Below are 57671 nucleotides of genomic sequence, written 5' to 3'. Positions count from 1 at the left end.
CATCTGGCTCGGCGCAGCACTGGCAACTTTCCTTTCACTGTCTGCCCACGCTGCCACCACCGACGTCCCGCCGCGGATCCAGCAAGTCGTCTACAAAAGCGGCTATGGCAGCGTGCAGTTCAAGCAATCGATCAAAGGCTCTAAAACGGCAGAGTACAAACTCAACGCCAAGGCCGGGCAGATCCTGACCGTGGACTTCAAGCCCTCCAACAGTTCCGCCTATTTCAATATCACCGCCAAAGGCGCCGATTACGCGCTGTTCAACGGTTCGATCATGGGCAATCACTTCATCGGTTCGTTGCCCGCCGATGGCGATTACACGGTGCAGGTCTATCTCATGCGCAACGCCGCCCGGCGCAATGAAGTGGCCAACTACGAGATTTCGCTGATCCTCGCCAACGGCGACGCTGTGGATAATAAAACACCGTTCGAGCAAAACCTGACGTTGCAGGGCATCGACTTTCATGTGAAAGCGGATCAGGTCGATGGCAAGCCGGCAGTGCGCATCGAGCCCAAAGGCCTGGAAATCGACAACTCGGCGATCACCCACGCGCTCAACGGCAGCATCGTCCGCGCCGAAGTCGCCGATCTCAATAACGATGGCTCGCCCGAGGTCTATATCTCTACACGCTCGCCCGGTCGCGGTATGCCAGGTGAACTGATCGCCTACTCCGCCAACCGGAAAAAATCCCTGAGCGAAATCTATCTGCCGCCAATCAGTGAAAATCCAAAAGCGGCCGAGGGGTATCAGGGCGAGGATGCGTTTGCGGTGGTGGAGAACACGCTCGTGCAGCGCTTCCCGGTGTACGACAGCGCCGACGCGGCTGCGGGTCGTACGGGGAAGATGCGGCAGATCCAGTACAAACTGGTGGCGGGAGAGGCAGGGTGGGTTTTGCGTGAAGAGAAAATAGAGGATTAGTCAGCCCGGAGTGAATCCGGGATGACACTCTCCCCTCTTCTACCAGGACAACGCCTGTGCAACCTGATCCGCTTCGGTCCTGGATCGGCCACTGTCCGTCACAGGAGCCCGTAAAATCGACCGCTGCTCTTTACGATCGACAATCCAGAACGCCATCTTCGTCGGTATTTTGTCAGGGATGCCGGTAAGCGGATTGACCTTGGTGGCGTCGGTTTCACCAGGCACAGCCGTCACATCGAACTCCCACTTGTGGCCGGTGGGCTTGGCGTCGCCCGGTGTCGCGGACTTGGGTGAAAAACCGCTCTTGTGAATATTGCCGGCCTGCAGGCCAAGGGTTGTCGACAGGAAGGAACGCAGCGTCGATTCCAGTTCCTGATCGGAGGACTGAGGCAGTCCCACCGTGACGCCGAGTTGTGCCCCGTTCTGCAGATTGTCGTAATAGAACCGACCATGCGTGTCCGGTCGCAACCGGTAGTCACCCACGCGCAAGGGCAGATGCGTGCCTTGGCGGCGGTTGACGAAGGCATTTTCGTCCTTCGGTACTGACCAGCCCAGCGTCGCATCACTTTCCTGCCATTCGATGAACTGGCGGTTCAGCACCACGGCTTCGTCGTTTCGGCCCTGCCGATAGGCGATGTCGGCGGCGTAATCCAGCGCACTGCGGTAGAGCAGTTCATCGACGAGGGCGCTCTCCCAGGCCGGCACGGCCAAACCCAGCGCAAGGCGAGCGGCGTCGAGGTTGCCACGTCGATATTGAGACAGGCCAATGTAGGTCTGCACACGCGCGATCTCGTCCGGGAAGTACGCATCGGGCAACGCCTGCTCCGCAAGTACCGCCGCTTTGTTCACGCCGTCAGGCAGCGACGCGGCTATTTCGATATCCCTGATCTGCTGTTCAAGCGGCCGTTCGCGAAACAGTGGCGGCGCGCTAGGCCATTGCAATGCAGCAAACAGTTGCTGCATTTGCGCGGTGGCCAAGGCCTCGTCGTGCAGTCCGAAGGTGATGTCGATGTCGATGCGCCAGTCGCCGCGGAACGCCAGCCAATGAACATTCATGCAAGCCTGGTCTTTACACAGAGATTCATCTGCCCGTTTAAAGGAAGTCAGACCGTCGAAAGACAGATCGGGCATTGCCGCTTCGAGTGCGGTGGGCTTGTGTCGCTGACGATACGCTTCTTGCTGTTCTTGTCGCTCGGCTTCGCCCTGCTTGCGTTGAGCTTCGTCATAGGAGAGCGCAATCTCGGCATTCAACGGGCCGTTCGGCAACGCCTGTGTATAAACAACGATGCTGTTGAAATCACGTTTGGCCGCCGGCTCGAATTTGGTCAGGTTCCACTGCCCCACCGTGAGGGGCATCGAGAAGTCAGCGAGGCTGTATCGCAAGCGCGGCTCCAGCGCAGACAAGCGCCAGAGAGCGGGATCAGGGCTGGTGACGGCAAACAGTTTTTCTTGCAGGCGTGCGACCTGGTCTTTTTCGCCCGCCATGATGCTCGCTTTAATCGCCCGGCCCAGCATGCCAATGCTCCGGGCGTCGCGCTTGACCGGCCTGCCGTTACTGGTGGTTTGCTGCTCCCAGTAGGCAATCTGCTCTTCTGCGGCGCTGCGGGCCTCGTCGTATCGAGCCTGTTTGCACAGCAGATCTACCAGCAGCTCGCCCGCGTCCAGTTCGGTGAAATCGAAACCACCGCTTTTGCGACCGGCCACCATGGCCGCTCGGGCAATTTCCGTGGCCTGCGCCAGAGAGCCTTCCTTGTCCAGACGTTGCGCTTCGTGCATCAGCCCGGCCGGGGTTGGCGCCTGTGTCTGGGCTTGTACCGATGGCACCGCGCACACAGCCATGCCGGATGAAAGCAGAAGGGTGACAGTGAGGCGCGCGCATTGGCGTCGTAGTGAACGCTGTCGATTCAACATGCTTTCTACTCCTTGTAGAGAAATCTTCCGGATGTGGCGACGCGTGTTCTATATCAGAGAGGACTTGGCCATGACTGTCGCTAAAAGAGCGAGGCCCGCCGATAGAACGTCGCGCACATTAGTTCTCCTGCAAAACATTATCAAACCGGATTTTGGTTTTGTTCGCGTAACGGGCAATCGCACTCACTGAACACAGGCACCGCAAGCGACGAACCCGGCGACGCCTGAAATGGCTGAGAGAAGCCATCGCTTCCTACATTTCACGTCCTAGGAAATTTCCCGCAATACGCGTCGACTTTGATGAACTGGTGAACAGTTTTTCGCGGCGCTACCCTCCCTGACTCGCTGCCCTCCAGCGGACGGTTTGACAGACCGCCCCCGCAGAGATTGTTCACTCCACGGAGCTACGTCATGAAAAAGATCACCCGACTTTCCCTCGTAGGACCGGCATCCGCCGACACCCAAACGCCCGGCCAGCAAACGCACGCCAGCACCACCGGCTCAACTGCTCGAAAACCTCGCCGTAGCACCCCGCTCAAGCAGATGTTCAGCGTGCGCGACGATGTCGACACGATCACTCTGCTCTCGCACGCCAGTGATCTTCTCGATTCCCTCACGCAGATCAGCGCAAACTTTGTCGATGAATGCGACGGATCCCAACGCCATATCGCGGTGGCGATCAGGCAACTGAGCGCGTTGGCCGAGATTGTGGTCTGTCGCGCACGGGACCAGGTTGTGCAACAGGCATCGCCTGACGCGTCCGGCCCTGAAGTTCGCCATTAACGGATCGAATCAGCACTGACCGCCCCGTCGCCCGGGCAGTCCATCGAGATGAATTTTTCTTCACTGCCGGGCTTTTGCCAAACCGGTACAGTCCGCTCGCTCATTCAAGAAACTACGGTTCGCCCGCGGCTCTCCCGCGGGCTTTTTTTTGCCTGCCGATTGGCGTCGAAGCGGTAGACGAGCGTGTCCTGTACGCCATGGCGTTGCGAATGCCGAGCCTGTGGATGAACGCTGAGCAGCAAAAAAACCGCCGTTTCGGCCAGTGCTGGCTAGCGGTCTGACCAAGACGGTTTGTATTTTCTGCCGTCGCGGGCAATTCTGTCCTTTGATTCCCCTGACCGGAGCGCCCGATGCCGCTGTTGACCCTGCCCTGCCAACGCCTGACGCTCGCCATTCTTGGCCCGGATCAGGCGAAACTGGAAAGCGATTTCTACCAACGCAACCGTCGACACCTCGCGCCGTGGTCACCGATCCGCACCACTGACTATTTTTCCACCGAGCAGATTCACCGCCGCCTCGATATCCAGGCCAGCGCTTTCGAAGCCGGGTTGGCGATGCATTTCGCCCTGTTGACGCCCGATGGCCAGCAGATGATCGGCGCATGCAATTTCAGCGGGATCATTCGCGGCGCGTTTCAGGCGTGCTATCTGGGTTATCACATCGACGAAGCGCATCAGGGTCAGGGTTTGATGCAGGACGCCCTGGAGGCTGGCATCGACTACATGTTCGACACTCAGAACCTGCACCGGATCATGGCCAATTACATTCCCGGCAACGAACGCAGTGCCCGGTTGCTGGAGCGACTGGGCTTCGAACAAGAGGGTTACGCCAAGGCATATCTGAACATTGCCGGGCGCTGGCAGGATCATGTGCTGACGGCGTTGGTCAATCAGGCGTTCGAAGCGCCGGATCAGCGTTGGTCGCGCCGCCTGGGCTGACATTCACAATTTGTTCAGCAAAGGCGATTTATGCTCAGGTCTCCTGCCCTTTCCGGTTGCCTGAAACCTATGTCGCGTGCCGCCACTTCACTGTTTCTGCTTGCTGCCCTGCTGTTTTTCTTCGCGTTGGGCAATCATCAATTGCAAGGCTCCACCGAAGCCCGCGTTGCCGGGATCGCCATGGAGATGCATCTGGACGATGACTGGGTGACGCCCCGTCTGTTCGGCGAACCCTTTCTGGAAAAACCACCGCTGAGTTTGTGGCTCGACGCCAGCGCCCTGCGCGTGTTCGGCGTTTCGCCGTGGGCGGTGCGGCTGGCGTCGGCGGTCGCCGGGCTGCTCAGCGTGATGCTGTTGTACGGCATGTTGCGGCGCTTCGAACGCCCGAAAGCGCTCGCCTGGACCGCAGGAATTCTGCTGGCGACGATGGCCAGCTACTGGAGCAACGTGCGTGGGGTCGGCGAGGATGCGCTGCTCGCCCTCGGCGTGACGGCGGCGCTGTTGGGTTTTTTCCAGGCGCAACGCGCATCGACGGCCGGCAGTTCACTGCTGTTTGTCGTCGGGATCGCCATCGCCACGCTGAGTAAAGGCGTGCTGGGGCTGGCGATGCCGGGGGTGGTGATCTTCGCTTATCTGCTGGCGGATAACCTGATCGACAAACGCCTGAAGCTCGGTGCCTGGCTGCGCCCGGGATTGCTCACCGTGGTCGGTCTGATTCCGTTGCTGATCTGGCTGACCGTGCTGTATCAGCACGGTGGAGTGCAAGCCGTCAGAGAAGTATTGCTGACCAACAGTGTCGGGCGCTTCAGCGGATCGTTCGTCGAAGCCGGTCACTACGAGCCGTTCTATTACTATTTGGCCAAACTGCCCGAAGCGTTCCTGCCGTGGAACATTCTGGTGTACCTGGGGTTATGGCATTTCCGCAAAGCGCTGAAGGCCAATCGTTACCTGCTGTTTTTCAGCCTGTGGATCGTTGCGCAATTCATCATGCTGACTCTGGCATCGAGCAAGCGCACGGTGTACCTGATGTCGATGACACCGGCGGCGGCGGTGATTGCTGCGGAGTATGCGTGGGTACTGTTCGAGCGATTGAAGGGGTATGAAAACGCCAATCGGTTTGTCGGAAGAATCGCCCGCCATCGTCAGGCGTTGGCAACTGGCTTACTGACCTTGGTGATCGCCAGTTATCTGGGCGCCGCGCAATGGGCGTTGCCGCACGCGGATAAAAAACTCTCGTTCCTGCCGCTGACCGAACACATTCAGACGCTGCAAGCCGAAGGGCATCAAGTGGCATTGTTTCAAGCCAATGAGCGGGTTGGCGGGGCGAGCGTTTTCTATACGCAGCAGGTGCTCAAGGGGCTGGATACTGATGCGCAGTTACGGGCCTTCCTCAGTGCATCGACATCGAACGTGGCGCTGATGGCCGGTGAAAGCATCCCCGCCGCACCGCTCAAAGTGCTCAACACCTTGATGGTCGGTCGACAGGCGTATTACTTCGTCAGCTACTAAACGCTCTGAACAGTGTGGCGAGGGAGCTTGCTCCCTCGCCACAGGTTTATCGCTGCATTTCAAGTCCTGCCGAGGGCGCAATCTCCCTGGTCTGCAACACCGGCCGTTCCAGCCGCGCACGCCCATAAAACGCCAGCGCCGTCAGTAAACACGCCAGCCACACAAAGATTCCGGCCCAGAACGTGTGGGACATGTAGTGCCAGCCCTGCAGAACGCGTGTCGTGCCGTAGACAAAACCGAGCAATAGCGAACCCCACAAAATGGCATTGGAAAAACGCCATTGATAACGCCGCGCCACAAAGTACAGCGCCAGCATGGTGAAGCCACCGGAGGCATGTCCGCCGGGCCAGCAACGTCCACTCCCCGCCTCATGGAACAGCTGGAAATTGCTGTACCACTCGATGTGGGCCATTTTGCCGCCGTACAGCGTGGTCTCGATCGGGCAATAAACGCTGGTGTGCGACTTGAGGAAATGGATCACCCCGGTGCAGACCGCAAACGCGACCACCACGAAGAAAAAATCCCGCCGATGAGCAGCGGCAAAGCGCAGCACCGGCGCGACTCTGCTGCGCTCCAGAAACGCGCCGAGTCGCGGCCGTTTCTGTGGATTGACCAATGGCCAGACCAGCGACAGCATCGCGCCGATCAAGGCAATTTCGGCGGTCCAGTTCGGGATGATCCGCGCCCATTTGTGCGTGAGTTTCTCGAAGAAGTGGACTCTGTCGAGCGGGAAGGATTGGCTCAGCGGATCGAACAGCAGATTGCTGAATTGAATGTCGATGGTGGTCATGTCGAACATCAGAAACACCAGCGCGGCGCAGGCCAGCGGAATGCCGAAATTGACGGCATAAAAACGCGATTTCATCGGGTGGTCACCGTGCGCCAGTCGGAGGCTTCAATAAAGCCGAGCATCTTCGGAGCCGCCGGGCTGGCAGCGGAAACAAACAGTGAGGAGCCGTAACCGAGGTCCGAGGCCGGTACTTTGAGGTCTTTCTCGATTTGCCCCATGCATTCGCTGTGCGTCACCAGAATCAGGTTGCGACCCGCCACCTTATGCGAGAGCGCGTCCTGCAACATGCGGCCCTTGCAGTTGATCAACCAGTCTTCGCCGCTGGCCGCCCGGTTGAACATGTAACCGGCGGTCTGCACGGTACGCATCACCGGGCTGTTGTAGAAGTCGGCATTATCCAGGCCCAGTTGTTCAAACTGCGCCCCGACAGCCACGGCGACACTGCGCGAGCGGTCGGTGATGCCGTCATCGCCGCTCAGGCACGCGGCTTTGGAGTGATCGCAGCGCTCGACGTGACGCACCAGCACAATCATGTCGCCTCTGGCCCAGCCCGCCGCCAACGCCTGCGCGCCCGCCACATTGCCGTGGGCCAGATCCGGCACCGCCGCTGGTGCCAGCAACCACAGGGTCAACGGAATCACCAGCAGCGATGCCGCCAGCACCACCCAGGTGTTGCGAAAACGCGCCAGACCGCTCAGATCAATCGAGCGCTTGACGCCAAACAGACTCAGTCTCAGTTCCACAAAAAGCCGCCGTCACTTGTCATTCGATGCGGCGAAACTACAGACGCTCGCGTGGGCAGCCAGTGAAACCCATGTGAAAAAAGTCTTGGGATCGCTTGTTACAAATTCTGTCGGACAAAATCCTTTCAGCTCTCGTATTTGCGGCCGATACAGTCCTGCTAACACCCTTGCTGGCTCAAAAAAACAACAATCTTCCAGCCTAACTGACGACAAGAAACCCAACGTTTCTGGAGGAATTGTGATGAATAGCTGGTTCGGCAACATCAGCGTGAACATGAAATTGGGCCTGGGCTTCGGCCTTGTCCTGGCCCTGACCTGTGTGCTGGCCCTGACTGGCTGGACCAGCCTTGGCGGCCTGATTGACCGCAGCAACTGGATGAGTGACATCACCCAGCTCAACGCCGGTCTGACCAAACTGCGCGTAGTGCGCCTGCAATACATGCTGACCAACGGCGACGAAACTGCCGCACAGAATGTGCAGACCACCCTGGAAAGCTTCGCCGCGCAACAACAGAAGCTGATCAACAGCTTCAAGAGCCCGGAAAACGTCAAACTGCTCAAGGAGCAGGCAGCGACCATCGCTGAATATCAGACGTCGCTGAACAAAATGCGCAATGCCTATCGCACTGGCAACAGCGCCCGCGACACCATGAGCGTCAATGCCGAAACCGCGTACAACCTGATCGAGTCGATCAGCAAACGCGTGCAGCAGATGGACATGAGCGAGCAGCGTTTCGAACAGTTCCAGGCGATCACCACCGCCAAGGAAGCGTTCATCCTCGCGCGCTACGAAGTGCGCGGCTACACCGCCACCACCAACGCCGAAACCGAGCAGAAGGCCGTCGGCCAGCTCGACGTTGCCATCGGCAGTCTGAAACAGCTGAACACGCATTTCTCCAGTACTCAGCAAGACGCACTGCGTCAGCTGGAAACCGCGCTGGTCAACTATCGCAGCGCATTGATGGCGTATAAAAACGCCAACACCGACGCCGTGCAGGCCCGTAAGGAAATGACTGATCAGGGCGCTGCGATCGTCACCACCAGCGAGCAGCTTTACCAGATCCAGCTCGACCGTCGCGACATCGAAAGTGCCCAGGCGCGCACCTTTCAGTTGATCAGCACCTTGCTGGCCCTGCTGGTTGGCGTGATTGCCGCCGTTATCATCACCCGCCAGATCACCCGTCCGCTGCAAGAAACCCTGGCCGTGGTCGAGCGCATCGCCAGCGGCGACCTTTCGCAAAACGTGATCATCACCCGCCGCGACGAACTTGGCGTACTGCAACAAGGCATTGCGCGCATGGGCGTAACCCTGCGCGACTTGATCAGCGGCATCCGCGACGGCGTCACCCAGATCGCCAGCGCCGCCGAAGAACTCTCGGCCGTGACCGAACAGACCAGCGCCGGTGTGAACAGCCAGAAAGTCGAGACCGATCAGGTCGCCACCGCCATGCACGAGATGACCGCCACTGTGCAGGAAGTCGCGCGCAACGCCGAAGAAGCTTCGCAAGCAGCAGCCGCAGCCGATGGCGAAGCCCGTGAAGGCGACAAAGTGGTCAACGAAGCCATCGCCCAGATCGAACGTCTGGCCAGCGAAGTGGTGCGTTCCACCGAAGCCATGAGCGTACTGCAACAGGAAAGCGACAAGATCGGCAGCGTCATGGACGTGATCAAAGCCGTCGCCGAACAGACCAACCTGCTGGCACTCAACGCCGCGATCGAAGCAGCCCGTGCTGGTGAAGCCGGTCGTGGTTTCGCCGTGGTCGCCGACGAAGTCCGTGGCCTGGCCCAGCGCACGCAGAAATCCACCGAAGAAATCGAAGGTTTGGTCGCCGGTCTGCAAAACGGCACCCAGCAAGTCTCGGCGGTGATGAGCAACAGCCGCGCCCTGACCGACAGCAGCGTCGCCCTGACCCGCAAGGCCGGTGCCTCCCTGGAAAACATCACCCGCACGGTGTCGAACATCCAGTCGATGAACCAGCAGATCGCTGCCGCTGCCGAACAGCAAAGCGCCGTGGCCGAAGAGATCAGCCGCAGCATCATCAACGTGCGCGATGTGTCGGAACAGACCGCTGCGGCGAGTGATGAGACCGCAGCGTCCAGCGTTGAACTGGCACGCTTGGGTGGTCAGTTGCAGCAGATGGTCAGCCATTTCCGCGTCTGACCTTCACTCAGCGTCATAGCGTAGATCCAATCGCGGGCAAGCCCGCTCCCACAGGTTTTCGGTCGTTCACAGCGTTTGTGTTCGACTCCATACCTGTGGGAGCGGGCTTGCCCGCGATTGCGTTAGACCTGTCACCGCATCAAGTCAAACCACGCCATGCATGAAGAACTCAACCGGCACTTTAAAGAATTCGGCAAAACCTTTGATTTGAGCAACCGTCATTTTTCGCTTGTTATTCAATATCTCTGAAACAGCACTCTGAGTTGCGATCTCAGACAAATCCTTCTGTTTGACTCCTCTTTCCAAAATCAGAAACGCCAGCGCTTCTGATTGGGATGAGTAAGGAATCAAAACCGTTTCAGCCTCGTACTCATACACCCGATCAGCAACCAATTCCGCAAACCGCGCCGCTGCGTGATCTTCACTGTCAGCATGCGAGTAAAACTCATCAATCAGGGCCATTCGCACTTGCAACTCACCGTCGTTTTTTATCGGGTCCGCTAGACCGGCAAGAACGGGAAAATCATCAACCATGAAGGAGTCCAACCTGCTCGTTCCAACCTTTTTACGCTTCATGCGACCACCTTTTTCTTATGATTTTGTTAGCTATGAAGTGACTCAGCTCTGCCAAGGATTTATCACCTCGACACCACTGAACTCAAAATCCTTCACGTTACGGGTGGCTATGGGAACACCATGCGTTCGGCAGATAGCAGCAATTTGCGCATCAGCCATCGAAGCCGCGCGACCCTTTGACTCGCACTCCGCGACTAGCGTTGCGTATTCGACAGCGGCGTGCGCATCGAACGGCAAAATGCGTCCGGCAAAATCCTGTTCGAACATCGCCATGGCATGAGCCTCAAGTTTTTGTTTGCGCTTGCCAGATGGCAGGCGTGCGATGCCGTGGAGTATTTCTGCCACTGTCACCGCGCTGACTGCCAGATCCATCGCTGGCTGCGCATCCACCCAGACAAGCACCCGGTCGTCTGGCTTGACACGCATAAACTCTGAAAGAACGTTGGTATCGAGCACGATCATTCAGAGAAATCCACCGCAGTGGCTTTCTCTGAACGCTCTGGCAAGTCGAGGTCAACTCCGCCGACAGCATTGAAACGGTTGCGTATCCGGCTGCCAAGTCCACCGGCGCGATCAACAGTCGCCAAGGCTCTACCCAAAATGAGGCGAGCCTCCTCCTCCATGGAATGTCCGTTGTGCGCTGCGGTAATACGCAGTTGTTCTTTCAGCTTCTCATCAAGGTTTCGAATCGTGATGCTGGCCATGACGCCCTCCTGCAATCAATGAAATCATTGATTGCAGGCTAGCACATCCTGCCGTGCAAAAATCCGGCGATCTTCCGAACGGCAGTCCTTCCTCACCGCGTCCCACGCTGGCGCAACGCCGACGGCATGAAATACGCGTCCTCCGGCACAGGCTGCGCGAAATCCACGGTTTCTGCTTCTTCGTTATCCAGGTTCTGCACGTAGTAACGGCGGGCCTGCAAATCGTGGAAAACATCCAGCGCACTCCACGTCGTTGGCAGGTCGTAGAAGTTTTTCAGGTAGGCCATCGACACGCGCCACAACTCCCCGCGTCCGTCGTATTGGTCGACCAGTGCGGCGCCCCAGCTGTCCTCATCGAGAAACAGCACGCGCTTGGAGTAGATATGTCGTGCGCCGGGTTTGAGGTTGCCTTCGACCACCCACACCCGGTGTAGCTCGTAGCGGGTGTATTGCGGGTTGAGGTGGCCCGGGGTGAGCAGTTGCGCGTATTTAACGTCGGGGCTGCCGACTTTGTAGTTGTTGTAGGGGATGTAGATTTCCTGTTTGCCCTTGAGTTTCCACTCGTAGCGATCCGGCGAGCCGTTGAACAGGTCGGTGTCGTCCGCCGTGCGCAAGCCATCGGAGGACGCGATCGGCGTGTCATACGCAAGGTTCGGCGCGCGGCGCACGCGACGTTGGCCGGCGTCGTAGACCCAGGCCTGGCGCGGGTCCTTGAGCTGGTCGAGCATCTCGTGCACCAGCGCGGCACCGCCGGCCAGCCGTGCCGGACTTTTCACGAAAGCGACGTAGTAGAACAGGATGTTTTTCAGGTCGGCGAACTGGCCGCCCGGGCGGTAGAAATTGAACAGGGCTTCCTGCTGCGAAGTGACCAATGCAAAGCTGCCGTTGCGTTGTACGGGCGCTTCGGAAGCGCGACGCACGACGTAGATGCCGCGATAACGGGTGATGTGATTCCACAGCACTTCGATGCCGTCCTTGGGTACCGGGAACGGTACGCCGCCATAGGCATCGGAAAAACCGCTGCCGCCTTCGAGCAGCTTGGCCGAGGTGGCATTTTTCAGGGTGTTGTCGTACAGCCACTGGGGGGCCGAACCGGAACGCCGCGAAGGGTAGATCGGCATCTGGAAGGTGTCGGGGTAGCTGTTGAACAACGCGATCTGACCTGGGCTGAGGTGGGCCTTGTATTGGTCGAGGTTGGCTTTGGTGATGGTGAACAGCGGTTTGTCCGCCGCGTAGGGATCAGGGTGGTGCTGACCCGGTTTGTAACCGGCCGGGGCCTGGTTGATGCCGCCGGCCCAGGCGGGAATAGTGCCAGCGGCGTTGCCGGCCCGCTCGGCGCCCATCGGGGTAAGGGTGGTTTTCAGTTGTTCGGCTTGTTGCGGGGTGATGGCGGCGAAAACACTACTGGCCGCCAGACTCATGACGAGCGCCAACGTGGTCTTGGCCAATCGCGAAGTGTGGAACATGTTCTTCTCCAAAATACAAAAACCTGTGGGAGCTGGCTTGCCAGCGATAGCGGTGGTTCAGCCACCATTGATGTCGAATGTGCTGCCGTCATCGCGGGCAAGCCCGCTTCCACAGGGGGATGAGTTGTCCCAAGCGTTGAGTGTGAAACTCACAGGAAATACTTGAGGTTGAACCCGACGTTGTCGCGGTCACGAATGCCGTTGTTCTGCCCGCCGCCGTAGAACTCGGTGTACTGCAACTCGGCCTCAAGCTTGTTCTGGTAGTTGGCCTTGATCCCCAGCGTGTAGGCCTTGCGACCTTCGATGGTGTTGCCGGCCTGATAGCTGTTGCCCTCGAAATCGTCCTTGTAAACGATGTAGGGCGAGACGTTGACCCCGGCGTACACGTCGTTCCACGTACCGTTGAGCATGGCGGTGTAGCTGTAGGAATCACGATTGACCTGATCGTCACGATCGCCACCGGACACATAGGAATAGTTACCGGTGCCAGCGTAGTAACGACGACTGCCGTCATACGCGGTGTATTGCAGACTGCTGCCACGCAAGTGTTCGGAGGCCAGTTCGAAGATGCCGAACAGCGAGTCGAACGACGCCGTCGGGCCGAAGTTGTAGATGGTGCCCAGCGAAGTGTTGAACGCTTCCACGCGCTCGGCGTTGTTGATCTGGCTGTCGAGAGTGACCATCTGCCCGCCGACGTTGATCGCTTTGCCGGTCACTGCCGCCGCTGCACCATTGGCCAGATCGCCAATCAGATCGTTGGTCGCCGCAACACCGATCGGCAGGTTTGGCCGATAGGCAATTTCACCAAACACCGAGGCCTCACCCAACGTGGTGTTGAAGCTGAAACCGTACATGCGGATGTCTTCGGCATAGCGCCGATGCGCCTGGATATTGCCCATCACATCCGCCGTGGCCAGACCGTTGGCCAGTGCGCCGGCCTGACTGCCCGCGACACCCGCCAACAGATTGGTCAGGGCATTCATGTCGATGCCCTTGTAACCCCCCAGATCAGCAGCGATGGTCGGCTCCTTGGCGTGGTAATTGACCATATACAAGCCGAACTCGGTGCTGTTGAGCTGTTCGGCAATGTAGCGAAAGGCGAAACCGAACTGGCCGTCGTTGCGCGCGTTGTAGTCCTTGCCGATAGACGCGACCTTGAGCGTATTGCCGTAGGCCGGCGTCACGCCGTTGGCGTACAGCCCGGTGGTTTGCAGGGCCTGGCTCAGCAACGGGTTGTTGCCCAAGGCACTGTAAAGACCGATGACGTTGCCAAACCCCGGCACTGGCGTGTCGAGCGCGGTGCCGCTGAAGTTGTTGTACCCGGTGTTGCCGCCGTCGGCGAACAGGTCGGTCTGCGAGTAGAACGTGCCGACCGGATCGATGCGGGTTTCCTTCCAGTTGGTCTGGTAGAAACTCTCCATGGTCAGGCTGTCGGTGAGGCCGATGTTGAAGCTCAGCGCCTCCACCGGCACCAGCACTTCCTTCACTTCGGCGCCGGGCAAGCGGTACTTGGCCGCGTCCACCGGGTTGGTCGTATTGATCCCGCCGCGATAGAAAATCCCCTCGCCCCAGTTGAACACCTGCCGACCGACGCGCGCGGTCACCGGCATCTGCGCAACGTCCCAACTGCCGTGGACATAGGCGTCGAGCATCTCGATGCGGCTGCCGGCGATGTCGCGGGTCTGGCTGGTGAAACGGTCGTCCTGCGGGTAGCTCTGGCTCGGTTGTGACGGGTTGTTGTTGCGGTAGTAGTCGTTGCGCTTGTCCATCAGTTGCGTGTCGTAGAATGCTGTGCCGCGCACGAACAAACCGTAGTTCTGATAGTTGGCCTCAAGCTCCGAAGTAATCTTGTACACCTCGGAAACCAGTCCGGTGTCGAAGTTGCGATTGCCGTCGTTGGTGTTGACGTCATCGTTGGTCTTGTCGCGGCCCTGCACGCGCCACAAACGGCCGTAGGACAAGGTCGTGTCGAACGAGCCGGTGACCTGTTTGTCCAGCACGCTGAACTCCGCAGCCTGCGCACCATCGACCGCGCAGAGTTGCAGCAACCCGGCCAGGCCGACACCGGGGAGCGCCGCGCCCGCCAGGCGCAATCGAGTGTTGATCATGAGTTTTCTCCTTCCCTGTTCTTATTGTTTTTGTGTTCGCGCAACGCTGAGGCGATGGCTATGGAACCAATCCCGCGCTGACATAAATCCGGCTGTGCGAGCCGAAATGGCCGAGCAGTTTGAACAGCTGCTGATTCAGTGCCGGATGATTGAAATCTTCGCGTTGCAGCTGATTGCCGCTGCTGAAATCACTGGTGTCCGGCGCAGTCTCAAGCCACTGACCGATCGCTTCATCGAACGCGGCGGAGTCGTCGACGGACTCGGCGCTGACCACCTCGCGCAAGTAGTCCACGGAGTACGGCGGGTACTGTTTGTCCTGGGCAAAATCGCTGTAAGCGTCGAGCATCGGATGCGCTTGTCCGGCACGCAGCAAACGCCGTAGCCAACTCGACTGATACTTTTCGATTTCCATATGCCGGGTGGCAACGCGTTCGATGGACGCCTGTTTGTCATCGGCGAAACCGGCCAGCGCCTTGCCTTCCAGCAGTAATAGACTGGCGAGGTCGACGCCGGGCAGCGGCTTGGCGTGATAGGGCTGGGTCAGATCCTGCACGTGGTGCATGCCCCAGCCGAGAAAGCGATAACCCCAATAGGGATGGCCGCTGGCAAACGCCAGTCGCGCCAGGCCCATGTATTGATAGGCGCGCCAGTCCGGCCAACTGCGCTGAAGAAACCCGGCAGCGGCATACACCACCGCGCTTTCATGGAAGAAGCCCATGTGGAACGGTGCCTGCGAGCTGTACTGGAAACGCGCATCGCCGAACGGCTGCGGGCCGAAACCATAGACCGCAGCGACTGCGCCCGGGTTGTCGCTGAACAGGTTGATGTCGTGGCCGTAATCCGGTTCGTCGGCGGCGCTGGCGAGCACCGCAAGCGCCGCGACTTTTTCGCCGTCGGCGACAACGATGAAGCGTTGGCGATTCCACGGTGAGAGGGTCTGTTCGACCATGACCTGATCGGCGCTGAGGTGCTCACGCTCGGACAGGTCTTTGCCCGGCAACGGCTGGATGACCATCGCCAGATGAATGAGCGGATTGATGCGCAACGCGGTGAGGAAATCGTGGCGCAGATTGTCACTGGGGACTGCGGGCAATTTCAGCTGGTCGGGGCGTGGCGGGTATTGCGCGAAGTGTTCGCGGGCGAAGTTTTCCTGTTGTTCCAGCAGTGCGACGATGGCCGGATATTGCTCGGTGAGAAACTGCTCCAGCGGTTCGACATCCACCTGTGGCGCATCGCGCAACGCTGGCAGATCCTGCAACGCCAGATAGCTGCCCACCGTATGGTTCGACCAGCCCCAAGCGCTCGGGGCCGTTGCAAAAAGCAGCAACAGGAGGAATGTCAGCTTCATGCTTCTGGTTCTTTTTATTGGATGTGCCGTGGGGGTCGAGCCTAACAACCGACTCCGCCGCTGACACTGTCCGATCTCACCAGAAAAGTTCTCCGATAGCGCCACATACCCAATATAAAAAACGCCACAGCCCCCTGTAGGAGTGAGCCTGCTCGCGATAGCGCTGCGTCAGTCAGATAGATGCTGGCTGACACTCCGATATCGCGAGCAGGCTCACTCCTACAAGGGGATTGCGATGTTTTATCAAGCGGGGTAACCGGTGATCTTGCGGATGCTCTGGTACAGCGGTTTGAGCTGGCGGTACATGCGCAGGTAGACGTCTTTGTAGAGTTGTTCGTAGATTTTTTGCGCCTCGGGTTGCGGCGTGAATACCGCGCCCACCCGGGTCATCGCGGCGATGGCCGTGGGGAAATCCGCGTGCAACCCCAACCCCACCGCACAACAAATCGCCGCGCCCAGACCCGACGCTTCATACACATGCGGACGCTCGGCGGGCAACCCGAAAATATTCGCCGTGAGCTGCATCGCCGCATCACTCTGCGAGCCACCGCCCGCCACCCGCAGACGCTTGATCGAGACCTTCGAACGCTTCTCGATCTTCTCCATGCCCTGACGCAAGGCATACGCCAGCCCTTCCAGAATCGCCCGGTAGATATGCGCGCGGGTGTGCACGTCGCCGAAGCCGATCATCGCGCCTTTGGCCTCCACGCCCGGCTCACGAATGCCCGGCGACCAGTAGGGTTGCAGCATCAAACCCATCGACCCCGGCGGCACCTCGTTGACCAGCGCATCGAAGAGCTCTTCGGGCTCAATGCCCTGCGCTTTCGCCTGCTGCATTTCGCGCAAACCGAACTCGTTCTTGAACCAGCTGACCATCCAGTAACCGCGATAAATCATCACCTCGCAGTTGAACTGATCCGGCACCGCCGACGGATACGGCGGGATCAACGGGACGATTTCCAGATAGCGCGAGCGGGTGCTGGTGATCGTCGCCGTGGTGCCGTAGGACAGGCACACCGTGCCCGCATCGACCACGCCGGAACCGACCACTTCGCAGGCCTTGTCGGCACCGGCGGCAATCAGCGGCAGGCCTTCGGGGATCCCGGTATGGCGGCTGGCTTGGGCGGTGATGTAGCCGAGGGTTTCACCGGGTTTGTGCAGGCTCGGCAATTGCTCGGGACGCACCGCCAACGCCTGCCATTTCCAGTCGGAAGGCGCGGCCCATTTCAGACGCTTGAAGTCGAACGGCAGGTAGCCGACGCAACAGCCCACCGAGTCGACAAACTGCCCGCACAAGCGATGAGTGAGAAACCCAGAGAGCAGCAAAAATTTGTCGGTCGCCGCCCAGATATCCGGCTGGTGTCTGGCGATCCAGTTAGCCTCGGCCTGGGCCCGAAAATAATCCACGGTCGCTTGCGCGCCGACCAGTTTGAACAGCCAGCCCCACGGTCCCTTGATCCCGCCTTCGACTTCACTCTGGCGTTGATCGAGCCACAGAATGGCCGGGCGCAGCGGTTTGCCCTCGGCATCGACATTGATCACCGTGCCGCGCTGAGTGGTCAGGGAAACACCGGCAATCTGCGAGCGATCAATCCCGGTTTGCGCCCACACCTGCTGACAGGCCTCGCCGAGTTTCGCCCAGTAATATTCCGGATCCTGCTCGGCCCAACCCGGTTGCGTCGAGTAATACGCCTGCAATTCGACCTTGCCTTTGCCGAGCAGATTGCCCTGTAAATCAAAGAGCAGCGCGCGCACGCTCTGGGTGCCGTTGTCGATGGCCAGCAGGTAACGCTTGTTCGGTGGGTTATCCATGGAGCTCTCTTCAAGGGACATCAAGGCGTGGCATCCGGCAGACCGTGATGGCGTTGCCACAACGCCTGATAACGCTGTACTTCCTCTTGCCAGCACTCGTCGCTCCAGCCCAGTCGCGGCTGGCAGAGTCGGCGAATCGGCGCGAAATAACCTTCGCCACCGAGGGGTAGCAGCAAACCGAGACGCGTGCGGCGCAGCAACAGATCGTCGAGGTGAAGAACCATTTCCGACTCACAGGCGAAAGCCAGTTCGGCCCACAGAGTGTCCGTGGCGGCGACCGTATCGTGGCCGACGTCTGCGAGCAGTTGCGCCAGCCTTGGCAGGTCACGACCATGGCGTCCGGCGAGACGTCGCCATTGATGGCTGCTCAGGACCGGGATCGGCAGCGCCGGCACAGCGGCAAACACTGGCGCAGCATCATCAACGAAAGGACGATCAAGCATGCTCGCGCAAGCCTTGAGCACTTCGATGGCTTGCGGGCGAAACGTCGTCAGCTTGCCGCCGGCCAGCGTGACGCAACCGGGCTCCTGCCACAGTACGTGTTCACGGGTTTCGCTAGAGGGTTTGCCTTGATGCTCACCTGCCGCGCTGCCCACCACCGGACGCACGCCCGACCACGTCGACAGCACATCCGCAGCGCTCACGTGCGCAGCGGGAAATTGTTGCGTGCAGGCCGCCAGCAGATAGTCGAGCTCTTCGCCGCTAATGCTCGCGCTCTGATCCAGATCCTCGCGGTGATCGAGGTCCGTGGTGCCGACCACCGTCGCGCCTTCCCACGGAAAAACGAACACCGGGCGACGGTCGCGCTCATGCAGAAAGGTGAAGGCCTGCGCCACCGGCAAGCGCCAGCCCGGCAGCAGCAAATGGCTGCCACGCAACGGCCGTAATTGGCGTGGTGCCTCGGTCGGTCGCAAGCGCTCAGCCCAGGCACCCGTCGCCACGGCCAGCACACCGCAACGCAATTGCAGTGATCCGCCCGCCTCGCAGTCCTCGACCTGAACGCCGCACACTCGCCCGTTCTCACGCAGCAGATGCTCGACACGCACGCCGTTGAGCACCACCGCGCCGTCGGCCCGCGCCTCGCTCAAAACACGCATTACCAGCCGCGCATCATCGGTCAGCGCGTCGACAAAACTGGTGCCGCCGAGCAGGTCGTTTTCCTTCACGCCCGGTGCCAGATAGCGCAGTTGCTGCGCGTCATGAAACTGATGGCTGCGCCGCCCCGCCAACGCGTCATACACCGATAACAAACCACCGAAAACACGCGGCCCGGGAAAGCCGCCGCGATAGTGCGGCATCAGGAAACTCATCGGCTCGACCAGCCCCGGTGCTTCATCAAGCAAGCGCTGACGTTCGCGCACCGAATCACGGGTCAGGCGCCACTGGCCCTTGGCGATATATCGCAAACCACCATGGACCATTTTTGACGAGCGACTGGACGTGCCCCAAGCAAAATCGCGTTGTTCCAGCAACAAACAGCGCCAGCCACGGCGTGCAGCTTCACGCAGAATCCCGGCGCCGCTGATGCCGCCGCCAATCACGATCAGATCCCAGCTTTCATCCGCCAGTGTCGGCAGAATCTGCTGGCGCCACGCAGCGTTCCAGTTCGAGCGCATGACCGTCATTCCGGCAACAGCGTGCCGGGGTTGAGGCGCCCGGCCGGATCGAAATGGCGGCTCAGCGCCTGCAAGGTGTCCATCGCCAGTTGGCCTTTTTCGCGCAACAGGTAGGGGGCGTGATCCTTGCCGACGCCGTGCTGGTGGCTGATGGTGCCGTGGTTGTCGACGATGGTCTGGCTGGCCGCGTGCTTGAGCGCTTTCCAGCGCGCCAGGGTCGCTGGGTAATCCGCCGCCGGGCGAAACACGTAGGTGGTGTAGATGCTCGATCCTTCGCCGTAAACGTGGGACAGGTGCGTGAACACATGCACCCGCTCACCCTCAGCGGCCAAGGCATCGCGCAGGCTGTTTTCGATGAGGTTGAGTAGGTTGTCGACGTTGCTCCAGTCGGTGGCGGTTTCGAGGGTGTCGACCACGTAACCGGCGTTCCACAGGTTCTCGCGCAGGTAGGGGAAACGGAAGCGGTTCTGTGCCCACTTCTTGCCGAGCAAGGTGCCGGTGAACACACCGCCGAAGGCTTTCAGATGCTGGCGGGCCTGGCTCAGCGACAGCGCGTTTTGCCGACGATTGCCGGTCACGCCGAAGGTCAGCAGACACTTGCCCTCGCCCGCCCCGCGCAGGCTCAGGTATTTCTCCAGCCAGGCGATTTGTTGCGGGTGACCAGCCAGCGCCAATTGCGTTTCGGTCTCCACGGCGTTGGACAGGCGCAGCATCGACAGCGGTACGCGCGCCTGAGCGAGTTGGCGAATCGCTTGCAGCGCTTTGGTCCAGCTCGGCAGGAATACGCCGTAGAAACGTTCGTCAGCGGGCAGTGCGCTGACCCGCACTTTGACTTCGGAAATGATCCCGAAACGGCCCTCACAACCGAGCACCACTTCGCGCAAATCCGGGCCTGCCGCCGAGGCCGGGAACGTGGGGATTTGCAGAGGCCCGGCGAACGTTTCCAGCGTGCCTCCGGCGAACAATTGCTCGATGCGCCCATAGCGCAACGACTGCTGACCGCTGGAACGACTGGCGACCCAACCGCCCAGCGTCGACAACTCCCACGACTGCGGGAAATGCCCCAGTGTATAGCCCCGGGCGCGCAACTGACTTTCCACTTGCGGGCCACTGGCGCCGGGGCCGAAGGTTGCCAACAGGCTCTGTTCGTCGAGGTCGATCAGGCGATTCATTCGCGCCAGCGAAACAGTCACCACCGGCCGTGCGGAATCTGGCGGATTGATGTGCCCGGCCACCGAGGTGCCGCCGCCATAAGGAATCAGGCACAGGTCCTGCTCATGGGCGAGCGCGAGCAATTGGCGAATCTGCTCGGCAGTCTCCGGGAACGCCACGGCATCGGGATACTTGCCCAGCGCACCTTCACGCAACGCCAGCCAGTCCGGCAGGCTCTGGCCCCGGGCGTGGAGCAAACGGTCATGGGCATCGACGCTGTACAAGGTGTGCGCCTGCAACCGCGAGGCCGGGACACGAGCCAACGCCGCTTCCAGCGTTGCGTCGGGCAGCGCTCGACCGTTGCCCAAGCGTTGCGCAAGAAAGCTCGCGCCCTGGGCCGGCAGTTCGACCACCGTGGTTGCATCGCCCCAGCCGTTCCAGCGTCGCATGCGTGTGTCCTTTTCCGGTTCTTATGATGGATATTTCAGGCCCCCATACTAGTCGGCGGCCAAAAAGTGTCACGGTCGCATCCGGCCAGTTCGTGTAGCCAATTGAGTCAAACGTCGCGCAAGCGTCAGCCATTTACTTTAGCCGTGGTTTCAAATTACCTTTCAGGGCATTCATCCGCTCATGCAGGCTTTGATCAAGGGAATACGATCATGCAATCGCTCGGCTTCACGTCTGTTCCTCCGCTGCTCAAATATTTGCGCCATGCCGAGCAATTGGGCATGGCCATCGAGCCGGCGTTGGCGGCGGCCGGTCTGCAGGCGCAGCAGTTGAGCGACAACACCCTGCGCTTGCCGGGTGAGGCCCATGAAAAGTTGCTGGATTATTTCTGCGAGCACTCGGGCGATCCGCTGTTCGGGCTCAACGCGGCGAATTTCGTCTTGCCCAATTCGTGGAGCGTGCTCGGCTACATCACCATGAACTGCGCGACTCTTGGCGATGCCATGAGCCGGATCATGCCGTTCGAAAAACTGGTGGGCGACATGGGCGTGAGTCGCGCCGAGATGCAGGACGGCCATGTGCATCTGGTCTGGACGTGCCGTTATCAGCGCCCACGGATTCGTCGGCATCTGGTGGAAAACGTGCTCGGCTCCTGGCTGCAATATGCGCGCTGGATTGCCGATACGCAGATGTCGCCGGCCGCTGTGTGGCTGGAGCATGCGCGCCCGGACGAGGTGACGCTGGCGCAATATGAGCAGTTCTTCGATTGCCCGGTGTTGTTCGATCAGCCCTATTCGGCGCTGATCGTGCCGTTAGCGTATTTGCAACTGCCGTTGCGCCAGGCCGATGCGCAATTGCTGCGTACGCTGGAAGAGCATGCGATGGGTTTGATGGCGACGCTGGAGGACGCGTCGCTGGCGCAGCAGGTAAAAGGCATCCTGCGGCAGTTGCTCAAGGAAGGCTTGCCGCGCAAGGAGCAAGTGGCCGAGCAACTTGCGGTGTCGGTGCGCACATTGCAGCGCCAGTTGCATCAGGCGGGGACGTCGTATCAGCAGATTCTCGATGATCTGCGCCAGGAGTTGGCTGAGCATTACCTGTTGAACAGCACGTTGCCGATTCAGGACATTGCGCAGTATCTGGGTTTTACCGAACCGCGGTCGTTTCATCGCACGTTCAAAAGCCGCCGTGGGATGCCGCCCGGCGAGTTTCGGCAGACACATCGCGGGTGACTGTTCTGGCCCCATCGCTGGCAAGCCAGCTCCCACAGGTTTTTTGGTGAAGCCAAATTTTGCGTACGACTCAATCACTGTGGGAGCTGGCGGGGGATGCCGCCTGGGGAGTTTCGGCAGACACATCGCGGGTGACTGTTCTGGCCTCATCGCTGGCAAGCCAGCTCCCACAGGTTTTTTGGTGAAGCCAAATTTTGCGTACGACTCAATCACTGTGGGAGCTGGCGGGGGATGCCGCCTGGGGAGTTTCGGCAGACACATCGCGGGTGACTGTTCAGGCCTCATCGCTGGCAAGCCAGCTCCCACAGGTTTTTTGGTGAAGCCAAATTTTGCGTACGACTCAATCACTGTGGGAGCTGGCGGGGGATGCCGCCTGGGGAGTTTCGGCAGACACATCGCGGGTGACTGTTCTGGCCTCATCGCTGGCAAGCCAGCTCCCACAGGTTTTTTGGTGAAGCCAAATTTTGCGTACGACTCAATCACTGTGGGAGCTGGCGGGGGATGCCGCCTGGGGAGTTTCGGCAGACACATCGCGGGTGACTGTTCTGGCCTCATCGCTGGCAAGCCAGCTCCCACAGGTTTTTTGGTGAAGCCAAATTTTGCGTACGACTCAATCACTGTGGGAGCTGGCGGGGGATGCCGCCCGGGGAGTTTCGGCAGATGCATCGGGGGTGACTGTTCTGGCCTCATCGCTGGCAAGCCAGCTCCCACAGGTTTTTTGGTGAAGCCAAATTTTGCGTACGACTCAATCACTGTGGGAGCTGGCGGGGGATGCCGCCCGGGGGTTTCGGCAGACGCATCGGGGGTGACTGTTCTGGCCTCATCGCTGGCAAGCCAGCTCCCACAGGTTTTTCGGTGAAGCCAAATCTTGCTTACGACTCAGTCACTGTGGGAGCTGGCTTGCCAGCGATGACGTCAGTCGCCGCACCGAGATCCGACAGGCAAATCCTCAAACTCTGTAGCGCAATAAACCCCTCACCCCCCGCTGTTTAAAGACACTCAGTGTTACGCGCAAGAGCCTACAAATCCTTGCGCCACTGCCTACGCATGTACCAGAATCCGCCGGCTTGTGCGTTCAGGGCTTGCTGCGTAACTTCAATCGGGTCACTGATTCCCAGTGATCGGGTTTAGTAGCCCGTGGTAATTCTGCTTGTCGTACATTCATCACAGGTGCTCTCGTACCTGAGCTTGATGGTGGCTGTACGTAGGGCGCTTCGGCGCGCCGGCTTAAGCTGAGTTCCCCGGTCTACTAACCTGCGTACAGCTGCCTCCCTTCCGTTTAGTAGCAGAAGGGTCGAAGCTCAATGAAGGGAACACAGCTTATGTTCAAAGTAACGCCAAACCCACCGGTCACCGACCCGGCCTCCCCGTACGAATCCCCCGACTCAAAGAAATTCCACGAAGCCGCCGAGCGCGCCCTCGACCATTATCTCGGACCACCAACCGCCGAGATCATGGCCGCGCCCTACAAACCCAACAAGCTGTACATGACCGACCCCGAAGCCGATACCGAGTCGCTGCTGGTCGATGCCAGTGAAACCCTCGGCTCGGCCATTGTCATGCTGCATAACCACGTAGCGCTGGTCGAAGGCACCCACCGCAAAACCCTGCAAGGCATCGCTCAAGTGGTGATGCTGGCGGAGTTGGCGGTGAATCGTGTGCTTGATCGGTTAGTGCCGACCGAGTGACGAAAAAGCCCGCTGGCAGACCTTGGTGGTTTGGCAGCGGGCTTTTCCATGCGGCTTGAAACTGTTTCAAACACTGATCGCGTTGGTGAACACCAACCGATTGCCAAACGGATCAGCAATCGTCATGTCCTGACTCCCCCACGGCATCGCCTGAATCTGTGGGTGCGAGAACTTGTAGTCCTTGGCCACCAATTGCTGCTGGAACGCCTCCAGCTCATCGGTCTCGATGCGTAGCGCCGAACCGGGGGTTGCATCGCCGTGATGCTCGGACAGGTGCAGCACACACTCGCCACGCGACACCTGCAGATACAACGGGAAGTTCGCCTCGAAACGGTGCTGCCAGTCGATCTTGAAGCCGAGGAAGTCGACGTAGAATTCTACGGCTTTGGCTTCATCGAAAATCCGCAGGATCGGGGTGGTTTTGCCGAAGCTCATGGGAGTGCTCTCGCCTATGGAAAAGGCCCGTCTGGACGGGCCAAATGGCCGGATCAACGCAGCGTCTTGAGTACCAGATCGCTGTAGAAAAAACGGTTCTTGTCGGTGCGTGCAAAGAAGAAGTAAGCATAATCCGACAAGTAGTAGTAGGTGTTGACCCGATTGTACTCATCGCCTTCTTTGCTGCACCTCAACTCTTTGGCCGAGCCGCTCAAGGTTGAATTGAGTTGGCTCGCCGACAGTTCGCGAACAACGGTGCAGTTGGTGTTTTCCTGGCGCTCGTCGACTTTGCCGAGCAGCGAGTTAGTGCTGCTGAACGTTGCTTTGTAGGCCAAGTGTCCGTTGACCGGCATATGCTGCCAGTCGCCGCTGAAGCTTAGGTTGATGACACTGGACGTGTCTTTCATCGAGGGCCCCTTCGAGACGCTGAAACGGCTCAATTTCGCTAGATCCAGCAGCCCGCGAAAGGTCACGGCATCGCTCTCATAATTGGCGCCCGACAAATGCAGACTCAGTTGCTGCGAGGCGCTATCGATTTCAAAGCGGCGCACTTCGCGCATGTCTATAGTCTTGCCCTGGTAATTCGACTGGCCCGTGATTTCCACATAGTTGAGCGGTTTAACGGCGTCCGGCATGTTCAGTTGTTTGATGGCTGATGTCACTGCCGGGGTAAGCGTTGGCAGAGTCACTGGAACGCTTTTCTTTGCGCGGGCAACGAACCTGGGCAATTGCGCTGCCGATTCGGGTTTTTCACAGACCAGTTTGAACAGCAGCTCGTAGTCGTCGTTGCTGCCGCTGATTGCATTGGAGGTCAGTGCAATCGCGTCCTGTCCATCCGTGACCGTGTTGTCGGCATCCAGATCGTAGCCCGCCACCACACGGTAGGTCTGCTTGCCACAATCGACTGCGTAACGCTCGCGCTTCTGCGCATAGGGAGCGTCGTAGGGCGCATCGAATCCAATCAAGGGGTTATCGTAAGCCGCCCAGAATCTCAGTTCGGAACCGTCCTTCTTGAGACTGTTGCGATCAAACAATACCCATTGCTCCTCGCCGCTGCCTTTGACCACTCGCCAATCCGACGCCGGCGTGCTGGCACACGCCTTGATGAAGTCAGGGTTGTTTTTCAACATCCCGAGCACGTTGGCCGGCATCGCTCGACCGATCGAGTACTGGTGACCATTGAGCCCCGGATACATCCGACCGCCGCCGCCCAGATACAGCAAGTTGGCACGGTCGGCCGCGCAGGAGGCTTCCATCTGAAAAACCACGCCTGCCGCCGCTTGCGCATTGCCGGACTGACTGATCTGGAACGTCAGGATATCGCCTTCGCGCATAACCGAATCACTGACCAATGGACGCGCGAGGATATCCTTGAACAAGGTCTCGGCTTCCGCCGCCTGGCGTGCTTGTGGACTGACACAACCGGCCAGTAATGTGACGGCTGCGAACAAACAAACGCGGTACATGAAACTCCCTGGGGCGACAGACGCCAAATCCACTGAATGTCAGCGATTCGGCTTGGTCGAGGGAATCTTTAATTCCAATGTGCCATCACTGCACAAAAATCCAGACCACGTCGCAAACCTGCAACTGCGGTTATACAAAACCTTTGCGCAGGTCATCTTCACGGGCGAGGAACCGTCCTGCGTGGCGTCCTGAAGACTGCCCCTCCTGGTAACTCAACACGCCGTTGATCCACACGCCATCAATACCCTGCGCCGCTCGTTGCGGGTCATTGAAATCCGCCACATCGCGCACGGTCAGTGGATCGAACAACACCAGGTCCGCCCAATAACCTTCGCGAATCTCGCCTCTTTCCTTCAAGCCGAATCGTGCCGCCGATAACCCGGTCATCTTGTGCACAGCGGTGTGCAGCGGAAACAGCCCGACATCACGACTGAAATGCCCGAGCACCCGTGGGAAAGCGCCCCACAGGCGCGGATGCGGGAACGGGTCTTCCGGCAGTCCGTCAGAACCCACCATCGACAACGGATGGGCGAGGATTCGTCGCACATCCGCCTCGTCCATTCCGTAGTACACCGCACCCGCCGGTTGTAGGCGTTTTGCCGCGTCTATCAGCGGCACGTTCCACTCGGCAGCGATGTCGATCAGATCGCGGCCGCTGACTTCCGGATGCGGCGTCGACCAGGTGATGGTGATGCGGTGGGCGTCGGTGACTTGCTTCAGATCGAGCGTCGAAGAACTTGCCGCGTAGGGATAGCAATCGCAGCCGACCGGGTGGGTTTTCGCGGCTTCTTCCAGCGATGCGAGCAACTGCGGACTGCGGCCCCAGTTACCGACGCCAGCGCATTTGAGGTGGGAAATGATCACCGGGGATTTGGCATGACGACCGATCTGAAACGCCTCATCCATCGCCTCCAACACCGGGGCGAATTCACTGCGCAAGTGAGTGGTGTACACCGCGCCGAATGCCGTCAGTTCTTCAGTCAACTGCATGACTTCATCGGTGGAGGCGTTGAAGGCGCTGGCGTAGGCCAGACCTGTGGATAAACCCAAGGCCCCAGCCTCAAGGCTCTCGCGCAATTGCTCGCGCATCGCAGCGATTTCCTCAGGCGTGGCGGTACGGAACAAGTCATCGAGGTGATTGCTGCGCAGCGCCGTGTGGCCGACCAGCGCCGCCACATTCAACGTGGTATTCGCCGCTTCGACCGCTGTACGGTAATCGCTGAAGCGTGGATAAACGAAGGCTGCCGCAGTGCCGAGCAGGTTCATCGGATCCGGCGGATTGCCTTTCAGCGTCACGGGCGAGGCGCTGATCCCGCAGTTGCCGACGATCACCGTGGTCACGCCCTGGCTAAGTTTTGGCAGCATCTCTGGCTGACGGATCACTACCGTGTCGTCGTGGGTGTGCACATCGATAAAACCCGGCGCCAGCACGCGGCCGGTGGCCTCGATTTCTTCGGTTGCGGTTGCATCGTGCAACTCGCCGATGCGCTCGATGCGACCGTCAAGAATCGCCACATCGGCGCGGTAGCCGGGCGTGTTGCTGCCATCGATGACGGTGGCGTTGCGGATCAGCGTGTCGTACAGCATGTCAGTCTCCCAGCGGCAGGTGATCGTCACCGCCACGGTATTCGTCGAGGGCGAGTTTGATCCGCCGCAGACGTTCTTGATTGTCTTCAGGATTGGCCAGCGCCAGCTCGGTGGCGAGCACATCGATGGCGAGCAGCATGCCGTAGCGCGCCGCTGTCGGTTTGTAGATGAACGAGGTTTCCGCGCCTTGCAGCGGCAGGACGATGTCGGCCAGTTCGGCCAGCGGCGAGTCGGCGCGGGTGATTGCGAGAATGCGCGCACCGTAGTTGCGCGCCAGTTCGACTGTCTCCAGCAGTTCCGGGGTGATGCCGGTCAGCGAGCAGACGATGACCACTTGTTCGGCGTTCAGGCTGGCAGCGGTGACGCGCATCATCACCGCGTCATGACACACCGCAATCGGATAACCGAGGCGCACCAGACGCACCTGCAATTCGTCGCTGCACAAGGTCGAGCAACCGCCCATGCCGAAGGCGTGAATCATCCGCGCCTGGCCGAGCAGTTTTACCGCATCGGCAAAGCGTGATTCGTCAAAACCTGCGAGATGCTGACGCAGCGTGGTTTCGATATCGCCAACGATCTGCCCGTAGAACGCCGACTGCTCAGGCGTGCCCGCCGGGTCGAGGAAACGGCTGCCGACGCCGCTGGCCTGAGCCAGTTGCAGGCGCAGGTCGCGCAGGTCACGGCAACCGACGGTGCGGGCAAACCGCGACAGCGTGGCGGTGCTGACCTCGGCGCGTTGCGCCAGATCTTCGAGGCTGGCGGAGGCGGCAAAACCGACGTCGTCGAGCATCAGCCGGGCGATGCGGCCCTCGCCGGCGCTGAAGGAATCCTGGCGGGCGCGGATCTGGTAGAGGATGTCCATGGGCGGCAGGCTCCGGTTAAAGCAGATAGGAAAGGCCGACGGTCAGACCGAAAGCGACCAGCGAGATCAACGTCTCCAGCACGGTCCAGGTCTTGAACGTCTGCGCGACCGTCATGTTGAAGTATTCCTTGATCAACCAGAAGCCGCCGTCGTTGACGTGGGAAAAGATAACCGAGCCAGCGCCGGTCGCCAGCACCAACAGCTCAGGGTGTGGATAACCCAGACCAATGGCCACCGGCGCGACCACACCGGACGCGGTGGTCATGGCCACGGTCGCGGAACCGGTGGCGACGCGCATCAACGCGGCGAACAACCAGCCCATGATCAGCGGTGACAGGTGAAATTCGTGGGCGAGGCCGACGATCTGATCGGTCACGCCAGCATCCACCAAAATCCGGTTCAAGCCACCGCCCGCACCCACCAGCAGAGTAATACTGGCGGTCGGTGCCAGGCATTCGTTGGTGAACTTGAGGATCGATTCGCGGTTGAAACCCTGAGCGATGCCCAGCGTCCAGAAACTCAGCAATGTCGCCAGCAACAGCGCGATCACCGAGTTGCCGATGAACAACAGGAATTGGTTGAAGCCACTGCCCGGCGTGGAAATCAGGTTGGCCCAACCGCCGATCAGCATCAGCACCACCGGCAACAGAATGGTTGCCATGGTGATGCCGAAACCCGGCAGTCTGTCGCGGGGCTCGCGGTCGAGGAATTGCTTTTCCAGCGGGTTATCTGCCGGCAACTGAATGCGCGGCACGATGAATTTGGCGTAGAGCGGGCCGGCAATGATCGCCGTCGGAATACCGATGGCAATTGCATACAACAAGGTCTGCCCGACCGACGCCTGATACGCCTGTACCGCGAGCATCGCCGCCGGGTGTGGCGGCACCAGCGCATGCACCACCGACAGGCCGGCAACCATCGGCAAACCGACCATCAGAATCGACACGCCGACCCGCCGCGCCACGGTGAAAGCAATCGGCACCAGCAAGACAAAACCGACTTCGAAGAACAGCGGCAGCCCGACCAGAAATGCAATGCAAACCATCGCCCAATGGGCGTTTTTCTCACCGAATTTTTCGATCAAGGTGCGCGCCATCTGCTCGGCGCCGCCGGACTCGGCCATCATCTTGCCAAGCATCGTTCCCAGCGCCACCACCAGCGCAATATGCCCCAGCGTCTTGCCCACCCCGGCCTCATAGGCACCCACCACGCCCGACGGCGGCATCCCCGCCACGAGTGCCAGACCAATGGAAATCAGCGTGATGACAATGAACGGATTGAGCCGATAACGGGCGATCAATACGATCAGCGCGATGATGGCGACGGCGGCATACACCAGCAGCCAATAGCCGAAGGAAGGCGTCATGCGGTACTCCTCGAAAGGGTCACGTTCGAATGGGTTGTGAAACTCATAAATCATTTCGAGATCGAGATTTCAAACCGCATGAAAGTAATTTTCGTGGAGAGGTAAGGCGTGTCGCGGATGGATATGTCGTGTCGCGATTAATGAAAATCGCGGGGCGGGATTTTCATAAGTTTCCTGGCAGATGAGAAACCTATGTGGGAGCGAGTCTGCTCGCGAAGACGGTCTCGCATTCAACATCTCTATCGACTGAAGCACCGCTATCGCGAGCAGGCTCGCTCCCACAGTTTTGATCGCATTCGTTCAGACAGAATGCGCAAACCTGTGGGAGCTGGCTTGCCAGCGATGGCGGCGGCACATTCAACTTAGATGCTGACAGCTCAACCGCTATCGCTGGCAAGCCAGCTCCCACACTTTGAATGCATTCCCTCAGCCAGAATACGGACATCTGTGGGCTGGCTCTCACAGTTTGATTGCATTTCTTCAGTCAGAATGCGGGCACCTGTGGGAGCCGGCTTGCCAGCGATGGCAGCGGCACATTCAACATAGATGGTGACTGGTCAACTGCTATTGCTGGCAAGCCAGCTCCCACAGGGTTAGGGGAGTTTTGAAAGTTGAGGCAAGCGCTATACTCGCCTGACGCTTCTCTATCGAGCACCCGCCATGACCAGCACGCGCCGCACCAGAAAAAAAATGACTGCCGAAAACCTGATACGTGCAAGCGCCAGCTCTACAGCCATCGAGACGGGGCAGAGTGTTGAAGCAATTGAACGCAAACTCAAAGTCAAAAACAGCAAGTTCCTGCACCTTTCCCTGGCCAAGTAACCTCGCCACTCAGGTCCACAAGGCTCGTCGTACCCAATACTCCATCGGTTCGTAGTTGCCATTCAGACCTTGGTGGATCGCAGCAAAATAAGCTTCTTTGTTTCGTTCCCAACTGCTGTAGTCAAGCGCAACGTAGCCCGCTTGCACGGCCATGACATCCGCCAATAGTCGCGACAACCGTTCATTACCTTCACGGAACGGATGAATCAGGATGAACTCCACGTGCGTAACCGCGATGGCGTGAATCAGGTTCTCGTCCAGATCAGGCCTGCATGGCGTGTATTTCGCCAGACAGCTCTTTTCGAACGCATCCAGCAGTCGAGGAATCTGCGGTGGCGCCGCAAAGAAGAATCCATCCTTGCCAAGGTTCACCGCACGAACGTCACCCGCCCATGGATAGATACTCCCCAGCCAGTGCCGATGCCAGTCCTGCAAATCCTGAATAGTGATTGACCGATCCGGCAAATCCTCGATAAGCACGGACTGGTAGAGCTTTTCCAGAAGCACCAGTTCTGCGTCATCCATTTCCTCAGAATCGCAGATGCCCAATTTGTTGCTCAGGACTTGCTCATTCGAGCCGGGCTGAAAGCGGTTCTGTGCGCCCTCTGCGTCATATCGGTCAATCATCCTTGCACCTTTGAAGCGGCATAGTTGCGAGCACCATAAGACCGGTCTGACACGAGAGCAAAGCCTGAAATACAAACGGCCGCCCGAGGGCAGCCGTTTTGAGTGGTGATCGCCAAGCCCTACAGGGCTTAAACACCCATCACACCATTTCGTTACGAATCCATTCAACCACCGACGTACGCTTCGGTGCCCAGCCCAGCAGCTCGCGGGCGTGTTTGCCGCGCACGCGGCTGTTGGAGCCGAGGCCGTAGTTGGCCATCTCAAAGCCCCATTCGGCTTCGGCGTCTTTCAGTGGCCAGTCTTGTGGCTGGCCCAGGTTCAGCGCTTCGGCCATGGCGGTGGTCATGTCGATAAACGACGCTTCACCGCTTTCAACGAAGTAGAAAGTACCCGGTACGTTTTTGCTCAACGCCAGCAGATACAGGGCGACGACGTCTTCGATGTGCACGTTGGACCAGATGTTCTGGCCAGTGCCGACGTGGCGCACGACGCCGCTTTTGCGTGCCTGTTTGAGCAGACGTGGCAACTGCACGCTGTCGCGATTGACGCCCAGGCTGTGGCCGTAGATCAGGGTGTTGCAGATGACAGCGGAGTTCACGCCGTCCTTCGCCGCAGCGAGGATCAGGTTATCGATGGCCACGCGCGCAGCCTTGTCGACGGTCGGTTCCGGCAGATTGTCTTCGAAGTAGATGACGTCGCTGGATTTGCCGCCCGACGCATCGCCGACGATGCTCGAACCGCTGGTGTGCAGGAATACTTTGTTGGAACCGTGCAAGGCATCGAGCAAAGCTTCAACCGCGCCGCGATGGTCGCTGCTGGCGGCGTTGATCACGGCGTCGGCGGCGCGGGCCTGTTCGGCGAGCAGTGCTTTGTCGTCGAGGGTGCCGATCACCGCGGTGACGCCCAGTGCTTTCAGCTCATCGGCTTGTTCTGCGCTGCGCACCAGACCGGTGACTTTATGCCCGGCCTGGACCAGACCGGTGGCGATCGAGCCGCCGATAAAACCGGCAGCGCCGGTGACGAATACGTTCATGGAGAAACTCCCTGCGTGAATAAGTGATGGGACGAGTATCGGCCTGTGACCCTTGCGGAAAAACCCGCCCTCACCCAAATCACTGTTGCGCAGAGGTCACGAATCAGCCCTTGAAATCAGCGCTGGCATAGGCCGCAAGTTTGCTCTGAATGAAGTCGAGGAAGCACTGAATGCGCAGCGCCAGTTGCGAGTTACGGTAGTACACCGCGTTGATCGGCTGGCGATAACCGCTGTTGAACTCGCCCAGTAGCACCTTCAAACGTCCGGCGCGGATGTCGTCGATGGTCATGAAGTGCGACAGGCAGGCGATGCCCTGACCTTCCAGCGCCAGATGGCGCACGGTCTCGCCGCTGGAAGCGCTGATGGCCGGGGTGATCGGCCAGCGGTCACCGTGTACGTAACGCAACGGCCATTGGTTGAGGCCTTCGTTCTGGGTGAAGCCGAGCAAGGTGTGCTCGCTGAGATCCGCCACTTGCAGCGGCATGCCGTGCTTTTCCAGATACGCGGGGCTGGCGACGATCAGCAGCGGACTGCAACCGAGTGAACGCGCATGCAGCGTGGAATCGGCGAGGGTGCCGATGCGGATGGCGACGTCGGTGCTTTGTTCCAGCAGGTCAATGATCAGGTCATTGCTGTTGAGTTCGAGCTGGATGTCCGGGTAGAGACGGCGGAACTCGTCGATGTAGGGGACGACGGCGTGGAGCATGAACGGCGAGGCGGCGTTGATCCGCAAGCGTCCGGACGGGGTTTGTTGACGGGAGGACAGACGCTCTTCGAGTTGGTCCATCTGATCGAGAATCAGCTTGGCCTGCTCGAAGAAATACTTGCCCTCCTCGGTCAGATCCATGCGCCGCGTGGTGCGGTTGATCAGCGTGGTGTCGAGCTTGGCTTCCAGCCGCGACAGGGTGCGGCTGACCGCTGACGGCGTCTGCCCGACCTGTTCGGCAGCGGCGGAAATCGAACCGCATTCGATCACGCAGACGAAAATCTGCAACTCATCGGATCTGGCTTTCACGGGTGTCCCTTAATTGATCGTCGGCACAAATCCATTGTGGAGAGAGAACACCTTTGTGGCGAGGGGATTTATCCCCGATGGACTGCGCAGCAGGCCCCTTCTTTTTCAGGATCAAGAGCGGGGCCGCTACGCGACCCATCGGGGATAAATCCCCTCACCACAGATAAATCCCCTCACCACAGATAAATCCATTTGGCAGAGGAAAGCACCTCAAGCCTTGAGAGCGAACACATCTTTCAGATGCTGCTCATACCGCGCTACATCGTTCTCAATGTTCGGACGCTTCATCACGTCCACACAGAGGAACGTTGGCAAAGCAGTCATGCCCAAAAATTCGTTGGCCTTGTGAAACGGGAAGTACACCGCGTCCACGCCTTTGGCTTCGAAGAAATCAGTCGGGTCATCAAACGCCTGCTGCGGCGCGTTCCAGGTCAGCGACAGCATGTATTGCTTGCCCTGAATCAGCCCGCCGCTGCCGTACTTCTGCGACGCGTCGGAACGGGTGCGGCCATCGCTGGCGTAGAGGCTGCCGTGGCCTTCGGTGAAGACTTCGTCGAGGTACTTTTTCACCGTCCACGGCGCACCCATCCACCAGCCCGGCATTTGATAAATGATCACGTCGGCCCAGAGGAATTTCGCCACTTCTTCAGCAACGTCGTAACCCTCGTCGATGAACGTGGTTTTCACGTCGACACCGCCACGATCCAGCACGCTCAGTGCGGCTTCGTGCAGGGTGGTGTTATAGCGACCGTCGGAGTGGGCGAATTTTTTACCGCCGTTGAGCAACAAAACTTTTTTCATGAGAAAGCCTCGGCGCAGCCACTGGGGCTGGATAGAGATGGGAAGTTTGAATGGCGGCAGATTAACGTTGTGTCTCGCGCGGAATAAGCGGCGATTGCGCAAAATACATTTGATCAAAACGCACGAATCGAGTCAGGATTGTTGCCGTAGGATGGGTCGCCATCTGAACTTGAGGAGTTTTATCGATGAGTGAACGCCACGGTTTCATCCTGCACGCCAAGACTCGCCCGGAAAAAGCCGAGGCTTTCGAGGCGCTGTTCCGCGCCTACGTCGAACCTAGCCGCGCCGAGCCCGGTTGCATCGAATACCACATGCTGCGCGACCAGCAAGATCCGTCGCTGTTCATCTTCTACGAGATCTGGGAAAGCCAGGCGCATCTGGATGTGCACTCGAATCTGCCGCACATGAAGCAGTTCTTCAAACAGCGCATGGAGTATCTGGAGCGTGATTTTGATATCCGCCGCATCGACATGCTCAGCGAGTCGTCGGCTAACCGCTGATCAGCAAGTGGGCGCCGAGCGCGCCCATGCCGATGAAGAACACGCGCTTGAACAGCACCGCGCTGATCCTCTGACGCAGCCATTGGCCGAGCAACATGCCGAGCACTGCCGGAATCAGCGCCAGCAACGAGGCGCTCAATTCGCCGCCACCGAGCGCACCGCGCCAGAGCAAACCGCCAGCCAGTGCCAGCGTCGAAACGGTGAAGGACAGGCCGAGCGCCTGCACCAGTTCATCACGGTTCAAGCCCAGCGCTTGCAGGTACGGCACGGCGGGAATGACAAAGACGCCGGTGGCGGAAGTGATGACGCCGGTGATCACGCCACAGACCGGACCGAGCCAGGATTCATGGCGAGGTTTAACGTGCAGCGTCGGCAGGAATAACCCGCTCAACGCGTAGAGCAACAGCGCCGTGCCCAGCCCGCGCACTACCCAGTGCCCGCCCGCCATGCCGATCCACACAGTGCCGACGCCGGTGCCGAGAAAGATCATCAGCAGCATGGGCCACAGGCGCCGGATCAGTTCTTTCAAATGTCCGCCGAAGGCCAGTTGCCAGATATTGGTCAGCGTTGCCGGAATGATCAGCAGCGCCGCTGCCTGCGACGGTGCCATAGCCAGACCTAGCAACCCCATGGCGACCGTGGGCAGGCCAAGGCCGATGACGCCTTTGACCAGACCGGCCATGACGAAGGTGGCGATGACCAGCAGTGACAGGGCCAGACCGAGGTTTTGGTAGAAATCTGCGAATGCGTTCATGGCGCTACTGTGCGCCAGTCTGGGCTGACTGAAAATCTGCCATATACTGAGGCAGCCTCTGCCAATGCAAGAGGCTAAGAAATTCATTGAGGCAACTGGCCCCATCGCTGGCAAGCCAGCTCCCACAGGTTTTTTGGTTGGATTCAAAACCTGAGTACACACAAAATCCTGTGGAAGAGGCTGAGAAATTCATTGAGGCAATTGGCCCCATCGCTGGCAAGCCAGCTCCCACAGGTTTTTTGGTTGGATTCAAAACCTGAGTACACACAAAACCCTGTGGAAGAGGCTGAGAAATTCATTGAGGCAACTGGCCCCATCGCTGGCAAGCCAGCTCCCACAGGTTTATGGGTTGGATGCAAAACCTGAGTACACACAAAATCTTGTGGAAGAGGTTGAGAAATTCATTGAGGCAACTGGCCCCATCGCTGGCAAGCCAGCTCCCACAGGTTATGGGTTGGATGCAAAACCTGAGTACACACAAAACCCTGTGGGAGCTGGCTTGCCAGCGATAGGGCCTATCCATAAACCACAAAACCAGAGGCTGCCCATGCACTTCGACCTCACCGACCTGCGCCTCTATCTGCACATTCTCGACACCGGCAACATCACTGCCGGCGCTGCCCGCAGCCATCTCTCCCTCGCCGCCGCCAGCGCAAGAATCCGCGCGATGGAAGCCTCACTGGGCACCGACTTTCTCCAGCGCGGCCGCCGTGGCGTCATCCCGACACCGGCCGGCAAGGCCCTGGCGCACCACGCGCGCATCCTCCTGCAGCAGACCGAACGCATGCAGCAGGATCTGGCGGACTACGCCAAAGGCGTCAAAGGTCAGGTGCGCCTGCTGTGCAACACCACCGCGATCACCGAATACCTGCCGGAAGTGCTCGCGGACTTTTTGCGCAGCCACCCCAATCTCGACATCGACCTGCAAGAGCTGCCCAGCGCACGTATCACCCACGCCTTGCGCCAGGGTGCGGCGGATCTGGGGATTGTGTCTGACGCGGTCGACACCAGCGACCTACAGACTCAAGCGTTCCGCGACGATCCACTGGTGCTGATTCTGCCGCTGGACCACCCATTGTCCGACGCCGCCAAAGTCAGTTTCAGCGACGCCTTGCGCCACGAGTTTGTAGGACTGAGCGCCGACAGCGCACTGGCGATCTATCTCGAAGAGCAGGCGCTGAATAGCGGATCACGCATGCAGATTCGCATCCGCGCGGATGGCTTCGACAGCGTGATGCGCATGGTCGGCCGTAGCGCCGGGCTCGCCATTGTGCCGTTGGCCGCCGTTGAACGCGGGCCATCACGCGCCTTCAAAAGCGTAGCCCTTGATGAGCCTTGGGCCCGTCGCACGTTGAAGCTGTGTGCCAGAGATTTCAGCGCATTGCCGGGGTACGCCAAAGCACTGTTGCATGCCTTGACTCTCCCCTAAGGGGCAGACTTCATCCTTGGCTTTTTCCAGCAAGGACAGTGACGATGGGCAAACGCATTCTGCTGATTCTCGGCCACCCTTCGGCGACAAGCCTGTGCGCCGCACTCGCTGATCGCTATGCACAATCAGCGCTAGAAGCCGGACATGAAGTGCGTCAGTTACGGCTTGGCGAAATGGATTTCGACCCGGTGCTGCGCGAGGGTTATCAACAGATCCAGACGCTGGAAAACGACTTGAGTGCGGCACAGTCCGACATCCTTTGGGCCGAACATCTGACGCTGGTATACCCGATCTGGTGGGGCGGCATTCCGGCGCTGCTCAAAGGTTTTTTTGATCGGGTGCTGCTGCCGGGATTCGCTTTCAAATACCGTAAAGGCAAAGCGTTCCCGGACAAACTGCTGAAGGGCCGCACCGCAGATTTGCTGGTGACCATGGACACGCCGCCCTGGTATTACCGCTGGATCTACCGCATGCCCGGACTGAATGAGGTGCGCCAGACAACACTCGCATTCTGCGGAATCAAACCCGTGCGTACGCTGACGTTCGGCCCGGTGCTTGGCTCCACCGAGCAGCAACGCCAAGCCTGGTTGCAACAGGCGCAGGCTATCGCCGGCCGGTAAGTCTGCCGATAATGCCCCGCGCTGTTTCACGTTGAAAAAGGATTTTTATGTACATCGGCCAAGCCGCGCAACGCTCCGGCACCACCATCAAAAGCATCCGTCACTATGAGTCGATCGGCTTGCTGCCCAAACCCCGGCGTCAGGGCAACTACCGCCTCTACGACCAACAGAGCGTCGAACTGCTGATCTTCATCAAATGCGCCAAAGACATGGGTTTTCGCCTCAAGGAGTTGCAAGCGATCTTCGCTGATCACCACGGCGAGGCTATGCCCTGGGCGCTGGCGCAACAGGCCATAGAAGCGAAGAAGCGCGAAATCAACAACAGCATGGCCGAGCTCATCCGCCAATACGCGCAACTGGAAGGCTTCGAGGCAAGCCTGGAGCACGCCCGGGTCACTTGCCCGCTGGAAAATCTGTAAGCGGTTTGCGCGCTTCTGGGCACTTCGATGTCGAGCACAGACAACTGACCCGAGCCCGGGCGCTATACGGTGCGACTTCATTCCTCAAGTCCACTGCCCGGAGCCCCCATGACCGCGACCGCCCCTATCACCGTTCTGCGCGACACCCACCCGCTACCGGTACTCGATGCCTGTAAATGGGAAAAACTTGAGGGCGACCCGCACACCGTCAACCTCAACGCCTACACCAGCGAAGACGGCAGCAAGATCATGGGCACCTGGATCTGCACACCGGGCAAGTGGCGCGTCGAATATGTGAAGTGGGAGTACTGCCATTTCCAGGAAGGCTACTGCGTGATCACCCCGGACGGTATGGCGCCGATCCACCTGCGTGCCGGCGATATTTTCGTGATTGAACCGGGGATGAAAGGCACGTGGGAAGTGGTCGAGACCGTGCGTAAGTATTTCGTGTTTGCCTGAATGCAAAAAAGCCGGGAGATCACCCGACGTGATTTCCCGGCAATACCTACTGCAATTTTGTTCAGCACACCCCACAGATTTCTGTGGAAATAGAGAACCTGTGGCGAGGGGATTTATCCCCGATGGGACGCGAAGCGGCCCCCTTCATCGTGTCAGTCAAAACGCGGGCTCAGGGTTTACGACTGCTGCGCAGCCGATCGGGGATAAATCCCCTCACCACAAAATCCCAGCTGCCACAAAAGTATTGCTGACCCTAGTTACTGCGGCTTGCGATAGCTGTTGATGATCGCCGAAAAATCCTTGCCGCCATCGCCACGCTGACTCATCGCCTGATACAACTGCTGCGCCACCGCGCCGAGCACCACCGGTTGGTGCGCCTGACGTGCAGCTTCCGTCGCCAGCCCCAGATCCTTGAGCATCAACTCGGCACCGAAGCCGCCGGTATAATCGCGCGAGGCTGGCGCCGTTTCGACGATACCCGGCCACGGGTTATACATTTCCGAACTCCAGCAACGCCCGGTCGAGCTGTTGATGATCCCGGCCAACACCGAGGTGTCGATCCCCAGCGCATCCCCCAGCGCCATCGCTTCACTGACACCGACCATCGAAATCGCCAGCAGCAGGTTGTTGCAGATCTTGGCGATCTGCCCGGTGCCGACTTCACCGCAATGCACAATATTGCGGCCCATTTGCGCCAGCACCGGTTGCAGGGTGGCAAACAGTTCCGGGGTGGCGCCGACCATGAAGGTCAGTGTCCCGGCGGTGGCACCGCCAGTGCCGCCGGAGACCGGCGCATCGGCCATGGCCACGCCTTGTTTCGCCGCTGCAGCAGCCACATCGCGTGCGGTCTGCGGATCGATGGTGCTGCAATCGACTGCCGGCACACCTTTGCCGATGCCGGCGAGTACGCCGTCTTCACCTAACCAGACGCTGCGTACATGCACGGCGGCCGGGAGCATGGTGATCACCAGTTCGGCGTCCTCGGCAGCTTCGCGAGCCGACGAACGAATGGTGCCGCCCAGTTGTTCCAATTCCGCCAGCACGGTTTTGTTCAGATCAACCAGGTTCAGCGAATGGCCGGCCTTGATCAGGTTGCGCGCCATCGGCGCGCCCATGTTGCCCAGACCGATAAATGCGATTTTCATGGCACGTTCCTCAGCGCAGGTTGATGGTGGTGTTCACGCCGTCGTTGACGCTGTCGTCATCGAACCAGCGCGCCGTGACCGTTTTGGTCTGGGTGTAGAACTGCACCACTTGCTTGCCGTAAGGGCCGAGGTCGCCGAGTTTCGAGCCACGGGAACCGGTGAAGCTGAAGAACGGTACCGGCACTGGAATCGGAATATTGATGCCGACCTGGCCAACGTCGATTTCAGTCTGGAATTTACGCGCTGCCGCACCGCTCTGGGTGAACAGGCCTGTGCCGTTGCCGAACGGGTTGGCGTTGACCAGTGCGATGGCCTGATCGAGGGTGTCGACTTCCAGCACTACCAGCACCGGGCCGAAGATTTCCTGGGTGTAGATCTGCATGTCGGTGGTCACGCCCGAGAATAGGGTCGGGCCGACGAAGTTGCCTTGCTCGTAACCCGGCACGCTGATGTCGCGACCGTCCAGTTCAAGCTTGGCGCCTTCCTTGATGCCGCTTTCGATCAGATCGAGAATCCGCGCCTTGGCCTTTTTCGAGATCACCGGACCGACATCGGTGCCCGGCTCGCTGCCGGCGTTGACCTTGAGTTTCTGCGCCAGCGCTTTCAGGTCCGGCAGCCATTGTTTCGCCGCCCCGACCAACACCACCACCGAAGTGGCCATGCAACGTTGCCCGGCAGCGCCGAAACCAGCACCGACCAGGGCGTTGAGCGCTTGCTCGCGATTGGCGTCTGGCAGTACCACGGCGTGGTTCTTCGCGCCCATCATCGATTGCACACGCTTGCCGTGCTTGCCGGCCAGGTCGTAGACGTGGGTCCCAACAGCGGTCGAACCGACGAACGAAACGGCTTTGATGTCCTTGTGCGTGCACAGGCCATCAACCACGTCTTTGCCACCGTGAACCACGTTAAGCACACCCGCCGGGACGCCAGCCTCGATGGCCAGTTCCACCAGCAGCATGGTCGACAGCGGATCCTGTTCGGACGGCTTCAATACGAAAGTGTTGCCGCAGGCGATGGCCATAGGGAACATCCACAGCGGAATCATCGCCGGGAAGTTGAACGGCGTGATCCCCGCGCAAACGCCGATTGGCTGACGCAAGGTGTAGGTATCGACGCCACCGGCAACGTTTTCGGCGAACTCGCCCATTTGCAGAGTGCCGATGGAGCAGGCGTGCTCGACCACTTCCAGGCCACGGAAAATGTCGCCCTCGGCGTCGGCAATGGTTTTGCCCTGCTCGGCGCTGAGCACCACGGCGATGCGCTTGGAGTGTTCGCGGATCAGCGCTTGCAGCTTGAGCATGATGCGCATGCGGGCGCCGATCGGAGTCAGTTTCCAGGTCTGAAACGCATGCTGCGCAGCGCTGACGGCAGCATCGACTTCAGCAGCGGTGGCAAACGGGACTTTCGCCAGCACTTGCTGGGTGGCCGGGTTGACGATGTCGTGCCATTCAGTGGTTTGCGACTCGACCCACTCGCCATTGATCAGCAGCTTGACCTTCTGGACCGTGGTTTCGTTGGGCGTAAGCGATGCGTTCATGCTGGTCTCCGAAACTTGTTTTTATCGTAGGAGCCAAGGCGAAAGGTTCGCCTTGAAATGAGGCGTGTGTCACGAATTGGTTGTCGGACTGTTTTTGGAGTATAGATGTGCAAACTTCTAATAAGAACGCACATATAAGCCCGTCCATCATGCAAAAAAACATCACCTCTCTAGGTTCGCTGAACTGGGACGACCTCAAGTTTTTCCTCGAAGTCGCCCGCACCCGCAAGGCCAGCACCGCCGCCAAACGACTGGCCGTCGACTACACCACGGTGTCGCGGCGGATCAGTTCACTGGAAGCGGCGTTAGGCACCTTGCTGTTCGAGAAGTCGCGGACCAGCGGCTTCGTGCTGACCACCGAAGGCCAGCGTTTGCTCGGCTATGCCGAGTCGATTGAAAGCACGTTGCACATGGCCTGCGAACAGGTTTCCGGCTCCGGCGTGGCGTTATCCGGGCATGTGCGCATGGGTTGCACCGAAGGCTTCGGCAGTTTTTTCATCACGCCGCAATTGAGCCATTTCGTCGACGCCTACCCGGCAATCTCGGTGGATATCCTGCCGCTGCCGCACTTCATCAGCCTGTCCAAACGCGAGGCCGACATCGTCATTGCGCTGGAACGGCCGGAACATGGCCCCTACGTCTGCTGCAAACTCTGCGATTACCGCTTGCAGCTCTACGCCACCCAGGATTACCTCGACCAACACCCACCAATCCGCCGCCCGGCCGACTTGAGCAAGCATCAATTCATCAGTTATGTGGATGACCTGGCGTTCAGCTCGGAGCTGCTCTACTTGGCGAATGTGCTGCCCGGCGCCAACGCGCATTTGCGCAGCACCAGTGTGATCGCGCAGTTCGTCGCGGCGCAGCAGGGGCGTTCACTGGCGATTTTGCCGTGTTTCCTCGCCGCGCAGGATCCACGCCTGCTGCCGGTGTTGCCCGAGGAAATCGACATCACCCGACAGTTCTGGATGTACTGCCGGGAGGACCTGCGCAAGTTGAAGCGGATCACGTTGTTGTGGGATTACATCCGTGAGGTGACCGAGCGTAATCAGGGTCTGCTGATGGGGCAGACGCGGGAGATGCAGTTTGCTGACTGACAGGCTTTCAAGGAATCAGGCTTCGGCATCGTCACGAGGCCAGCAAGCTTTTCCAGCCCTTTTGTAACAGTGGTTGGTACGCGACTTGTAACACCCTGGAGCGCATCGAAGCCCTCATCCAGAGAAGTGCATGAGCACATGGCAACGTTTGGCGGGGGTCTGCGTAAACGGTGGAAAACCAGGGATGGCAGTATTCTTGAGTGGGATAGCCAACATGGAGCTGTTGAGATGTACAACAAGCGCGGCAAGCACCTCGGGGAGTTTGATCCCGAGACTGGACAGCAAACTAAAGACGCAAATAAGACTCGCGAGGTCGAACGGTGAAATACACCGTTGAAGCTTTTGACAAAGAAACCGAATTTTTAGCTTTTGAGATCGACCTTCCGAATGGGTGTGATGTTCTGTTAGCTGAAATCATGAACTGGTCTTCACCTCAACGCGGAGATGAGGGTTATAACCTTAGCCTCGCACAGCTCGCAGCCATTGAGGTTTTAGCAGGCAGGCGAATTTCGACCCGGGTTGTATCTTCCAGCTCACCTGCAATTTGAGCTGACCTGCACCGCTCAGGGCTTGCCGGGACTCAAAGACTAACGAATGGATTGTGAGAGAACGTATGGAGCTTCGCCCTGATTTAATGCCGCCGATGCTGGATGAATCTTTGGTCGCTCGGCTGACGAACCTTTCTGAACAAATTGATTGCGGACATCCCGAACAAACTCGGGAGCAGTTGGCCGCGTTCAATCGAGAGGCCATGACCGAGCTTGAGCACATCGACTTTCAGGGCATTTATGGAGGCCAAGACCATGACACATGGGTTCGCAAGATCTTAGCAACACCGTATGAACGACGCGTGGCAGAGGTTACGAAGTGTGAGCTTATAGAAATGGCCCGAAGGGTGATGGAGTGCGATGGGGCCGAACATGACATCGATTTTTGGTTGAACATGCTGGCAATCAACATACCCAATGAACGCGTATCCGATTTGATTTTTTGGCCAGACGAATACTTTGGCGATATGAATTACTCGCAGAGACTATCGCCAGAGCAGGTGGTAGAAATTGCGTTGAAAGACAAAGATGTCGTGCCGTAATCATGACTCGCACACATCACCCTGTTGTGGGATTACATCCGGGAGGTGACCGAGCGCAATCAGGGCCTGCTGATGGGGCAGACCCGAGAAATGCGGTTTGCTGACTAGTCGGCGCTGACCACAATCGCGACGCGGCGGTTTTCCGTGCGGCCCGCCGCCGTGTCGTTGGAGGCCACCGGTTCTTTGCTGCCGAGGCCTTGCAGCTGAATGTTTTCTGGCTTCATGCCAACCGTGCCCAGCACTTTGGCCACGCTTTTGGCCCGGCGCAGGGACAGTTGCTGGTTGTAGCTTTCCTTGCCCGATGCATCGGTGTGGCCATCGACCCGCACTCGTTCGATGCCGACATTGAGCAGCGCCTTGCCGATGCGCTCGACGATCTCGGTGCTTTGATTGTTCAGGCTTTCGACATCGCTGCCGAACAGCACTTTGCCCGACAGGCCGAACTCCCAGCCTTCGTCGGTCAACTCAAAACCTTGCTGCTTGAGCACGGCAATTTGCGCAGGAGTCAGACCTTTTTGCGGGGCAGTCTGGCAACCGGTCAGGGTCAGTGTGACCATCAACAGCAGGATGGAAAAAATTCGAATGGGCAGTGTGAACACGGGAATCAGCTCCTGGTTTGAACGGGATCGACCGGGTGCTCCGACCCGGCCGTGAATTGGGCGCCGCGTGACAAACGCTTGGCTTGATACATCGCCGCATCGGCGGCATCGAGCAACGCACCTGGCGTGGCGCCATGATCGGGGTAAACGGCGATGCCGATACTGAGCGACGTCACGACACTGGTGTCCCCCGGCAGCGCGATGGGCACGTCCATGCTGGCGAGAATCTTGTCGGCGATGCGCTCGGCGTCTTCGATCTTGTGCAAGGGGGTCAGCAACACGGCGAACTCGTCACCGCCGAGCCGCGCGACCAGATCCTCCTCACGCAACTGGGCGCGCACTCGGTTAGCGACTGCCACCAGCACCGCGTCCCCGGCGGCGTGGCCGAAGTTATCGTTGATGCCTTTGAAACGATCACTGTCGAGAAACAGCACCGCCACGCGCTCGTGAAGTTTGCTGGCGTTGCGCAGGGCGCGGATCAATCGGCCCTCGAAAAAGGCGCGATTCGGCAACCCGGTCAGGCTGTCGTGACTAGCCTGGTGGGCGAGCGTTTCGTTTTCGTTCTGCAGATGGGTTTGCCACGACTCCAGTTCGTCGAGCAGGGCGTTGAAGTCGTTGCCGAGATTGTCGAGTTCGGCGATCTGCGCCGGCGGTACGCGACGATCCAGCGCTCGCTCGCTGCGCGCGGCATGGGCGACGGCAGCGAGTTTGTGCAGCGGGCCAATGATGCCGCGCAACTGGCGCCGAGCCAGAGAGAGCGCGACCCAGGCACTGATCGCGGTACAGAGGATAATCCCCGCCAGACCACTGAGCAGAAAGCTCATCAGGCTGCCACCATGGCCCATCAGCAGAACGCGCCCGATTTCACGGTCCTGATGCAGGATCGGCAGGTCGATCGGCTTTTCCAGAACGGCACGGGTGATCTGCATTTCCAACCCGGAGAAAAAGCCGTTTTCCGGTCGTTGCCAGCGTGCGAGCAACTGGCCTTGAGCGTCCAGCACCTGGACGTCCGCCACTTCTTCAGTGGAAGCAATCAGCGCCAGCGACTCAGTGGCGGCAGCCTTGTCGTTGAACACCACCGCCGCTTCAACGGTGTAACTGATCGAGCGGGCAATCAGGTGCAAGTTGTGATCGGCGTAAACCCGCAGCGCCAGAACACCCAGCAGGGTCAGCGAGACGCTGGCCATCGTCACGGCCACCAGCGCCACAATCAAGTTGCCGCGACCAATCACCGAGCCCAGCGTGGGGCGAACTTTCGAACTGAACAGTTTCATGGCGCCGCCGGTTTGCGACGCGACAATTGCAGGACGCTTGGGTGAATGCGTACGCCACTGCGGGCGACGGAGTCGAGATTGACTTCAAAAGACACTTGATCGTCGCCAACCCGCAGGCAAAACAGACTGCCCACCGTGCATTGATCACCGCCCTCGCTGATGCTCAGCACCGGATGGCCGATCAGCGAGGTGAACAGGCGGCTGCGCTCATCCGTTGTGAGTTTGCCGATGTACACCGCATCGCACTCACTGACGATGACCGGGTTATCTGCCAGCAGGCGGCGCACGGTGACGGGTCGGCCAGTGGCCTGGGTCGTGCCTTTGACCAGATCGTCGGTGTACTCGGTAGGACCGACGATACACAGGCGCAACTGCGCAGGTTCCACCGGCCAGCGCGCGTAGCTGAGAATGCCCAGAACAACTTTGGTGACAGCTTGAGCGCGTTGCTCAGCCATGCCCGGCGGCGGTTGCGGCTGCGCGACGGCCATGCCCGCCAGCGCACAGAGCAGACCGACAAGCACTGCGCGCTTGCAGCGAAACACGCGCTCTGTCGCCCAGACAGCCACCTTCATGCAGGGATTCTCTTGGATCGTAGCGAAATGATGCCGCAACGATAGCACAGCGCTGAATCACCAGCGAGACAGTGACTCCTGACTGGCTGGTCAGTAACTGCCATCAATCGCTTATTTTTTCACCCTCGGGGCTCAGCACCCTCTTCCAGTTCCAGCATCAACCCGCTCAGGCGCTTAACCTTGCGTTGCACGGCTTCTTCGAACACCCCAGCTCGCGGCTCAATCAGGGTGAACCAGTGCTTGGCCCGGGTGATGCCGGTGTAAATCAGCTCCTTGGTCAGCACTGGATTCAGGGCATCCGGAAGGATCAACGCGGTGTGGGCAAATTCCGAGCCCTGGGATTTGTGCACCGTCATGGCGTACACGGTTTCGACATCGTTGAGCCGACTCGGCAACACGAAACGCACCCCGCCCCGGCCATCATTGCGCGGGAAAGCTACACGCAGCACCGGTTTGCCGGCATCGGGTCCTTCGCGCTCAGGCAGCTTCAAGGCAATACCGATATCGCCATTCATCAAACCCAGGCCGTAGTCATTGCGCGTCATCAGCACCGGCCGGCCCTCGTACCATTGCTGGTCATTGTCGATCAGTCGGGCCTTGAGCAAAGCGGCGGTAATACGCAGGTTCAAACCTTCCACACCCCACGGCCCCTTGCGCACCGCACACAACAGCTGAAAGGTGTCGAACGCTTGCAGGACTTCCCGGGCCCACGTGATCCAGTCCGGATGTTCGAGCGGCCGGCCGGGCGGTGGGCGCTGATCGCGCAGCACACTCAGATAATGCCGATAACCTTGTGGGCCATCGCCATGTCCCTCAAGCAACAGTCGCTCCAGCTTGTGGTGGTGCTCGCCCTTGAGCGGCAACGAATACACATCGTCATAGTGCCCCGCCGACAGCAACTGGCGCGCCTCATCCGGCAATTGCTGATTGACCCGGCGCGCGAGTTGGCCGATCCCGCTACCCTCGCCGAAACGCCGTGAGTGACGCAACATCACCACTTGTTGCGCCAGTGGATGAGTGTCGTCGATGTCTTCACACAAACCGCTGCCCTGCAAGGTTTCACCGCTGACCGACTCCAGCCACTGGCGGGTCTTCGGGTTGTACCATCCACTCTCGGCGTCGCGACACAGATCACCCAGTACCGCACCGGCCTCCACGGAGGCCAGTTGATCCTTGTCACCGAGCAATACCAAACGCGCGTGGGGCGGCAAGGCGTCGAGCAGATTCGCCATCATTTCCAGATCGATCATCGATGCTTCATCGACCACCAGCACATCCAGAGGCAAGCGATTGCCGGCATGGTGTCGAAAGTGTCGAGTGCCAGGGCGACTGCCGAGCAAACGATGCACGGTGGTCACGTCGCAGGGAATTTTCGCCCGTACGTCTTCGGTGACGGTCAGCGATTGCACTTGCTGGCTGATGGACTCGGTCAACCGCGCCGCGGCTTTGCCGGTCGGCGCCGCCAGGCGAATGCGCAGTGGATGGCCAGCCTCCACCGCCGGCGCCTGAAGCAGCGCGAGCAAACGCACCACCGTCGTGGTTTTGCCGGTGCCCGGGCCACCCGTGACGATGCTGAAGGTGCCACGCGTGGCGATGGCACAGGCGAGTTTTTGCCAGTCGATCACATCGCCGGATTTCGCCGAGCCAAACAACTCATTCAACCGCTGCGGCAGATCATCCGGGGTCGCCTCGCGCTGTGCGAGACGCTGGCGCAAGGCGAGATCGATGCGGCGCTCATAGGCCCAGTAGCGTCTCAGGTACAGACGCTTCCCGGACAACACCAATGGCCGTCGCTGCGCCGAATCACTGCCGTCAGCCGACAATGCAACCAACGCGCTCGCCGCCAGAACCTTGCACCAATGCGCACCTTCGAGGGCATCAAGCAATTGCGAGGGCAACAGCAACACCCCGCCCTGCACATCGCCTTCGGGCGGTAGCGACAGGGCAAAATCCGGAGCCTTGAGGGTTTCGAACAGATCCAGGCAGACATGCCCATGACCGAGTTGATGGCTGGTGAGCGCGGCGGCGAGCAGCACCAATGGATCAGTACCAGGCTCAAGCTCATGGAGGAATGCTACGAATGCTTTGTCCAGGGCACGCAGCCAGCCACGCTCGACCCAACGGGTGAGCAGCACAAGCAAATCATCGGCGCGGGTCAGGGGCGCGAGTGTCGACAGGCTGTCGGCAGCCAGCGGTGTCGGCAGCAGATCGTCCAGGGTGCGGCTCATAACAAGACTCCCTGTTCCCACAAGGGCTCGGCCTTGGGTTCAGGTTTGCCCTGGAACATCCGGTCCAGACGCTCGATCAACTCGCGCGGAGGTCGCACAAAGTAAGCACCGCGACTGGCTGCGCGGGTGCCGCGCAGAAACAGGTACAGCGCGCCACCGACATGCCGTTCGTAATCGTAGTCGGGCAACCGTGCCTTGAGCTGGCGATGCAACGCCAACAGGTACAGCACATATTGCAAGTCGTAGCGATTATCGAGGATCGACTGTTCCATGGCCTGCTCGGTGTAGGCCAGGTCATCGGTGCCCAGCCAGTTGGATTTGTAGTCCGCCACGTAATAGCGGCCGTCGTGCTCGAAAGTCAGGTCGATGAAGCCTTTGAACATGCCATTGAGCTGCACCGGCTCTGCGGCTACCCGAGCCACGCCGTTGTGCGTGTATTGCCGCACCAGTTCATCGAGTTTGAGTACGTCGACTTTGTGACTGGCGAACCAGAACTCCATCTCCACCCGGTACTGTTTCAGTTGCTCCAGAATGACCGGCGGCTGGCTGTCACCGATCGGCAGCGGTAATTGGAGCAAATGCTGCAACCAGTCACTTAGAGTGATGATCCAGCCTTCCCAACCGCGCAGATTACAGCGCCGGGCAATCGCGTCTTCCAATGCCTCACGGGTAACAGCGAAACCGTCGTCACCCGCCCATTCCAGCAAACCATGGAGAAACGTTCCGGGATTGGGGCCACGCGGGAAACGATGGATGTCGGCGCCACCGGTAATGATTTCTCGTGGAGCGTCGGGGTCGAGACGTTCGTCATCGAAAAGCTTTTGTGCTTGAGGACTGTCCGGTGCTTCATCACTGCCAACACTCAATACGTCGCTGATACGCAGCGCACTGTAAGACGCGATCCACCAGTTTTCGCTGGCTTTGCGCTTGGGCAGCAGAGTGGCACTGAGGATGGCGTCATTACGCGGTGGCTGATAGTGCTCGTCGGTGGGTTGCGGCATTTCACCGATGCAGATGGCAGGACAATCTTGTTGCAGGTCTTGCAGCCAACGATCAAGGGCGATGGACTCACCCAGAGAGGCGCCTCCACCGAGCAAGTAGCCAAGGGCAGAAAGGTGCAGCACCGAGCTGTTGTTATTGCCGCGTTTGAGATCCGTCACCCCCAGCCAGCAAGCATGCTGGGCGCGGGTCAGGGCGACATAAAGCAGGCGCAGGTCTTCGGCCAGACGCTCATCGTCGGCTTGCGCAATCAGTTCGGCGGTGGGCCTCAGGCTCACCTGGGCTTTGCCCGAAGCGTCGTGATAATGCAGCGGCAATCGGCTGCCATCCACCGGTTTTGCTGAACAGATGAAGGGCAGGAACACCAGTGGATATTCGAGGCCTTTGGATTTGTGAATGGTCACGACCTTGACCAGTTGCTCGTCGCTTTCCAGACGCAGAATCTGCTCTTCACCGGCCTGACCTGACAACGCCAGCAGTTCCGCCAGATGACGGATCAGCGCTTGCTCGCCGTCCAGTTCGGCAGCGGCTTGTTGCATCAGCTCTGACAGATGCAGAAGGTTGGTCAGCACCCGCTCGCCGTCGCTGCGGGCGATCAAGGTCTGCGGCAAGCGGAAGTCATGCAGCAGGCGCCGCAGCATCGGCAGCACACCTTGTTTGCGCCATAGTTCACGATAACCACGGAACTGCATGACGCGGGTTTCCCAGACCAGTTCGTCCTGGTTCAGACGCTCCAGCTCAGCCAGTGGCAAATTCAGGGTGATGCAGGCCAGCGCGGCTTTCAGGGAACGCTCGACATCCGGCTCGGCGCAAGCCTTGAGCCAAGACAACAAGTCGTGTGCCTCCTGAGCTGCGAAAACCGAATCCTTGTCGGACAGATAAACGCTGCGGACCCCGCGATTGGCGAGTTCACCGCGCACCGCCTGAGCTTCTTTTCCGTCACGGACGAGGATTGCGATATCGGAAGGTCGCAGGCCTTTGAAGGCCTTGTCGTCCTGAATAAAACCGGCGCTACCGTTTTGCCCGCCATTGAGCAGCGCGGTGATTTCGCTGGCACATGCAGCCGCCAATTGCTGGCGATAGACCGCGCCTGACAGCGGCTGATCGGTGGACAAGTGCCAGACATTCAGCGCCGCGACGTCCTGCCCGGCAATCTGCAGTTCTTCTTTACGGCCCTGGGATTCGACAGGCTGGAAGGGCACCGGGTTGTCACCGTTCTTCTCCCGGAACAAAAACGCGCCGCGGCCCTGCTCACGGGATTCGGCGCGCTCGAACACGTGATTGACCGCTTTCACCATGCCATGGCTGGAACGGAAGTTGGTACCCAAGGTATGCAGTCGGCCGGTGGTGGCTTGGCGAGCACGCAAGTAGGTATAGATGTCTGCGCCACGGAACGCGTAAATCGCCTGTTTGGGGTCGCCAATCAGAAACAGTCCGGTGTCCGGATTGTTGTCCTCGATGCGGTAAATGCTCTCGAAGATCCGGTACTGCACCGGGTCGGTGTCCTGGAACTCGTCGATCAGTGCAACCGGGAATTGCTCGCGGATCAATGTGGCAAGGCGTTCGCCGCCCTCTGACTGCAGCGCAGCATCCAGGCGCAAGAGCATGTCGTCGAAGCCCATCTCGGCACGCCGGCGTTTCTCTTCTTCGAAGCGTGCACCTACCCACTTGGCGGCGTGTTGCAGTACGGCAGCATCGGGGGTTGGCAATGCATCGAGACTCGACTTGAGCCCCGGCATGGCGTCCAGCCCCGGATGAGTTGGAGCCTGGCCTTTCCAGGCTTCAGCCATTCCGTCGGGCGTCAGCCGAGTGAATCCTGTGCCGATGTCCAGTTGTTCGAGGGACTCGTCTTCAGCCCAGTTCTTGAGCTTTTCGAACCACGGCTCAAAGTAGCGGGCCTGCATCTTGCGACCATCGACGCTTTTACTCGCAACACCTTGATGACAAATCGCAAGCAACTCATCAGCCCACTGCCGCCACGGCATTTTCAATTCGATCAACGCAGCGCGCCGCTCTTGCAGACAATCATCGATCAACTCCGCCGGTGCCTTGCTTTCGTCGCTCTCGCGCTCGCTGGCGAACAAGCCTCGCACCCGAGGCAGCAACGCCGCAGGTCCACCCCAGTTGCTGCGAACCCAATTCAACGCATCGCCCTGCATCGGGTAACAGAACAGCCGCCAGTAATCGCGCAGCACTTCGCCGAGCAAATCGCTGTGATCCGTTTCGAGGGATTGGGTAAACAGACTTCCGCTATCGAAAGCATGTTCGCGCAACATGCGCTGACACCAACTGTGGATGGTGGAGACCGCGGCCTCGTCCATCCACTGTGCGGCGATGTCCAGACGGTTGGCGCAACCTGGCCACTGTTGAAGATCGAATTGATCTCGTAGTTCGGCAATCAATCCGTCAGGCGCTGGCGTCTCATCGCGGAAGAATCGCGCGGCCTCGGCAAGACGCGTGCGAATCCGCTCACGCAGCTCCTTGGTTGCCGCGTCGGTGAACGTCACCACAAGAATTTGCGGCGGCAACAGTTCGCGGGCGAACCCGTTCGATTCGCCGCCATGGCCAAGAATCAGGCGTAGGTAGAGCGCAGAAATGGTGAAGGTTTTGCCGGTGCCGGCGCTGGCTTCGATCAACTGGCTGCCACGCAGAGGGAATGCCAGCGCAAGGGGTGTCTTCGTACTCATGCGCGCGCCCCTTCATTGGACAATGAGCGCCAGGGCGCTTCCACCAGAGGGCGATAAAGAGCATCGCACCAACCGGAAAATGTTTCGTCCGCGAGTAATGCATCGAAGTCGGCAAATTGGCGGGACAGCGCCGGACTTTCGCGGCGTTCGCCTTCACTGGTCTGTCCGTCACCTTCGTAGGCTTTGCGAGCAGCCGCTTCAGCTTTGAGCGGATCGGTCTGAGATAGCCAGGCAAAAGCGGTCTTCACTGCGATCGGCAGAGGCTGACGCATGCCGGCCAGCCAGGCGAGAAGAAGGTCGCCAAGAAACCGAACGGCTCTGTCTTGCTCCATAGACTCGAGCAGCAATGTGTCGTCACTGGCCACCAATGCGGTGGTCAATGAGAGCCCGCTGGCGCAGGCCACGAGATGATTGACCCAGGGTTTGATCAGTCGATGCCATTTGCGGCTTTTGATCGAGCCGATGCTGTTGGGAATGGTCGTGACCGACAACACGCCTCCGTCAGCGCGTTGATGCAAACCCGAGAGCCATCCTTCAAGACGCAACCCCTGCAACTCGAGACTGATCGGGATGGCACTGGCGAGCGGAGTCGGCCAAAGCGTCAGTAGTTGCTGATAGCGTTGTAGCAAGTCCGGCAGTGGCTCAATCAATTCCCTTTGCAGGCACTCGCCGAATCCGGCCATTGGCAACAGGCCGCTATTTTGCAGACGTCGCGCCTGAGCCTGGAGCGCTTGCTCGACATTGTCCGGCTGCCTGAGCGCGGCTTCTAGCAGGCTGTCGCTGAGCGTATATCGCTGCAGGGCGTCGAGTACAAAAGGCTCTTCATCGGCCAGCGGTGCATCGGCGGCTTCGAAGTAGACCTTGAGTCTCTGGGTAAAAAAATGCCGAACCGGATTACGTAAAAAGTCCTGCAACAGAGCCAGACTCAACGGTTCCTCTTGTACATAGGGGGCGAGTAATTCTGCCTCGTTTCGTAGCTCATGAGGTTGATGCAGAACCTGCCACTCGCTGGCATAGCTGAACAGTTGATCTCCCTCATGGAAATAGCGGGCACTGAAGGGTTGCAGTGGATGCTCCTCAGTCATGGCGCTCAACAGATCCTGACTGTCATCGATCAATCGCCAACCACTGGCGAGGTGATCGCGTAACTGGCCGATGAGCACCGAAGCAGGCCTCTCGCTGTTGTCACGAATGCTGCGCCCGACCCAACTGATATAGAGCTGATTACGTGCTGACAGCAGCGCCTCGAGCAACAGATAGCGATCATCCTCTCGCCGGGAACGGTCGCCCGGACGATAGTCGCTACCCATCAGGTCAAAATCGAGAGGCGGTTGTGCACGGGGGTAATCACCGTCGTTCATACCCAGCAAACAAACGAGTTTGAAAGGAATGGCACGCATGGGCATCAGCGTGCAGAAGTTCACCGCGCCGGCAAGAAAGCGTTGAGACAAACGGCCCTGATCCAGCCCGGCGAGCCAGGCCTCGCGAACGACAGTCAGGGGCAACTCATCCTCAAGGCCAACAGCCTCGCAGGTCTCCAGCCAGGTTTCACGAAGCTCTTCTAGCTGGGTCAGCAAGTAATCGTCGTGTTCGTTACTGGCTTTAAAGAACAGCTGCATCAACGCTTGCAGCCGATGACCCCACTCCTTGGGCTGTGCCGGCCGGGTGAGTTCCTGATGTGCGAGTTCCAGAGCATCGAGCAGGGCCACCAATGGCCCGATCAATGCGGCATCCAGTCCCCCGATTTCATCATAGGGCTCGATACCCGCACAGTCAGTCGAGCTGCCGACAGCGTAGCCAAGAAGCATTCGTCGCAGACCGAAATGCCAGCTGTTCTGCTCCAGTTCATCCGGCAGACCTAGCCCGGCACGCTGCTCCGCGTTCATTCCCCAACGCACACCAGCGCCTTCAATCCAGCGGTGCAACGTCGGCAAGTCACGCTCCTCCATGCCGAAACGAGCGCGTAATGCGGGAACGTCGAGCAAGTCGAGGATTTCACTGACAGGGAAACGACTGTCCGGCAGTTTGAGCAGGTGTTCAACCGCAATCAGCAATGGATCACGACCGCGTTGGCCCTGATCCGCCAATGTGAAAGGAATAAAGCGTGGATCAAATCGATCAAGCTGACCAAACACCGCGCGGATATGCGGCGCATAGCTGTCGATGTCCGGCACCATCACGATCACGTCGCGAGGGCGTAGATCCGGATTGGCACTGAAACGTGCCAACAGCTGATCATGGAGAATCTCCACCTCGCGTTGAGCGCTGTGAGCGATGTGAAAACGGATCGAGTTGTCGTGTGCCAGATCAACAGCCGGCCAATGCTCGCGGGTCTCCTCGAGTGGGCGCAATTCGAGAATGTCGTCCTGGAGTTGATTGAGCAGGTTATGCGGCTGATTTTCGCTGAACAGGTCGATACGCCCATCGCGAAATGCCGCTCGATAGCTGTTTGGGTCGTCATAGCTATCGAGCAGGTTGATGTAGTCACGGCCTTGCTTACCCCATGCTGCCAATAGAGGATGTGCGTGTTGATGCATTGTCTCGGGATCAAGTACGACAGGCATGCCGCTCTTGCGCGATTGCCGCTTGTATTGGTGACGCAGCAAATCCTTGTCCGCAACGATGTCGGCCCAGTGATGCCGACATGGGTTGTGCACACACAGCAAAACCTGGCTGAACCGGGCGAGGCCAGCCAAAGCTTCAAGTACTTGAGCCGGAAGCGAAGAAATCCCGAAGACGATCACTCGCGAAGGCAGCCCGGTAGGTGCGTGCTCGATGCTACCGATGCGCTCGATAAATCGCTGATGTACACCGGCGCGGCTTTGCGCCATACCTTTTGCACCTACATCCTCCAGGAGCGCGCGCCAGAGTTCAGCCTGCCAGCAACTGGTGGGCGGTAGTGGCTTTACTTCGCCTCTGACATTGCGCAGTTGATGCCGACCTTCCGCCCAATCCTCAAGCCAGTCGGCTCGATACACCTGATATTGGTCGAATAGATCCGCCAGGCGCTCGGATAGCTGATAGCGCTTGCGCAAGTCGGTGTCGTGAGTGAGGAAGCGTTGCAACGGTTCGAAATGCGGACGGTCGATGACCTGAGGCAGCAGACGCATGAGGCGCCAGGTCAGCGGAGCTTTATCGAGCAGGGATTTGGCTGGAATTTCATCTCGGCCCAAAACCATACGGTAGAGCTGCCACATGAAACTGCCGGGCAATTGAACATCTATCGCCGCTGCGATACCACAACCACCGAGGTCGTTTTCCTCAGGATCTTCAGCCAAGGCCAATTTAAGCCACTGCGCGATGCCATTGCTCTGCACCAGGGCAATTTCGTTCTCCAAGGGAGCCAGCGGATAGCGCCGCATTATGCTGACCACCAGGCTGCGCAGTTCGTCCAGGCTATTGCTCTGAACCACCATGAATGCAGCGTTGAGGGACTGGGCGTCCGGCATAAGACTTCCTTGGGAGAATAAAAACAGCCAGGTCAGAACCTTAGCATTGTCGGCAGATGATGACAGCCGGACGGCGTCTATGAGTGCTGTAAGAACTTTCCTGCGGGCAAAACAAAACCCCAACTGCTTTCGCAATTGGGGTTTCGGAATTTAATCTTGACGATGACCTACTCTCACATGGGGAAACCCCACACTACCATCGGCGATGCATCGTTTCACTGCTGAGTTCGGGATGGGATCAGGTGGTTCCAACGCTCTATGGTCGTCAAGAAATTCTGGTACTGAGTCGTGACCAGATGGCCTCGCTTCAGCAAATTGGGTATGTGACAGCTGTCGGTGTTTTGTGAACATCGAACTTTCGGTTCGTTTCGTCTTCACACACCGCAATCTGGTCTCTTTTGAGTCTACAGATTGCTTGGGTGTTATATGGTCAAGCCTCACGGGCAATTAGTATTGGTTAGCTCAACGCCTCACAGCGCTTACACACCCAACCTATCAACGTCGTAGTCTTCGACGGCCCTTCAGGGAACTCAAGGTTCCAGTGAGATCTCATCTTGAGGCAAGTTTCCCGCTTAGATGCTTTCAGCGGTTATCTTTCCCGAACATAGCTACCCGGCAATGCCACTGGCGTGACAACCGGAACACCAGAGGTTCGTCCACTCCGGTCCTCTCGTACTAGGAGCAGCCCCTCTCAAATCTCAAACGTCCACGGCAGATAGGGACCGAACTGTCTCACGACGTTCTAAACCCAGCTCGCGTACCACTTTAAATGGCGAACAGCCATACCCTTGGGACCGGCTTCAGCCCCAGGATGTGATGAGCCGACATCGAGGTGCCAAACACCGCCGTCGATATGAACTCTTGGGCGGTATCAGCCTGTTATCCCCGGAGTACCTTTTATCCGTTGAGCGATGGCCCTTCCATACAGAACCACCGGATCACTAAGACCTACTTTCGTACCTGCTCGACGTGTCTGTCTCGCAGTCAAGCGCGCTTTTGCCTTTATACTCTACGACCGATTTCCGACCGGTCTGAGCGCACCTTCGTACTCCTCCGTTACTCTTTAGGAGGAGACCGCCCCAGTCAAACTACCCACCATACACTGTCCTCGATCCGGATAACGGACCTGAGTTAGAACCTCAAAGTTGCCAGGGTGGTATTTCAAGGATGGCTCCACGCGAACTGGCGTCCACGCTTCAAAGCCTCCCACCTATCCTACACAAGCAAATTCAAAGTCCAGTGCAAAGCTATAGTAAAGGTTCACGGGGTCTTTCCGTCTAGCCGCGGATACACTGCATCTTCACAGCGATTTCAATTTCACTGAGTCTCGGGTGGAGACAGCGCCGCCATCGTTACGCCATTCGTGCAGGTCGGAACTTACCCGACAAGGAATTTCGCTACCTTAGGACCGTTATAGTTACGGCCGCCGTTTACCGGGGCTTCGATCAAGAGCTTCGCGTTAGCTAACCCCATCAATTAACCTTCCGGCACCGGGCAGGCGTCACACCCTATACGTCCACTTTCGTGTTTGCAGAGTGCTGTGTTTTTAATAAACAGTCGCAGCGGCCTGGTATCTTCGACCGGCATGAGCTTACGGAGCAAGTCCTTCACCCTCACCGGCGCACCTTCTCCCGAAGTTACGGTGCCATTTTGCCTAGTTCCTTCACCCGAGTTCTCTCAAGCGCCTTGGTATTCTCTACCCAACCACCTGTGTCGGTTTGGGGTACGGTTCCTGGTTACCTGAAGCTTAGAAGCTTTTCTTGGAAGCATGGCATCAACCACTTCGTCATCTAAAAGATAACTCGTCATCAGCTCTCGGCCTTAAGATCCCGGATTTACCTAAGATCTCAGCCTACCACCTTAAACTTGGACAACCAACGCCAAGCTGGCCTAGCCTTCTCCGTCCCTCCATCGCAATAACCAGAAGTACAGGAATATTAACCTGTTTTCCATCGACTACGCTTTTCAGCCTCGCCTTAGGGACCGACTAACCCTGCGTCGATTAACGTTGCGCAGGAAACCTTGGTCTTTCGGCGTGGGTGTTTTTCACACCCATTGTCGTTACTCATGTCAGCATTCGCACTTCTGATACCTCCAGCAAGCTTCTCAACTCACCTTCACAGGCTTACAGAACGCTCCTCTACCGCATCATCCGAAGATGATACCCGTAGCTTCGGTGTATGGTTTGAGCCCCGTTACATCTTCCGCGCAGGCCGACTCGACTAGTGAGCTATTACGCTTTCTTTAAAGGGTGGCTGCTTCTAAGCCAACCTCCTAGCTGTCTAAGCCTTCCCACATCGTTTCCCACTTAACCATAACTTTGGGACCTTAGCTGACGGTCTGGGTTGTTTCCCTTTTCACGACGGACGTTAGCACCCGCCGTGTGTCTCCCATGCTCGGCACTTGTAGGTATTCGGAGTTTGCATCGGTTTGGTAAGTCGGGATGACCCCCTAGCCGAAACAGTGCTCTACCCCCTACAGTGATACATGAGGCGCTACCTAAATAGCTTTCGAGGAGAACCAGCTATCTCCGAGCTTGATTAGCCTTTCACTCCGATCCACAGGTCATCCGCTAACTTTTCAACGGTAGTCGGTTCGGTCCTCCAGTTAGTGTTACCCAACCTTCAACCTGCCCATGGATAGATCGCCCGGTTTCGGGTCTATTCCCAGCGACTAGACGCCCTATTAAGACTCGCTTTCGCTACGCCTCCCCTATTCGGTTAAGCTCGCCACTGAAAATAAGTCGCTGACCCATTATACAAAAGGTACGCAGTCACAGAACAAAGTCTGCTCCCACTGCTTGTACGCATACGGTTTCAGGATCTATTTCACTCCCCTCTCCGGGGTTCTTTTCGCCTTTCCCTCACGGTACTAGTTCACTATCGGTCAGTCAGTAGT

General features: G+C 58.9%; 46 protein-coding genes, 2 rRNA genes and 3 pseudogenes (2 of these 51 only partly in view). 19 read left to right on the top strand and 32 right to left on the bottom strand.

Annotation, left to right across the window (positions count from 1 at the left end; translation table 11 throughout):
- Positions 1–919 carry the 3' portion of a hypothetical protein gene (locus KI231_RS03930; protein WP_213027509.1) on the top strand. Its footprint begins 5 nt before the window's first position, so only the last 919 of its 924 coding nucleotides appear in the window; its start codon lies beyond the left edge, outside the window; it ends in the stop codon at positions 917–919.
- A gap of 39 nt (positions 920–958) precedes the next feature.
- On the opposite strand, the gene KI231_RS03925 is transcribed toward KI231_RS03930, so the two are convergent.
- Positions 959–2830 carry a hypothetical protein gene (locus KI231_RS03925; protein WP_213027508.1) on the bottom strand — a complete coding sequence of 624 codons (1872 nt, stop codon included), beginning with the start codon at positions 2828–2830 and terminating at the stop codon, positions 959–961.
- Between the two features lie 411 nt (positions 2831–3241).
- On the opposite strand from KI231_RS03925, the gene KI231_RS03920 reads away from it, so the two are divergent.
- From KI231_RS03920 to KI231_RS03910, 3 genes are all read left to right on the top strand, one after another.
- Positions 3242–3613, top strand: a complete 372-nt coding sequence (locus tag KI231_RS03920) for a DUF6124 family protein (protein WP_213027507.1) — start codon at positions 3242–3244, stop codon at positions 3611–3613.
- A 350-nt stretch (positions 3614–3963) separates the two neighbouring features.
- Positions 3964–4551 (top strand): ribosomal protein S5-alanine N-acetyltransferase, encoded by a 588-nt coding sequence (gene rimJ / locus KI231_RS03915; protein WP_213027506.1) that lies wholly within the window; start codon positions 3964–3966, stop codon positions 4549–4551.
- A gap of 30 nt (positions 4552–4581) precedes the next feature.
- Positions 4582–6060, top strand: a complete 1479-nt coding sequence (locus KI231_RS03910; protein ID WP_249412094.1) for an ArnT family glycosyltransferase — start codon at positions 4582–4584, stop codon at positions 6058–6060.
- A 46-nt stretch (positions 6061–6106) separates the two neighbouring features.
- Here the strand turns inward: KI231_RS03910 and KI231_RS03905 are convergent, their stop codons facing one another.
- Positions 6107–6925: a phosphatase PAP2 family protein gene (locus tag KI231_RS03905; RefSeq protein ID WP_213027505.1), complete on the bottom strand. Its 819-nt coding sequence runs from the start codon at positions 6923–6925 to the stop codon at positions 6107–6109.
- Complete coding sequence (gene pmrG, locus KI231_RS03900; RefSeq protein WP_213027504.1) at positions 6922–7593, bottom strand: lipopolysaccharide core heptose(II)-phosphate phosphatase PmrG; 672 nt, start codon at positions 7591–7593, stop codon at positions 6922–6924. The genes KI231_RS03905 and pmrG overlap by 4 nt, the downstream gene beginning before the upstream one ends.
- Positions 7594–7834: 241 nt before the next feature.
- Between pmrG and KI231_RS30280 the strand changes: the two are divergent.
- A pseudogene (locus tag KI231_RS30280) lies at positions 7835–8848 on the top strand (methyl-accepting chemotaxis protein); the annotation flags it as partial.
- A gap of 42 nt (positions 8849–8890) precedes the next feature.
- The gene (locus KI231_RS30275; protein ID WP_371748303.1) at positions 8891–9754 is read left to right on the top strand and encodes a methyl-accepting chemotaxis protein; all 864 of its coding nucleotides are present in this window, start codon (positions 8891–8893) and stop codon (positions 9752–9754) included.
- 144 nt (positions 9755–9898) lie between these two features.
- On the opposite strand, the gene KI231_RS03890 is transcribed toward KI231_RS30275, so the two are convergent.
- From KI231_RS03890 to KI231_RS03850, 9 genes are all read right to left on the bottom strand, one after another.
- Complete coding sequence (locus KI231_RS03890; RefSeq protein WP_213027502.1) at positions 9899–10330, bottom strand: helix-turn-helix domain-containing protein; 432 nt, start codon at positions 10328–10330, stop codon at positions 9899–9901.
- A gap of 42 nt (positions 10331–10372) precedes the next feature.
- The gene (locus KI231_RS03885) at positions 10373–10792 is read right to left on the bottom strand and encodes a type II toxin-antitoxin system VapC family toxin (protein ID WP_213027501.1); all 420 of its coding nucleotides are present in this window, start codon (positions 10790–10792) and stop codon (positions 10373–10375) included.
- Complete coding sequence (locus KI231_RS03880; protein WP_103303249.1) at positions 10789–11034, bottom strand: FitA-like ribbon-helix-helix domain-containing protein; 246 nt, start codon at positions 11032–11034, stop codon at positions 10789–10791. The genes KI231_RS03885 and KI231_RS03880 overlap by 4 nt, the downstream gene beginning before the upstream one ends.
- A 92-nt stretch (positions 11035–11126) precedes the next feature.
- Positions 11127–12455, bottom strand: a complete 1329-nt coding sequence (locus KI231_RS03875; RefSeq protein ID WP_502937318.1) for a DUF1329 domain-containing protein — start codon at positions 12453–12455, stop codon at positions 11127–11129.
- A 194-nt stretch (positions 12456–12649) separates the two neighbouring features.
- Positions 12650–14608, bottom strand: coding sequence for a DUF1302 domain-containing protein (locus KI231_RS03870; RefSeq protein WP_213027499.1), 1959 nt, complete (start codon positions 14606–14608; stop codon positions 12650–12652).
- A 58-nt stretch (positions 14609–14666) separates the two neighbouring features.
- Positions 14667–15956, bottom strand: a complete 1290-nt coding sequence (locus KI231_RS03865) for a phospholipase C/P1 nuclease family protein (RefSeq protein WP_213027498.1) — start codon at positions 15954–15956, stop codon at positions 14667–14669.
- Positions 15957–16199: 243 nt separating this feature from the next.
- Complete coding sequence (locus KI231_RS03860) at positions 16200–17768, bottom strand: FGGY-family carbohydrate kinase (protein ID WP_213027497.1); 1569 nt, start codon at positions 17766–17768, stop codon at positions 16200–16202.
- Between the two features lie 20 nt (positions 17769–17788).
- Positions 17789–19384 (bottom strand): glycerol-3-phosphate dehydrogenase/oxidase, encoded by a 1596-nt coding sequence (locus KI231_RS03855; RefSeq protein ID WP_213027496.1) that lies wholly within the window; start codon positions 19382–19384, stop codon positions 17789–17791.
- A 5-nt stretch (positions 19385–19389) separates the two neighbouring features.
- On the bottom strand, positions 19390–20985 hold the full coding sequence (locus KI231_RS03850; protein WP_213027495.1) for an FAD-binding oxidoreductase: 1596 nt from the start codon (positions 20983–20985) through the stop codon (positions 19390–19392).
- 210 nt (positions 20986–21195) lie between these two features.
- Here KI231_RS03850 and gliR point away from each other — a divergent pair, with 210 nt between their 5' ends.
- Together gliR and KI231_RS03840 are read left to right on the top strand one after the other, a co-directional pair.
- A complete protein-coding gene (gene gliR, locus KI231_RS03845) occupies positions 21196–22212 on the top strand; it encodes an AraC family transcriptional regulator GliR (protein WP_103303256.1) in 1017 nt (338 codons plus the stop codon).
- Between the two features lie 1322 nt (positions 22213–23534).
- Positions 23535–23900: a DUF6124 family protein gene (locus tag KI231_RS03840; RefSeq protein ID WP_213027494.1), complete on the top strand. Its 366-nt coding sequence runs from the start codon at positions 23535–23537 to the stop codon at positions 23898–23900.
- Between the two features lie 66 nt (positions 23901–23966).
- On the opposite strand, the gene KI231_RS03835 is transcribed toward KI231_RS03840, so the two are convergent.
- The 5 genes from KI231_RS03835 to KI231_RS03815 all read right to left on the bottom strand — a co-directional run bounded on the left by KI231_RS03835 (position 23967) and on the right by KI231_RS03815 (position 29617).
- Positions 23967–24335, bottom strand: coding sequence for a glyoxalase superfamily protein (locus KI231_RS03835; protein ID WP_095191407.1), 369 nt, complete (start codon positions 24333–24335; stop codon positions 23967–23969).
- A gap of 53 nt (positions 24336–24388) precedes the next feature.
- The gene (locus tag KI231_RS03830; protein WP_213027493.1) at positions 24389–25801 is read right to left on the bottom strand and encodes a hypothetical protein; all 1413 of its coding nucleotides are present in this window, start codon (positions 25799–25801) and stop codon (positions 24389–24391) included.
- 130 nt (positions 25802–25931) lie between these two features.
- Entirely contained in the window at positions 25932–27389 is a 1458-nt protein-coding gene (locus KI231_RS03825; protein WP_213027492.1) for an N-acyl-D-amino-acid deacylase family protein, read from the bottom strand.
- Position 27390: 1 nt separating this feature from the next.
- Complete coding sequence (locus KI231_RS03820; RefSeq protein WP_105709252.1) at positions 27391–28251, bottom strand: MurR/RpiR family transcriptional regulator; 861 nt, start codon at positions 28249–28251, stop codon at positions 27391–27393.
- A 16-nt stretch (positions 28252–28267) separates the two neighbouring features.
- Complete coding sequence (locus KI231_RS03815) at positions 28268–29617, bottom strand: GntP family permease (protein WP_213027491.1); 1350 nt, start codon at positions 29615–29617, stop codon at positions 28268–28270.
- Positions 29618–30277: 660 nt separating this feature from the next.
- Here KI231_RS03815 and KI231_RS03810 point away from each other — a divergent pair.
- Positions 30278–30439, top strand: coding sequence for a hypothetical protein (locus KI231_RS03810; protein WP_213027490.1), 162 nt, complete (start codon positions 30278–30280; stop codon positions 30437–30439).
- A 9-nt stretch (positions 30440–30448) separates the two neighbouring features.
- Here KI231_RS03810 and KI231_RS03805 read toward each other — a convergent pair whose 3' ends face one another.
- The 4 genes from KI231_RS03805 to mdaB all read right to left on the bottom strand — a co-directional run bounded on the left by KI231_RS03805 (position 30449) and on the right by mdaB (position 33915).
- Positions 30449–31066 carry a Fic/DOC family protein gene (locus KI231_RS03805; RefSeq protein WP_213027489.1) on the bottom strand — a complete coding sequence of 206 codons (618 nt, stop codon included), beginning with the start codon at positions 31064–31066 and terminating at the stop codon, positions 30449–30451.
- Between the two features lie 139 nt (positions 31067–31205).
- Positions 31206–32099: an NAD-dependent epimerase/dehydratase family protein gene (locus KI231_RS03800; protein ID WP_213027488.1), complete on the bottom strand. Its 894-nt coding sequence runs from the start codon at positions 32097–32099 to the stop codon at positions 31206–31208.
- Between the two features lie 103 nt (positions 32100–32202).
- Positions 32203–33114, bottom strand: a complete 912-nt coding sequence (locus KI231_RS03795; RefSeq protein WP_213027487.1) for a LysR family transcriptional regulator — start codon at positions 33112–33114, stop codon at positions 32203–32205.
- 210 nt (positions 33115–33324) lie between these two features.
- Positions 33325–33915, bottom strand: a complete 591-nt coding sequence (mdaB, locus tag KI231_RS03790) for an NADPH:quinone oxidoreductase MdaB (RefSeq protein WP_213027486.1) — start codon at positions 33913–33915, stop codon at positions 33325–33327.
- A 185-nt stretch (positions 33916–34100) separates the two neighbouring features.
- Between mdaB and KI231_RS03785 the strand changes: the two genes are divergently transcribed.
- Positions 34101–34415: a putative quinol monooxygenase gene (locus KI231_RS03785; protein WP_213027485.1), complete on the top strand. Its 315-nt coding sequence runs from the start codon at positions 34101–34103 to the stop codon at positions 34413–34415.
- Here the strand turns inward: KI231_RS03785 and KI231_RS03780 are convergent.
- A complete protein-coding gene (locus KI231_RS03780) occupies positions 34405–35169 on the bottom strand; it encodes a sulfite exporter TauE/SafE family protein (protein WP_213027484.1) in 765 nt (254 codons plus the stop codon). The genes KI231_RS03785 and KI231_RS03780 overlap by 11 nt on opposite strands.
- Before the next feature lie 547 nt (positions 35170–35716).
- On the opposite strand from KI231_RS03780, the gene KI231_RS03775 reads away from it, so the two are divergent.
- The 4 genes from KI231_RS03775 (at position 35717) to KI231_RS03760 (ending at position 38096) form a co-directional block, all read left to right on the top strand.
- Positions 35717–36598 carry a LysR substrate-binding domain-containing protein gene (locus tag KI231_RS03775; RefSeq protein ID WP_213027483.1) on the top strand — a complete coding sequence of 294 codons (882 nt, stop codon included), beginning with the start codon at positions 35717–35719 and terminating at the stop codon, positions 36596–36598.
- A gap of 44 nt (positions 36599–36642) precedes the next feature.
- Positions 36643–37218 carry an NAD(P)H-dependent oxidoreductase gene (locus KI231_RS03770; RefSeq protein WP_213027482.1) on the top strand — a complete coding sequence of 192 codons (576 nt, stop codon included), beginning with the start codon at positions 36643–36645 and terminating at the stop codon, positions 37216–37218.
- Positions 37219–37265: 47 nt separating this feature from the next.
- Complete coding sequence (locus KI231_RS03765) at positions 37266–37637, top strand: MerR family transcriptional regulator (protein ID WP_213027481.1); 372 nt, start codon at positions 37266–37268, stop codon at positions 37635–37637.
- Positions 37638–37745: 108 nt separating this feature from the next.
- The gene (locus KI231_RS03760) at positions 37746–38096 is read left to right on the top strand and encodes a cupin domain-containing protein (protein ID WP_103303269.1); all 351 of its coding nucleotides are present in this window, start codon (positions 37746–37748) and stop codon (positions 38094–38096) included.
- Positions 38097–38353: 257 nt separating this feature from the next.
- Here the strand turns inward: KI231_RS03760 and mmsB are convergent, their stop codons facing one another.
- Both mmsB and KI231_RS03750 read right to left on the bottom strand, forming a co-directional pair.
- Entirely contained in the window at positions 38354–39241 is an 888-nt protein-coding gene (gene mmsB / locus KI231_RS03755) for a 3-hydroxyisobutyrate dehydrogenase (protein ID WP_213027480.1), read from the bottom strand.
- 10 nt (positions 39242–39251) lie between these two features.
- A complete protein-coding gene (locus KI231_RS03750; protein ID WP_213027479.1) occupies positions 39252–40778 on the bottom strand; it encodes a CoA-acylating methylmalonate-semialdehyde dehydrogenase in 1527 nt (508 codons plus the stop codon).
- 149 nt (positions 40779–40927) lie between these two features.
- On the opposite strand from KI231_RS03750, the gene KI231_RS03745 reads away from it, so the two are divergent.
- From KI231_RS03745 to KI231_RS30270, 5 genes and pseudogenes are all read left to right on the top strand, one after another.
- The gene (locus tag KI231_RS03745) at positions 40928–41875 is read left to right on the top strand and encodes a LysR family transcriptional regulator (protein ID WP_103303272.1); all 948 of its coding nucleotides are present in this window, start codon (positions 40928–40930) and stop codon (positions 41873–41875) included.
- A 150-nt stretch (positions 41876–42025) separates the two neighbouring features.
- Positions 42026–42199 (top strand): annotated as a pseudogene (locus KI231_RS03740) (colicin E3/pyocin S6 family cytotoxin); the annotation flags it as partial.
- On the top strand, positions 42196–42423 hold the full coding sequence (locus KI231_RS03735; protein ID WP_349306218.1) for a DUF7683 domain-containing protein: 228 nt from the start codon (positions 42196–42198) through the stop codon (positions 42421–42423). The pseudogene KI231_RS03740 and the gene KI231_RS03735, both read left to right, overlap by 4 nt.
- Positions 42424–42488: 65 nt before the next feature.
- Positions 42489–42965, top strand: a complete 477-nt coding sequence (locus tag KI231_RS03730; RefSeq protein WP_103303273.1) for a bacteriocin immunity protein — start codon at positions 42489–42491, stop codon at positions 42963–42965.
- Positions 42966–42971: 6 nt separating this feature from the next.
- Positions 42972–43073: pseudogene (locus KI231_RS30270) on the top strand (LysR family transcriptional regulator); the annotation flags it as partial.
- Here KI231_RS30270 and yfiB read toward each other — a convergent pair.
- The 8 genes from yfiB to KI231_RS03690 all read right to left on the bottom strand — a co-directional run.
- Positions 43070–43564 (bottom strand): outer membrane lipoprotein YfiB, encoded by a 495-nt coding sequence (gene yfiB, locus KI231_RS03725; protein ID WP_103303274.1) that lies wholly within the window; start codon positions 43562–43564, stop codon positions 43070–43072. The pseudogene KI231_RS30270 and the gene yfiB overlap by 4 nt on opposite strands.
- A gap of 5 nt (positions 43565–43569) precedes the next feature.
- The gene (gene dgcN / locus KI231_RS03720; protein ID WP_213027478.1) at positions 43570–44838 is read right to left on the bottom strand and encodes a diguanylate cyclase DgcN/YfiN; all 1269 of its coding nucleotides are present in this window, start codon (positions 44836–44838) and stop codon (positions 43570–43572) included.
- Complete coding sequence (gene yfiR / locus KI231_RS03715) at positions 44835–45410, bottom strand: regulatory sequestration protein YfiR (RefSeq protein WP_213027477.1); 576 nt, start codon at positions 45408–45410, stop codon at positions 44835–44837. Before yfiR ends, dgcN begins: the two co-directional genes overlap by 4 nt.
- A gap of 119 nt (positions 45411–45529) precedes the next feature.
- Entirely contained in the window at positions 45530–47638 is a 2109-nt protein-coding gene (gene recD / locus KI231_RS03710) for an exodeoxyribonuclease V subunit alpha (RefSeq protein WP_213027476.1), read from the bottom strand.
- On the bottom strand, positions 47635–51324 hold the full coding sequence (gene recB, locus KI231_RS03705; RefSeq protein ID WP_213027475.1) for an exodeoxyribonuclease V subunit beta: 3690 nt from the start codon (positions 51322–51324) through the stop codon (positions 47635–47637). The genes recD and recB overlap by 4 nt, the downstream gene beginning before the upstream one ends.
- Complete coding sequence (gene recC, locus KI231_RS03700; protein ID WP_213028736.1) at positions 51321–54773, bottom strand: exodeoxyribonuclease V subunit gamma; 3453 nt, start codon at positions 54771–54773, stop codon at positions 51321–51323. Before recC ends, recB begins: the two co-directional genes overlap by 4 nt.
- Positions 54774–54927: 154 nt before the next feature.
- A 5S ribosomal RNA gene (rrf, locus tag KI231_RS03695) occupies positions 54928–55043 on the bottom strand.
- A 156-nt stretch (positions 55044–55199) separates the two neighbouring features.
- Positions 55200–57671: ribosomal RNA gene (locus KI231_RS03690) — 23S ribosomal RNA — on the bottom strand; it runs 422 nt beyond the window's last position.

The sequence above is a fragment of the Pseudomonas sp. Seg1 genome (genome assembly GCF_018326005.1).
In the GTDB taxonomy this organism is placed as follows: domain Bacteria; phylum Pseudomonadota; class Gammaproteobacteria; order Pseudomonadales; family Pseudomonadaceae; genus Aquipseudomonas.
Note: the sequence above shows the minus strand (reverse complement) of the source record. Positions and strands in the feature narration are given on the sequence as shown.

Bases quoted from the DNA above. Each gene is read 5' to 3' on its own strand.
- KI231_RS03785 (WP_213027485.1), top strand. From the start codon at position 34,101: ATGAGTGAACGCCACGGTTTCATCCTGCACGCCAAGACTCGCCCGGAA.
- KI231_RS03820 (WP_105709252.1), bottom strand. From the start codon at position 28,251: ATGGACATCCTCTACCAGATCCGCGCCCGCCAGGATTCCTTCAGCGCC.
- yfiR (WP_213027477.1), bottom strand. From the start codon at position 45,410: ATGAAGGTGGCTGTCTGGGCGACAGAGCGCGTGTTTCGCTGCAAGCGC.
- gliR (WP_103303256.1), top strand. From the start codon at position 21,196: ATGCAATCGCTCGGCTTCACGTCTGTTCCTCCGCTGCTCAAATATTTG.
- KI231_RS03750 (WP_213027479.1), bottom strand. From the start codon at position 40,778: ATGAACGCATCGCTTACGCCCAACGAAACCACGGTCCAGAAGGTCAAG.
- KI231_RS03855 (WP_213027496.1), bottom strand. From the start codon at position 19,384: ATGCGCTCGAACTGGAACGCTGCGTGGCGCCAGCAGATTCTGCCGACA.
- KI231_RS03885 (WP_213027501.1), bottom strand. From the start codon at position 10,792: ATGATCGTGCTCGATACCAACGTTCTTTCAGAGTTTATGCGTGTCAAG.
- KI231_RS03765 (WP_213027481.1), top strand. From the start codon at position 37,266: ATGTACATCGGCCAAGCCGCGCAACGCTCCGGCACCACCATCAAAAGC.
- KI231_RS03830 (WP_213027493.1), bottom strand. From the start codon at position 25,801: ATGTACCGCGTTTGTTTGTTCGCAGCCGTCACATTACTGGCCGGTTGT.
- KI231_RS03860 (WP_213027497.1), bottom strand. From the start codon at position 17,768: ATGGATAACCCACCGAACAAGCGTTACCTGCTGGCCATCGACAACGGC.
- KI231_RS03800 (WP_213027488.1), bottom strand. From the start codon at position 32,099: ATGAACGTATTCGTCACCGGCGCTGCCGGTTTTATCGGCGGCTCGATC.
- KI231_RS03770 (WP_213027482.1), top strand. From the start codon at position 36,643: ATGGGCAAACGCATTCTGCTGATTCTCGGCCACCCTTCGGCGACAAGC.
- recC (WP_213028736.1), bottom strand. From the start codon at position 54,773: ATGCCGGACGCCCAGTCCCTCAACGCTGCATTCATGGTGGTTCAGAGC.
- KI231_RS03815 (WP_213027491.1), bottom strand. From the start codon at position 29,617: ATGACGCCTTCCTTCGGCTATTGGCTGCTGGTGTATGCCGCCGTCGCC.
- KI231_RS03825 (WP_213027492.1), bottom strand. From the start codon at position 27,389: ATGCTGTACGACACGCTGATCCGCAACGCCACCGTCATCGATGGCAGC.
- KI231_RS30275 (WP_371748303.1), top strand. From the start codon at position 8,891: ATGGGCGTAACCCTGCGCGACTTGATCAGCGGCATCCGCGACGGCGTC.
- KI231_RS03910 (WP_249412094.1), top strand. From the start codon at position 4,582: ATGCTCAGGTCTCCTGCCCTTTCCGGTTGCCTGAAACCTATGTCGCGT.
- KI231_RS03840 (WP_213027494.1), top strand. From the start codon at position 23,535: ATGTTCAAAGTAACGCCAAACCCACCGGTCACCGACCCGGCCTCCCCG.
- dgcN (WP_213027478.1), bottom strand. From the start codon at position 44,838: ATGAAACTGTTCAGTTCGAAAGTTCGCCCCACGCTGGGCTCGGTGATT.
- KI231_RS03920 (WP_213027507.1), top strand. From the start codon at position 3,242: ATGAAAAAGATCACCCGACTTTCCCTCGTAGGACCGGCATCCGCCGAC.
- KI231_RS03805 (WP_213027489.1), bottom strand. From the start codon at position 31,066: ATGATTGACCGATATGACGCAGAGGGCGCACAGAACCGCTTTCAGCCC.
- KI231_RS03760 (WP_103303269.1), top strand. From the start codon at position 37,746: ATGACCGCGACCGCCCCTATCACCGTTCTGCGCGACACCCACCCGCTA.
- KI231_RS03875 (WP_502937318.1), bottom strand. From the start codon at position 12,455: ATGAGTCTGGCGGCCAGTAGTGTTTTCGCCGCCATCACCCCGCAACAA.
- recD (WP_213027476.1), bottom strand. From the start codon at position 47,638: ATGAGCCGCACCCTGGACGATCTGCTGCCGACACCGCTGGCTGCCGAC.
- KI231_RS03850 (WP_213027495.1), bottom strand. From the start codon at position 20,985: ATGCGACGCTGGAACGGCTGGGGCGATGCAACCACGGTGGTCGAACTG.
- KI231_RS03870 (WP_213027499.1), bottom strand. From the start codon at position 14,608: ATGATCAACACTCGATTGCGCCTGGCGGGCGCGGCGCTCCCCGGTGTC.
- KI231_RS03905 (WP_213027505.1), bottom strand. From the start codon at position 6,925: ATGAAATCGCGTTTTTATGCCGTCAATTTCGGCATTCCGCTGGCCTGC.
- KI231_RS03730 (WP_103303273.1), top strand. From the start codon at position 42,489: ATGGAGCTTCGCCCTGATTTAATGCCGCCGATGCTGGATGAATCTTTG.
- mdaB (WP_213027486.1), bottom strand. From the start codon at position 33,915: ATGAAAAAAGTTTTGTTGCTCAACGGCGGTAAAAAATTCGCCCACTCC.
- KI231_RS03925 (WP_213027508.1), bottom strand. From the start codon at position 2,830: ATGTTGAATCGACAGCGTTCACTACGACGCCAATGCGCGCGCCTCACT.
- mmsB (WP_213027480.1), bottom strand. From the start codon at position 39,241: ATGAAAATCGCATTTATCGGTCTGGGCAACATGGGCGCGCCGATGGCG.
- KI231_RS03745 (WP_103303272.1), top strand. From the start codon at position 40,928: ATGCAAAAAAACATCACCTCTCTAGGTTCGCTGAACTGGGACGACCTC.
- KI231_RS03780 (WP_213027484.1), bottom strand. From the start codon at position 35,169: ATGAACGCATTCGCAGATTTCTACCAAAACCTCGGTCTGGCCCTGTCA.
- rimJ (WP_213027506.1), top strand. From the start codon at position 3,964: ATGCCGCTGTTGACCCTGCCCTGCCAACGCCTGACGCTCGCCATTCTT.
- recB (WP_213027475.1), bottom strand. From the start codon at position 51,324: ATGAGTACGAAGACACCCCTTGCGCTGGCATTCCCTCTGCGTGGCAGC.
- KI231_RS03865 (WP_213027498.1), bottom strand. From the start codon at position 15,956: ATGAAGCTGACATTCCTCCTGTTGCTGCTTTTTGCAACGGCCCCGAGC.
- KI231_RS03775 (WP_213027483.1), top strand. From the start codon at position 35,717: ATGCACTTCGACCTCACCGACCTGCGCCTCTATCTGCACATTCTCGAC.
- KI231_RS03890 (WP_213027502.1), bottom strand. From the start codon at position 10,330: ATGAAGCGTAAAAAGGTTGGAACGAGCAGGTTGGACTCCTTCATGGTT.
- KI231_RS03880 (WP_103303249.1), bottom strand. From the start codon at position 11,034: ATGGCCAGCATCACGATTCGAAACCTTGATGAGAAGCTGAAAGAACAA.
- KI231_RS03835 (WP_095191407.1), bottom strand. From the start codon at position 24,335: ATGAGCTTCGGCAAAACCACCCCGATCCTGCGGATTTTCGATGAAGCC.
- KI231_RS03810 (WP_213027490.1), top strand. From the start codon at position 30,278: ATGACCAGCACGCGCCGCACCAGAAAAAAAATGACTGCCGAAAACCTG.